55 protein-coding genes (1 of these 55 running past the window's edge) are annotated in these 57671 nt (G+C 74.7%); 26 read left to right on the top strand and 29 right to left on the bottom strand.

The genetic code is table 11. The features are described 5' to 3' along the window. Nucleotides 1–453, bottom strand: partial view of a TetR/AcrR family transcriptional regulator gene (locus tag A0J59_RS13245; RefSeq protein ID WP_064316407.1) — the 5' portion only. 222 nt of this gene lie to the left of the window's left edge; only the first 453 of its 675 coding nucleotides appear in the window; it begins with the start codon at nt 451–453; the stop codon falls past the left edge of the window. A gap of 150 nt (nt 454–603) precedes the next feature. On the opposite strand from A0J59_RS13245, the gene A0J59_RS13240 reads away from it, so the two are divergent. Beyond that, nucleotides 604–2166 (top strand): class I adenylate-forming enzyme family protein, encoded by a 1563-nt coding sequence (locus A0J59_RS13240; protein ID WP_064316406.1) that lies wholly within the window; start codon nt 604–606, stop codon nt 2164–2166. A 37-nt stretch (nt 2167–2203) separates the two neighbouring features. On the opposite strand, the gene A0J59_RS13235 is transcribed toward A0J59_RS13240, so the two are convergent. Further along, complete coding sequence (locus tag A0J59_RS13235; protein WP_047231713.1) at nt 2204–2665, bottom strand: Lrp/AsnC family transcriptional regulator; 462 nt, start codon at nt 2663–2665, stop codon at nt 2204–2206. 191 nt (nt 2666–2856) lie between these two features. On the opposite strand from A0J59_RS13235, the gene A0J59_RS13230 reads away from it, so the two are divergent. The 5 genes from A0J59_RS13230 to A0J59_RS13215 all read left to right on the top strand — a co-directional run bounded on the left by A0J59_RS13230 (nt 2857) and on the right by A0J59_RS13215 (nt 6608). Beyond that, nucleotides 2857–4278 carry an FAD-binding oxidoreductase gene (locus A0J59_RS13230; RefSeq protein WP_255365203.1) on the top strand — a complete coding sequence of 474 codons (1422 nt, stop codon included), beginning with the start codon at nt 2857–2859 and terminating at the stop codon, nt 4276–4278. A 118-nt stretch (nt 4279–4396) separates the two neighbouring features. Further along, nucleotides 4397–5122: a HEAT repeat domain-containing protein gene (locus tag A0J59_RS13225; protein WP_064316405.1), complete on the top strand. Its 726-nt coding sequence runs from the start codon at nt 4397–4399 to the stop codon at nt 5120–5122. A 116-nt stretch (nt 5123–5238) separates the two neighbouring features. Further along, entirely contained in the window at nt 5239–5880 is a 642-nt protein-coding gene (locus A0J59_RS13220) for a sugar O-acetyltransferase (protein ID WP_064316404.1), read from the top strand. A 93-nt stretch (nt 5881–5973) separates the two neighbouring features. Next, entirely contained in the window at nt 5974–6192 is a 219-nt protein-coding gene (locus A0J59_RS22115; RefSeq protein WP_082919021.1) for a DUF2180 family protein, read from the top strand. An 80-nt stretch (nt 6193–6272) separates the two neighbouring features. Beyond that, complete coding sequence (locus A0J59_RS13215) at nt 6273–6608, top strand: YnfA family protein (RefSeq protein WP_047231710.1); 336 nt, start codon at nt 6273–6275, stop codon at nt 6606–6608. A gap of 4 nt (nt 6609–6612) precedes the next feature. On the opposite strand, the gene A0J59_RS13210 is transcribed toward A0J59_RS13215, so the two are convergent. Next, nucleotides 6613–7038 carry a MerR family transcriptional regulator gene (locus A0J59_RS13210; protein ID WP_047231709.1) on the bottom strand — a complete coding sequence of 142 codons (426 nt, stop codon included), beginning with the start codon at nt 7036–7038 and terminating at the stop codon, nt 6613–6615. Nucleotides 7039–7104: 66 nt separating this feature from the next. Here A0J59_RS13210 and A0J59_RS13205 point away from each other — a divergent pair, with 66 nt between their 5' ends. The 3 genes from A0J59_RS13205 (at nt 7105) to A0J59_RS13195 (ending at nt 10058) form a co-directional block, all read left to right on the top strand. After that, the gene (locus A0J59_RS13205; protein ID WP_082919020.1) at nt 7105–8343 is read left to right on the top strand and encodes an MFS transporter; all 1239 of its coding nucleotides are present in this window, start codon (nt 7105–7107) and stop codon (nt 8341–8343) included. Nucleotides 8344–8412: 69 nt separating this feature from the next. After that, a complete protein-coding gene (locus A0J59_RS13200; protein WP_064316403.1) occupies nt 8413–9546 on the top strand; it encodes an RDD family protein in 1134 nt (377 codons plus the stop codon). Nucleotides 9547–9809: 263 nt separating this feature from the next. Continuing rightward, nucleotides 9810–10058, top strand: a complete 249-nt coding sequence (locus A0J59_RS13195) for a hypothetical protein (RefSeq protein ID WP_064316402.1) — start codon at nt 9810–9812, stop codon at nt 10056–10058. Nucleotides 10059–10076: 18 nt separating this feature from the next. On the opposite strand, the gene A0J59_RS13190 is transcribed toward A0J59_RS13195, so the two are convergent. The 9 genes from A0J59_RS13190 to A0J59_RS13150 form a co-directional block, all read right to left on the bottom strand. Continuing rightward, a complete protein-coding gene (locus A0J59_RS13190; RefSeq protein ID WP_064316401.1) occupies nt 10077–11759 on the bottom strand; it encodes a hypothetical protein in 1683 nt (560 codons plus the stop codon). 90 nt (nt 11760–11849) lie between these two features. Further along, nucleotides 11850–12998 carry a Gfo/Idh/MocA family protein gene (locus A0J59_RS13185; RefSeq protein ID WP_064316400.1) on the bottom strand — a complete coding sequence of 383 codons (1149 nt, stop codon included), beginning with the start codon at nt 12996–12998 and terminating at the stop codon, nt 11850–11852. Further along, nucleotides 12995–13735 carry a ThuA domain-containing protein gene (locus A0J59_RS13180; protein WP_064316399.1) on the bottom strand — a complete coding sequence of 247 codons (741 nt, stop codon included), beginning with the start codon at nt 13733–13735 and terminating at the stop codon, nt 12995–12997. Before A0J59_RS13180 ends, A0J59_RS13185 begins: the two co-directional genes overlap by 4 nt. Nucleotides 13736–13838: 103 nt before the next feature. After that, the gene (locus A0J59_RS13175) at nt 13839–14852 is read right to left on the bottom strand and encodes an aldose 1-epimerase family protein (RefSeq protein WP_082919019.1); all 1014 of its coding nucleotides are present in this window, start codon (nt 14850–14852) and stop codon (nt 13839–13841) included. A 112-nt stretch (nt 14853–14964) separates the two neighbouring features. Further along, the gene (locus tag A0J59_RS13170; protein ID WP_220084480.1) at nt 14965–19212 is read right to left on the bottom strand and encodes a glycosyl hydrolase family 28-related protein; all 4248 of its coding nucleotides are present in this window, start codon (nt 19210–19212) and stop codon (nt 14965–14967) included. A 49-nt stretch (nt 19213–19261) separates the two neighbouring features. Next, nucleotides 19262–20227: an NAD(P)-dependent oxidoreductase gene (locus A0J59_RS13165; RefSeq protein WP_064316397.1), complete on the bottom strand. Its 966-nt coding sequence runs from the start codon at nt 20225–20227 to the stop codon at nt 19262–19264. Nucleotides 20228–20288: 61 nt separating this feature from the next. Beyond that, nucleotides 20289–21185: a carbohydrate ABC transporter permease gene (locus A0J59_RS13160; RefSeq protein WP_047234192.1), complete on the bottom strand. Its 897-nt coding sequence runs from the start codon at nt 21183–21185 to the stop codon at nt 20289–20291. Further along, a complete protein-coding gene (locus tag A0J59_RS13155) occupies nt 21185–22165 on the bottom strand; it encodes a carbohydrate ABC transporter permease (protein WP_197088843.1) in 981 nt (326 codons plus the stop codon). The genes A0J59_RS13160 and A0J59_RS13155 overlap by 1 nt, the downstream gene beginning before the upstream one ends. Continuing rightward, nucleotides 22162–23574: an ABC transporter substrate-binding protein gene (locus A0J59_RS13150; protein WP_197088844.1), complete on the bottom strand. Its 1413-nt coding sequence runs from the start codon at nt 23572–23574 to the stop codon at nt 22162–22164. Before A0J59_RS13150 ends, A0J59_RS13155 begins: the two co-directional genes overlap by 4 nt. 172 nt (nt 23575–23746) lie before the next feature. Here A0J59_RS13150 and A0J59_RS13145 point away from each other — a divergent pair, with 172 nt between their 5' ends. The 5 genes from A0J59_RS13145 to A0J59_RS13125 all read left to right on the top strand — a co-directional run bounded on the left by A0J59_RS13145 (nt 23747) and on the right by A0J59_RS13125 (nt 28643). After that, nucleotides 23747–25108, top strand: a complete 1362-nt coding sequence (locus A0J59_RS13145) for an enolase C-terminal domain-like protein (RefSeq protein ID WP_082919018.1) — start codon at nt 23747–23749, stop codon at nt 25106–25108. A 288-nt stretch (nt 25109–25396) separates the two neighbouring features. Then, nucleotides 25397–25879 (top strand): hypothetical protein, encoded by a 483-nt coding sequence (locus A0J59_RS21635; RefSeq protein ID WP_156186449.1) that lies wholly within the window; start codon nt 25397–25399, stop codon nt 25877–25879. A 41-nt stretch (nt 25880–25920) separates the two neighbouring features. Further along, nucleotides 25921–26973 carry a peptidoglycan-binding protein gene (locus A0J59_RS13135; protein ID WP_047234194.1) on the top strand — a complete coding sequence of 351 codons (1053 nt, stop codon included), beginning with the start codon at nt 25921–25923 and terminating at the stop codon, nt 26971–26973. Nucleotides 26974–26977: 4 nt separating this feature from the next. Then, complete coding sequence (locus A0J59_RS13130; protein WP_052877758.1) at nt 26978–27613, top strand: ABC transporter ATP-binding protein; 636 nt, start codon at nt 26978–26980, stop codon at nt 27611–27613. Then, nucleotides 27606–28643, top strand: a complete 1038-nt coding sequence (locus A0J59_RS13125) for a hypothetical protein (RefSeq protein WP_064316394.1) — start codon at nt 27606–27608, stop codon at nt 28641–28643. The genes A0J59_RS13130 and A0J59_RS13125 overlap by 8 nt, the downstream gene beginning before the upstream one ends. 23 nt (nt 28644–28666) lie before the next feature. Here A0J59_RS13125 and A0J59_RS13120 read toward each other — a convergent pair whose 3' ends face one another. Both A0J59_RS13120 and A0J59_RS13115 read right to left on the bottom strand, forming a co-directional pair. Continuing rightward, nucleotides 28667–29884, bottom strand: coding sequence for an ROK family transcriptional regulator (locus tag A0J59_RS13120; protein ID WP_064316393.1), 1218 nt, complete (start codon nt 29882–29884; stop codon nt 28667–28669). 91 nt (nt 29885–29975) lie between these two features. Then, nucleotides 29976–31565: a beta-xylosidase gene (locus A0J59_RS13115; RefSeq protein WP_064316392.1), complete on the bottom strand. Its 1590-nt coding sequence runs from the start codon at nt 31563–31565 to the stop codon at nt 29976–29978. 170 nt (nt 31566–31735) lie between these two features. Between A0J59_RS13115 and A0J59_RS13110 the strand changes: the two genes are divergently transcribed. Then, entirely contained in the window at nt 31736–32518 is a 783-nt protein-coding gene (locus A0J59_RS13110; protein ID WP_047234198.1) for a deoxyribonuclease IV, read from the top strand. After that, nucleotides 32494–32934 (top strand): VOC family protein, encoded by a 441-nt coding sequence (locus tag A0J59_RS13105; protein ID WP_255365201.1) that lies wholly within the window; start codon nt 32494–32496, stop codon nt 32932–32934. The genes A0J59_RS13110 and A0J59_RS13105 overlap by 25 nt, the downstream gene beginning before the upstream one ends. Before the next feature lie 37 nt (nt 32935–32971). On the opposite strand, the gene A0J59_RS13100 is transcribed toward A0J59_RS13105, so the two are convergent. Beyond that, nucleotides 32972–33550, bottom strand: coding sequence for a hypothetical protein (locus tag A0J59_RS13100; RefSeq protein WP_047234202.1), 579 nt, complete (start codon nt 33548–33550; stop codon nt 32972–32974). 173 nt (nt 33551–33723) lie between these two features. On the opposite strand from A0J59_RS13100, the gene A0J59_RS21975 reads away from it, so the two are divergent. The 5 genes from A0J59_RS21975 to A0J59_RS21630 all read left to right on the top strand — a co-directional run bounded on the left by A0J59_RS21975 (nt 33724) and on the right by A0J59_RS21630 (nt 37208). Continuing rightward, nucleotides 33724–34410, top strand: a complete 687-nt coding sequence (locus tag A0J59_RS21975) for a YceI family protein (protein WP_064316391.1) — start codon at nt 33724–33726, stop codon at nt 34408–34410. Nucleotides 34411–34430: 20 nt separating this feature from the next. Continuing rightward, the gene (locus A0J59_RS21970; RefSeq protein ID WP_218027151.1) at nt 34431–34937 is read left to right on the top strand and encodes a sigma-70 family RNA polymerase sigma factor; all 507 of its coding nucleotides are present in this window, start codon (nt 34431–34433) and stop codon (nt 34935–34937) included. Continuing rightward, nucleotides 34934–35653: an anti-sigma factor gene (locus A0J59_RS22540; protein ID WP_064316390.1), complete on the top strand. Its 720-nt coding sequence runs from the start codon at nt 34934–34936 to the stop codon at nt 35651–35653. The genes A0J59_RS21970 and A0J59_RS22540 overlap by 4 nt, the downstream gene beginning before the upstream one ends. A 174-nt stretch (nt 35654–35827) precedes the next feature. Next, nucleotides 35828–36946 carry a glycosyltransferase gene (locus tag A0J59_RS13080; RefSeq protein WP_051028347.1) on the top strand — a complete coding sequence of 373 codons (1119 nt, stop codon included), beginning with the start codon at nt 35828–35830 and terminating at the stop codon, nt 36944–36946. Nucleotides 36947–37037: 91 nt separating this feature from the next. Then, entirely contained in the window at nt 37038–37208 is a 171-nt protein-coding gene (locus tag A0J59_RS21630; protein WP_156186415.1) for a hypothetical protein, read from the top strand. A 2-nt stretch (nt 37209–37210) separates the two neighbouring features. Here A0J59_RS21630 and A0J59_RS13075 read toward each other — a convergent pair whose 3' ends face one another. Genes A0J59_RS13075 through A0J59_RS13050 form a run of 6 tightly spaced genes read right to left on the bottom strand, consistent with a single transcriptional unit; the run spans nt 37211 to nt 44023 of the window. Continuing rightward, nucleotides 37211–38026, bottom strand: coding sequence for a MerR family transcriptional regulator (locus A0J59_RS13075; RefSeq protein WP_064316389.1), 816 nt, complete (start codon nt 38024–38026; stop codon nt 37211–37213). Between the two features lie 46 nt (nt 38027–38072). Next, entirely contained in the window at nt 38073–39929 is a 1857-nt protein-coding gene (locus tag A0J59_RS13070; protein WP_047233464.1) for a sodium:proton antiporter, read from the bottom strand. A gap of 57 nt (nt 39930–39986) precedes the next feature. After that, nucleotides 39987–40433 (bottom strand): ATP-binding protein, encoded by a 447-nt coding sequence (locus tag A0J59_RS13065; RefSeq protein WP_053369108.1) that lies wholly within the window; start codon nt 40431–40433, stop codon nt 39987–39989. A 7-nt stretch (nt 40434–40440) separates the two neighbouring features. Beyond that, entirely contained in the window at nt 40441–40776 is a 336-nt protein-coding gene (locus tag A0J59_RS13060; protein ID WP_047233463.1) for an STAS domain-containing protein, read from the bottom strand. After that, entirely contained in the window at nt 40773–42788 is a 2016-nt protein-coding gene (locus A0J59_RS13055) for a glycosyltransferase (protein WP_064316388.1), read from the bottom strand. The genes A0J59_RS13060 and A0J59_RS13055 overlap by 4 nt, the downstream gene beginning before the upstream one ends. Continuing rightward, nucleotides 42785–44023 (bottom strand): PP2C family protein-serine/threonine phosphatase, encoded by a 1239-nt coding sequence (locus A0J59_RS13050; RefSeq protein WP_064316387.1) that lies wholly within the window; start codon nt 44021–44023, stop codon nt 42785–42787. The genes A0J59_RS13055 and A0J59_RS13050 overlap by 4 nt, the downstream gene beginning before the upstream one ends. A 244-nt stretch (nt 44024–44267) precedes the next feature. Between A0J59_RS13050 and A0J59_RS13045 the strand changes: the two genes are divergently transcribed. Further along, on the top strand, nt 44268–44783 hold the full coding sequence (locus tag A0J59_RS13045; protein ID WP_064316386.1) for a DUF664 domain-containing protein: 516 nt from the start codon (nt 44268–44270) through the stop codon (nt 44781–44783). A gap of 39 nt (nt 44784–44822) precedes the next feature. Here A0J59_RS13045 and A0J59_RS13040 read toward each other — a convergent pair whose 3' ends face one another. The 8 genes from A0J59_RS13040 to A0J59_RS13005 all read right to left on the bottom strand — a co-directional run bounded on the left by A0J59_RS13040 (nt 44823) and on the right by A0J59_RS13005 (nt 54370). After that, nucleotides 44823–45881: a YhcG family protein gene (locus A0J59_RS13040; RefSeq protein WP_064316385.1), complete on the bottom strand. Its 1059-nt coding sequence runs from the start codon at nt 45879–45881 to the stop codon at nt 44823–44825. A gap of 97 nt (nt 45882–45978) precedes the next feature. Next, on the bottom strand, nt 45979–46695 hold the full coding sequence (locus tag A0J59_RS13035) for an N-acetylmannosamine-6-phosphate 2-epimerase (RefSeq protein ID WP_064316384.1): 717 nt from the start codon (nt 46693–46695) through the stop codon (nt 45979–45981). Next, entirely contained in the window at nt 46692–47750 is a 1059-nt protein-coding gene (locus tag A0J59_RS13030; RefSeq protein WP_064316383.1) for an ROK family protein, read from the bottom strand. Before A0J59_RS13030 ends, A0J59_RS13035 begins: the two co-directional genes overlap by 4 nt. Then, nucleotides 47743–48669 (bottom strand): dihydrodipicolinate synthase family protein, encoded by a 927-nt coding sequence (locus tag A0J59_RS13025; protein ID WP_064316382.1) that lies wholly within the window; start codon nt 48667–48669, stop codon nt 47743–47745. Before A0J59_RS13025 ends, A0J59_RS13030 begins: the two co-directional genes overlap by 8 nt. A 62-nt stretch (nt 48670–48731) precedes the next feature. Continuing rightward, nucleotides 48732–49535 (bottom strand): ABC transporter ATP-binding protein, encoded by an 804-nt coding sequence (locus A0J59_RS13020; protein ID WP_064316482.1) that lies wholly within the window; start codon nt 49533–49535, stop codon nt 48732–48734. Between the two features lie 35 nt (nt 49536–49570). Further along, complete coding sequence (locus A0J59_RS13015; RefSeq protein ID WP_064316381.1) at nt 49571–51673, bottom strand: dipeptide/oligopeptide/nickel ABC transporter permease/ATP-binding protein; 2103 nt, start codon at nt 51671–51673, stop codon at nt 49571–49573. Nucleotide 51674: 1 nt separating this feature from the next. Then, on the bottom strand, nt 51675–52631 hold the full coding sequence (locus tag A0J59_RS13010) for an ABC transporter permease (protein ID WP_064316380.1): 957 nt from the start codon (nt 52629–52631) through the stop codon (nt 51675–51677). A gap of 137 nt (nt 52632–52768) precedes the next feature. After that, nucleotides 52769–54370 carry an ABC transporter substrate-binding protein gene (locus tag A0J59_RS13005; RefSeq protein WP_156533009.1) on the bottom strand — a complete coding sequence of 534 codons (1602 nt, stop codon included), beginning with the start codon at nt 54368–54370 and terminating at the stop codon, nt 52769–52771. Nucleotides 54371–54470: 100 nt separating this feature from the next. Here A0J59_RS13005 and A0J59_RS13000 point away from each other — a divergent pair, with 100 nt between their 5' ends. The 4 genes from A0J59_RS13000 to A0J59_RS12985 form a co-directional block, all read left to right on the top strand. Next, a complete protein-coding gene (locus A0J59_RS13000) occupies nt 54471–55226 on the top strand; it encodes a FadR/GntR family transcriptional regulator (protein ID WP_082919014.1) in 756 nt (251 codons plus the stop codon). Beyond that, nucleotides 55223–56296 (top strand): Gfo/Idh/MocA family protein, encoded by a 1074-nt coding sequence (locus A0J59_RS12995; RefSeq protein WP_220084478.1) that lies wholly within the window; start codon nt 55223–55225, stop codon nt 56294–56296. Before A0J59_RS13000 ends, A0J59_RS12995 begins: the two co-directional genes overlap by 4 nt. Continuing rightward, a complete protein-coding gene (locus A0J59_RS12990) occupies nt 56293–57375 on the top strand; it encodes a Gfo/Idh/MocA family protein (RefSeq protein ID WP_064316378.1) in 1083 nt (360 codons plus the stop codon). Before A0J59_RS12995 ends, A0J59_RS12990 begins: the two co-directional genes overlap by 4 nt. Continuing rightward, nucleotides 57375–57671, top strand: a 297-nt coding sequence (locus A0J59_RS12985; RefSeq protein ID WP_172820060.1) for a 6-phosphogluconolactonase, incomplete at its 3' end; no start/stop codon positions are given. The genes A0J59_RS12990 and A0J59_RS12985, both read left to right, overlap by 1 nt.

Genomic DNA, 57671 nt, shown 5'->3' with positions numbered 1-57671 from the left:
GACGCCGGCGCGCACGACGTCTGCGAACGTCTCCGCGTACGCGCGCCGGTACTCCAGGCGCGCGGCGTCCACGGCCGGGTCGACCGGCTCGAGCAGCAGCGCCCACGCGAGCGTCGGGCCGCGCAGCGCGCGCCGCGCGAAGGTGTCGACGGCGCGGCCGAGGCGCGCGACGGTCGTCCCGCCGGGCGGGTCGTCCGCACGCGCCGACGCGGCGGCCCGCACGGCGTCGAGCTCGACGTCGGCCGCCTGCCGGAACACCGCGACGAGCAGGTCGGCCTTGGTGGGGAAGTACGAGTAGACGCCGCCGGTGCTCACCCCGGCGCGCGCGGCGAGCGCCTGCACGCTCGCCCCGGCGAACCCGTGCGCGGCGACGATCGTGCGCGCCGCGTCGAGCAGCGCCTCACGCTTGCGCTCGCGGGCGGCCCGCGTGGCGGGCGTCTCGCGGTAGGGCACGGTTCCTCCGTCGTCGTCGAGGGTGCGCCGCCCCGTCGCGGCTTCCCACCAAGAATTGAACCATGGTTCAATTCATCACGGTACCGGCTCCGGCCGGGCCGCCGAGACGGCGTCGAGGACGACGCCGGGCAGGACGTCGAGGAGGACGACATGCACCTGGGCAGCATGCTGGAGAGCACGGCACGCAAGGTCCCCGCCAAGGAGGCCCTCGTGCTGGGCGAGCGCCGGCTCACCTACGCCGAGCTGGACGACGCCGCACGCCGCGCCGCCGCGGTGTTCCGCGACGCCGGGGTGCGCCCCGGCGACCGCGTCACCGTGATGACGTTCAACACCCCCGGCTTCGTCGTCGCGGCGTTCGGCCTGTGGCGTGCGGGCGCCGTGCTCGTGCCCGTCAACCACAAGCTCCAGGCGCCGGAGGTCGCGCGGCTCGTCGCGCACAGCGGCGCGGTGCTGGGCGTCGCGGACGCGAGCCTGGCCCCGGTCGTGACCGCCGCCGCGCCCGCGGTGCGCTGGCTGTGGACGGAGACGGACGCCGTCGGTCAGGACGCGGCAGGCGCGGAGGGGACGCCGGGGCACGACGACTTCGACGCGCTCGTCGTGGCCGCCGCGCCGTGGGACGGCGTCCCGCCCGACCAGGACACCATCGCGCAGGTGCTCTACACGTCCGGCACGACCGCGGCCCCCAAGGGCTGCGAGCACACCCACCGCGGGTTGAGCTCGGTCGCGGCGTACACGACGGCCGCCGTCGGGCTGCGCGCGGACGACCGCTTCCTGCTCGCGATGCCGATCTGGCACGCGTCGCCGCTCAACAACTGGTTCCTGTCGATGGTGTTCCTGGGCGGGACGACGGTGCTGCTGCGCGAGTACCACCCGATCGAGATGCTCCGGACGGTCGCGACCGAGCGCACGACGGCGTTCTTCGGCGCCCCGATCGCGTACGTCGCGCCGCTCCAGGTCGCGGCCGCGCAGGGGATCGACCTGTCGGCGTTCGACCTGTCGAGCGCGCGGCTGTGGCTCGCCGGCGGCGCGCCCGTCGGCGCCGACACCGTGCGGGCGATCCGCGCCGCCTACCCGGGCGAGCTGCACCAGGTGTACGGCATGAGCGAGATGGGGCCGGTCGGCACCGCGCTCGGCCCGGCCGACCAGGAGCGCAAGGCCGGCTCGATCGGCCACGCCGGGATGCCCGGCGTCGACGTGCGGGTCGTCGACCTCGACGGGAACGACGTCGGGCCGGGCGGCACGGGCGAGGTCTGGCTGCGGTCGGACACCCGCATGGTCGGCTACCTCGACGACCCCGAGGCGACCGGAGCCGTGCTCGTCGGCGACTGGTACCGGACGGGCGACGTCGTGCACGTCGACGAGGACGGGTACCTCTTCATCGTCGACCGGCTCAAGGACGTCATCATCACGGGCGGCGAGAACGTGTACTCGCAGGAGGTCGAGGAGGCGCTGCGGGGGTCGCCCGAGGTCGCGGACGTCGCCGTCGTCGGGCGCCCGCACGCCGACTGGGGCGAGACGGTCGTCGCGTTCGTCGTGCCGGCCCCGGGCGCCGAGCCCTCGCTCGACTCGCTGCGCGCGTTCCTCGCCGACCGGCTCGCGCGCTACAAGGTGCCGCGCGACGTCGTGCTCGTCACCGAGCTCCCCCGCAACCCGTCGGGCAAGCTCACCAAGCACGTGCTGCGCTCGCGGGTCCGCGAGAGCGCCGCCGTCTGACCATCGCGCGTCCCTGACCCCGACCGCGACGCCGGGGTCAGGGACGCGCGTGCTCGAAGATCACGGTCGTGCTGGTCCCCGCGACCTCGGGCCGGACGCTGAGCGTCTTGGAGACCAGGTCGCGCAGGGCGTCGGAGTCGGCGACGGCGACGTGCAGGAGGAAGTCGCGGTCGCCCGTGACGAAGAAGACGCCCTCGACGTCCGGCAGGGTGAGCAGGTAGTCGCGGAACGCCTCGAGGCCCTTGCGCGCGCCCGCCTGGAGCCGGATCGCGATGAGCGCCTCGAGCCCGCGGCCGAGCGCGGCCGGGTCGACGTCGGCCCGGAAGCCGCGGATCACGCCGCGCTCCACGAGGGCGCGCACGCGCGCGTGGCACGTCGACGCGGCGATGCCGACGCGGGCGGCGATCGCAGCGTTCGTCGCGCGCGCGTCGGTCGCGAGGACGTCGAGGATGCGGCGGTCCACGTCGTCCAGGACGGCGGGTCGAAGATCCTTCGGCACGGGGAGCCTCCTGAGGTGGTTCGGCGAAGGTCAGGTCGGTCGCCGCGTGTCGCTACGACGATCCTTCGGCACATCTTGCCGCACACCGAAGGATCCACCACGCTGGAGGCGTTGCGACACCATCCCGTCGCACACCAGCCACGCGCCCGCCTCGCCACCCGCGAGGCGGGCGTCGGTCGAAGGAGCCCGGCGTGAGCACGACCCCCCGTTCCCGTCCCCGCACCCACGACGCACGGTCCGCGTCGCCCGGCCGAGCGCCCCGCACGGCGGTCGTCGTCGGCGCCGGCATGGTGGGCCTCGCCACCGCCTGGCACCTCCAGGAGCAGGGCGTCGAGGTCACCGTCGTCGACCGCGAGGGCGTCGCCGCGGGGTCCTCGTGGGGCAACGCCGGGTGGCTCACCCCCGGCATGGCGATGCCGCTGGCGGACCCGTCCCTCTGGACGTACGGCCCGCGCGCCCTCCTCGACCCCGCCGCGCCCCTGCACGTGCCGCTGCGGTTCGACCCGCGCCTGTGGACGTTCTTCGCGCGCTTCATGGCGCACGCGACGCAGCGTCGCTGGGACCACGCGATGGCGGCCCTCACCCCCATCGACCGCGTCGCGCTCGACGCGTTCGACGAGCTCGCCGCCGGCGGGAGCCTGGGGCACGGCGTCGAGGCCGGCACCACGCCCGGGCCGTTCACCGTCGCGTTCGAGCACGTGCGCGAGGCGCGGCCGTTCCTCCGCGAGCTCGAGCACGTCGCCGCCGCCGGCCAGACCGTGCCCGTCCGGCGCGTCGAGGCCGGCGAGCGCGCCCACCAGCTCACCGACAGCGTCTCGACCGTCTACGCCCTCGAGGGCCAGCGCTTCCTCGAGCCGGGACCGTTCGTCCACGCCCTCGCCGACTCCGTGCGCGCCCGCGGCGGGCGGATCCTCACCGGGCTCGAGGTGCTCGACGTCGAGCCCGGCCGCCTCGGCGCGTGCGTCTTCGCGCGCGCCGTGCACCCCGACGCCGCCGCACACCCGGCGCTCGTGGGCGCGGCCAGGGCGGGGGACGCCGTCGGGCAGGACGCCGAGGCGCCCCGCCGGGCCGGGTCCCCCGCCGAGCGTGAGGAGGGGGTCGTGCTGCGCGGCGACGCCGTCGTGCTCGCGACCGGCGCGTGGCTGCCGACGCTCGCCGCGCCGCTCGGCGTGCGCACGCGCGTCCAGGCCGGACGCGGCTACTCGTTCACCGTGAAGACCGACGAGCCCGTCGAGACGCCGATCTACCTGCCCGCGCGCCGCGTCGCGTGCACGCCGTACCAGGGGCGGTTCCGCATCGCGGGGACCATGGAGTTCCGCGGCCCGGACGAGCCGCTCCAGCCGCGCCGCATCGAGGCGATCCTCGCGTCCGTGCGGCACCTGTTCCAGGGCGTCGACCTCGACGACCGGCACGACGAGTGGGTCGGGTCGCGCCCGGTCACGCCCGACGGACTGCCGCTCGTCGGCGCGACCCGCACCCCTGGCGTCTACGTCGCGGGCGGCCACGGCATGTGGGGCATGGTGCTCGGGCCCGCCACCGGCCGGGCGCTCTCCCACCTCGTGACGACCGGCGAGACCCCGGACGAGATCCGCGCGTTCGACCCGCTGCGCTGAGGCCCGGCGGCCGCGCACCCTCGGACGGACTCGGCCGGGCGCGGCCGTCCCGGTAACCCCGACAGCCCCGGCCGAAAGGCCCTGTCGGGCGGGAGCACCGCGCCCTAACGTGGTCGTCATGACCGTGCGAGAGGAGCACCGGGCCGCGCTGCGCGCGCTCGACGGCGACCCGGGTGCGGTGCGCGCGCACCTCACCGCGGGGTCGGGGCTGCCGGGCCCGCGCGCGAACCTCGAGCTCCTGGGCGCGTTCGCCGACGTCGCGCCCGCCGACCTGGTGCGCGCCCTGGCCGACGACCCCGACGAGTACCTCCGGTGCTGCGGGACGTGCGGGCTGGGCCGGCTCGTCGTCGAGGCCCCCGCCGACGCGCGCGCGGCGCCGACCGACCGGCTGCGTGCCCGCGCGTCGGACGGGTCGTGGCGCGTCCGCGAGGCCGCCGCGATGGCGCTCCAGCGGATCGGCGACGCCGAGCCCGCCACGCTCCGCGCGCTCGTGTCGTCGTGGGTGGCTGACCCCGACCCGCTGGTCCGCCGCGCGGCGGTCGCCGGGATCTGCGAGCCGCGCCTCCTCCGGGACCCCGCGACCGCGACCGCCGCGCTGGACGCCTGCGCGGTCGCGACCGCCTCGATCGGCGCGCTCCCCGCCGACGCACGCCGCGACGCCGACGTGCGCACGCTGCGCCAGGCCCTCGGGTACTGCTGGAGCGTCGCCGTCGTCGGGGACCCGGCCACCGGTGTGCCGCGGTTCGCGGCGCTGCGCGGGTCGTCGGACCCGGACGTGGCGTGGGTCGTCCGCGAGAACGAGAAGAAGGCGCGCCTGCGCCGCGTGCTCGACCGCCCGGCCTGACCGGGCGCCCGGGAGCCGCCCCGGCGCCGGCACAGAGGTTGTGCCGAGAGGTCTTGCGTCGCGCCGCGGGGACCTATATGTTTAACGGAAATACTAATCCGCGACGAAGGAGTCCGATGACCAGCACGACCGAGCCGACGACGACGACGAGGATGGCCGAGCTGGCCGCCACGGACGAGGACCTCCGGAGCCTGCTCTCCGGCGGCTGGCTGCGCTACCGCACGTCGCCGGCGCTCCAGGAGCTGACCCGGGACGCACACGCGACGTGCGCCCGGATCGGGAGCGTGTACGTCGAGGACGTCGACGAGGCGCGCCGCCTCTTCCACCGCCTCGTCCCCGGCGCCGAGGACGGGATCGACTTCCGCCCGCCGCTGACGATCGACTACGGCGACCGTCTGCTGATCGGCGCGCGGACCTTCATCAACGCCGACTTCATGGTCATCGGCGGAGGCCTCGTCACGATCGGTCCCGACTGCCTCATCGGGCCGCGCTGCTCGATCTACACGCCGAACCACGCCGAGGACGTCGTCCGCCGCCGCGAGGGATGGGAGCGGCCCGAGCCCGTCACGATCGGGAGCAACGTCTGGATCGGTGGCTCGGTCACCATCACGCCCGGCGTGACGATCGGCGACGACAGCATCATCGGCGCGGGGTCCGTGGTCACGCGGGACGTCCCCGCGGGCGTCGTCGCGGTGGGCAACCCGTGCCGACCCGTCCGCGCGATCACGACCGCCCCCGAGGACACCACCGCCCGCTGAAGCCACCCCCGCGCCGGGGCGACGACGCCCCGGGGCGCTCGACGACACGTTCACCCGAACAGCCGGCACCGGTGCCGGCGGAGAGCAGGACTCATGCAGTGTGCAGAGTGCGGAACCACCTCCCGCGACGGAAGGGTCGCGACGGCCGTGTGCAGCGAGTGCGGCGCAGCCACCTGCGCGGAGCACACCCGAGAGGTGCGGATCCAGATCCCCTCCAGCTCCGTGGGGAACCCCGTGGTGCAGACGGCGCGACGGCTGCGGTGCAGCGAGTGCACGCGACTCGCGGAGCCGCTGGAGCAGGTCCGGCGGTAGCACCCACCGCGGCCCGCACCGGCCGCGACAGGGCAGGGGACCCCACGGGTGTGCGTGCACGCCCGCCTACGCTGGCGCGCATGGACCTCGCACGCTCGATCCCGCTGTTCGTGCTCGCCGCGCTGCTGGAGATCGGCGGGGCGTGGCTCGTGTGGCAGGGGCTGCGCGAGCACCGGGGCTGGCTGTGGATCGGGGCGGGCGTCGTCGCGCTCGGGCTCTACGGAGTCGTCGCGACGCTCCAGCCCGACGCGAGCTTCGGCCGCATCCTCGCCGCCTACGGCGGGGTGTTCGTCGCCGGGTCGCTCGCGTGGGGCATGGTCGTGGACGGCTTCCGCCCGGACCGCTGGGACGTCGTCGGCGCGCTGCTCTGCCTCGCCGGCGTCGCCGTCATCATGTACGCGCCACGCCCGGAGTAGCCGGTCAGCGGGCGACGGCGGCCGGTGCGGACGCGACGGACCGTGCCGGGTGGCGGTCCTCGGGGCGCTGGGCGAACGGGCGGATGCGCTCGAGGTAGTCGGCGATGGCGTCGCGGTTCTTCTCGAGGATGCGGATGCGGTCCTCCAGGCGGCCGAGCTCCGTCTCGAGGAGCTCGATCTTGTCCGGGTACGCGTTGTGCAGGTGGATCTCGGGAGCGTTGCCGAGGCAGGGCAGGAACTCCTTGATGATCTTGGTCGTGAAGCCGACCTCGAGGAGGCCGCGAATCTGGAGCACGCGGTCGACCAGGTGCTCGCCGTACTCGCGGTAGCCGTTCTCGGCCCGCTCGGGCGTGAACAGCCCCTGCTCCTCGTAGTACCGCAGGAGCCGCGTGGGGGTCCCGGTCCGCCGGGACAGCTCGCCGATCCGCACGTGATCCACCTCACCTGGTCGTCGCGCTTGACCTTCACATCAATGTCAGACATCGATGCTAACCCCATGTCCACGACGAGCACACCCACCACCGCCACCGTCCCGGACCCCGGCACCGCGTCGGCCGGCGCCCCTCGCCCCGCCTCCGGCGCCCGCAGCCCGGGCGCGCTGCCGGTCGGCGCGCTCCTCGCGCTCGCGGCGTCGGGGTTCCTCACCCTGCTCACGGAGATCCTCCCCGCGGGCGTGCTGCCCGCCATGGCCGCCGACCTCGGCGTCGGAGCCGGCGCCGCCGGGCAGACCGTCACGGCGTTCGCGGTCGGCGCGATCGTCGCCGCGATCCCGCTCACGCGCGCCACGGCGCGGTGGGACCGCCGCACGCTGCTCCTCGTGACGGTCGCGGGGTTCGTCGTCGCGAACACCGTCACCGCGGTGTCGTCGTCGTTCGCGCTGACGCTCGTCGCGCGCTTCGCCGCCGGGCTCGTCGCGGGCCTGACGTGGGCGCTGCTGCCCGGGTACGTGCGCCGGATCGTGCCCGCGGACCGCGTCGGCCGTGCGATGACGATCGCCATGGCCGGCGGCCCGCTCGCCCTCACGCTCGGCGTGCCCGCGGGTGCGGTGCTCGGCGCCGCCGTCGGGTGGCGGTGGACGTTCGGCGTCCTCTCGCTCGTGGGCCTCGGCCTGCTCGCCTGGGTCCGGCTCGGCGTCCCCGCCGCGGCGGGCACCCCGCGCGGCGCCCAGCTGGCGATCCGCGTGGTGCTCCCCCGCCCCGGGCTGCGGCCCGTGCTGCTGGTGACCGGGCTCAACGTGCTCGCCAACACGTCGCTGTACACCTACGTCGCGATCCACCTCGCGCACCTCGGCCAGGGCTCGCGCACCAGCGTGCTGCTGCTCGTCCTCGGCGCGGCGTCCGCCGCCGCGCTCGTGCTCGTCGGTGCGCTCATCGACCGTCGCCTGCGCGCCCTCACCCTGGGCTCGGTCGTGGTCTTCGCCCTCGCGATGCTCGTGCTCGGCCTCGCGCCGACGTCGACGGTCGTCGTCGTGGTCGCCGTCGCCGCCTGGGGCTTCGCGTTCGGCGGGGCCGGCACGCTCTACACGACCGCCGCGGCCCGGGCCGCGGGCGACGGCGCCGACGTCGCGCAGTCCGCGCTCGTCACCGTGTGGAACACGTCCGTCGCGCTGGGCGGGGCGGTCGGCGGCGCGGCGCTCGCCGTCGCCGGCCCGGCGGGCCTGCCGTGGGTCTCGCTCGCCCTCATGGTCCCGGTCCTGGCGACCGTCGTCGCGGGCCGGCGGCACTCCTTCCGCTGACGCGCTCCGCCGCTCGGCGGGAGCCCGTGCGGGCTTCCCGCCGGGCCGGGTCTCTGCCAGGATCGGCGCGTGGCCATCGACGCCCCGACCGGCAGGGGGCCGACGCACGACGTCGGAGCCGGAGACCTCGAGCCCGCCCTCCCCGGACTCGGTCCGGAGCCGACGCGCGAGGAGTACGCGAGCTGGTCCCGCCGCGTCGTCGCGTCGCTGCTCGACACGGCGATCGTCGCGACGGTGCTGTTCCTCGCGGTCGGGCCCGCCTACGAGGTGGCCTGGCTCCCGGCGATCAGCTTCGGCGTGACCACGAGCACCGTGGTCCCCGGCGGCACCTGGTGGGCTCTCGGCACCGCGGCCGCGCTCTTCGCCCTCCAGGGCTGGACCGGAGCGACGCCCGGCAAGCGGACGGTGGGGATCGTCGTCGTGCACGACACGACCGGGCGACCCGCCGGACTGATCCGCACCGTCCTGCGCCACCTGGCCCACCTCCTCGACGCGATCCTGTACATCGGCTTCCTCCGCCCGCTGTGGCACGCGCAGCGCCGGACGTTCGCCGACTCGGTGTGCAGCACGGTCGTGCTGCGGCAGGTCCGCCCGCCCGTGCCGTTCCTCGGCCCGGGGACCGGCCTGGGCGGCCCGACGCCGTCGCGCACCGTCACCGCCGCGGCGGCGGTCGTGTCCGTGGGGAGCGCCGTCTTCGTCGTCGGCCCGGCGTCGTACACCGGCGGCGACGTGTGGACGGCGACGTGCACACCGGAGGTGTCGGACGAGTCCCCGCTGACCGTCGGCGACGTGCAGCTCGTCAGCTGGTCGATGCCGGGTACCGAGAGCCGGTGGGGCGTGACCCGGACGAGCCCGCTCCCCGACGAGGCCGGCGACGAGACGGGCCTCGACGCGTCCTTCGCGGTCGACCTCGACCTGGACGCCACGCTCGACCAGCCCCTCGACGCCGCGCTCGTCCTGCGTCTCGAGACCTGGCAGGGCGACGACCTCGGCACGTTCGAGTCGCCGTTCCGGGTCGAGCAGCACGCGGACGGCGGCAGCGAGTGGGAGGTCGTCCCGCCCACGCCCGCCGGCTCGGGGCTCGACACGGTCCACGTCCCGGCGGCGACCGTCGCGGCGCTCCCGGCGGCGTGGCACTGGGAGGCCTCGGTCGTCGTCGAGGACGAGACCGTCGCCTCGTGCGGAGGCCGCGGCCCGTCCTGAACGTCCCCGAGCACGACATCGCGCGGCGTCGAGCACGAGGTTGCTGGCGTTATGGGCCCGAGAACGACAGCAACCTCGTGTTCGGCGCCGGGCGGGCGTCTCATCGGGCGGCGAATCGGCTGCAACACGACCGAAACGCCTCGGACGACCGGGGGAAACGTCGCGGTCGCACGATGGGGGTGCGCCGGGCCCCGAGCCCGGCGCACCAGCATCCGTCCCGACCTCGCGGCCGCACAGCGCGACCGCGACCCGAGGAGGCCCCCGTGCCCGACAACCGCCCGCTCTTCTCCGCCCCGTCGACCACGACCTCCACCGCGACGTCCACGGCGGCCGCGCGTCGCCCGGTCGACCACGGCGTGTCCCTGGACCGCGGCTCGCGCGACGAGCCGCAGCGCCGGGCGAACCCCGGCGACGAGCTCACCGTGGACCCGGCCGACCGTCGCCGCCGCGCCCGCGCCGCGCTGCTGGACCTGCGGCGCGACGTCATCCGGCGCAGCGCCAACGGCTGGTGATCGAGCCGGGGGACGCGGTCAGAGCCGGACGAGGTCGAACGTCTCCCACGGCCCGACGGCGGTCCGGTCCGCGACGAGCGGCTGCGCGCCCGCGCCCTCGGCGCACACGTAGCGGCCGTTGACCTCGGCGCGCAGCGCGACCGCCCCGCCGCCGAGGTCCTCCAGCCGGAACCGTTCCCACGCGCCCACGGCGGCGCGGTTCGCGACGAGCGGCTGCGCCCCAGCGCCCTCGGCGCACACGTAGCGACCGTCGACGTCGGCACGCAGCGCCACGACCCCGCCGCCCAGCTCCTCGAGCCGGAACCGTTCCCACGAGCCGGCGGTCGGTCCGGCCGCGACGAGCGTGCCGCCGTCGGTCTGCCGGGCCTGGACGTACTGCCCGTTCGCGCGTGCCCGGAGGGTGACCAGCCCGGTCACGGGCCCCGGCCCGCCGCCGGCGACGGGCGGCGTCGGGCGCACGGCCGTGAGCGCGATCTCACCGCGCAGCAGGCGACCGCCGTCGTTCGTGAGGCGCAGGTAGTAGTCCGAGGAGCAGGCCGTGCCGTCCTCGTCGAGGGCGCGCATGCCCGAGCCTGCCGGCACGTCCGCCGCCGTCGCGGCCGTCTTCGCGATCTGGTTGCCCTCGTTGTACTCGTCGAACATGGAGACGTAGGCGCTCGCGACGCCCGCCCGCGCGTGGTTGTAGAACTGGCGCCACATGAAGTCGCCGTGCGCGCGCTGGCCCTCCTGGAGGTCGCCGGGCAGGACGCACGGCTGGTAGTCGATGCCGAGGCGCACGCACTCCGCGAGGTCGGGCACCGTGGCGCGCTGGTAGAAGTCGTCCGCGCCCGCGACGTTCCCGATCCGGCCGACGAGCCACGGCGAGATCATGTCGAACGACCGGTACACGCCCCCGAACCCGGGGCGCGAGTCTCCGGTCCCCTCGCGCCACCACGTCGGCACGCCGCCCATGACGTAGCACCCCTGCGCCTTGAACCAGTCGACGACCTCCTGGCACTCCTGCGGCGTGAACGGACGCTGGGCATCGTCGAACCCGAAGCCCCAGATGCCCACCATGGGTTTGCCGTTCTGCCGCGCGTACGCGGGCGAGGAGACGTGGGCCGACATCTTCGTCGTCCAGTCCTGCGTGATCTCGTTCCGCATCGCGTACCAGTCGCTCACGTCGTACATGACGTAGAACTTGACGCCCGCGCGCTCGGCGGCCGTGCGGGTGCGGCTCGCCATGACGTCGCGCGTCGGGCCCTCGCCGCCGAACGGGTTGAAGCGCTGGAGCGCGGCCGTGTGGATACCGTTCTCGGCCATCCACCGCAGGTGCGTGTCGACCGTCTGCTGGTCGTACGACGAGAAGAGGCGCGCGGGGCGGCCGTCGCCGAGCGCGGGGAACGCGGTCTGGTACGTCGTCGTGTACTCGCGGACGTCGGGCCACGACTTGATGACGGTGTTGGTGGTCGACGGCGCCTGGTCGGCCTGGCGGGCCCAGTGCCACCACGCGTCGATGGGGGCGCCGTCGCCCCGGCACGCGAACCAGCCCTGGTAGCCGGCGGTGATCTTGCCGACGACGTCTCCGGGCGGGCTCACCGCGACGGCGGCGCCCGGGAGGGCGGCTGCGGCCGGGCCGGAGGCGGAGGCGGAGGTGCCGACGGCGGCGGTCGCCGCGGCGGCGGCCGTCAGGCCGAGGAAGGAACGTCGGGTGAAGCTCATGTGCTCAAGTCCGTTTCTCTGGGGGCGCCGGCGCGACGTCGTCGTCGCCGCCGGCACGGTCGGTCACGTCTCGTGCAGAGCGTCGGCGAGCTACCCCCTCTCGCCGGGGACGGTCGTGAGCGGGACGGCACGCGGGCGGTCGGCGGCAGCGCCGACCTCCACGCGCGCCCCCGTGCGCGCGGCGTCGAGCAACGACTCCATGACGTCGAGCACGTGCTGGGCGAGCCGACCGCTCGCGCGCGGCTCGACGCCGTCGGGCGTGGCGACGAGGTCCGCGAGGCCGTACCCGCGCCCGGCGCCGGGGAACCCCGCGCTCACGGGAAGCTCGCGCCATGCGTCGGCAGCGCCCTCGGCGACGCCCCGGAGCCGGACGACGCCGTCGAACCCGTTCGGGTCGGGCACCTGGAGCGAGGCCAGCGTGCCGTGCACCTCGATCGGCGGCGCCTGGCTCGCGGGCGCGTCGAAGCTCATGACGAGGGTCGAGAGCGCGCCCGACGCGTGCGTGAGGACGCCCGTCACGTGCGTGTCCACGTCGACTGGGATCTCCTCGCCCGCGCGCGGACCCGAGCCGATCGTGCGCGTGGCGCGCGCCCGGCTCGACGCGCCGACCACGGAGGCCACCGGGCCGAGCAGGTGCACGAGCGCGGTGACGTAGTACGGGCCCATGTCGAGCAGGGGTCCGCCGCCCGGGAGGTAGTAGAAGTCGGGGTGCGGGTGCCAGCGCTCGTGGCCCGCGGTGACCATCGTCGCCGTCGCCGCGACGGGCGTGCCGAGCAGGCCGTCGTCGACCGCGCGTCGTGCGGTCTGGATGCCCGTGCCCAGCACGGTGTCCGGCGCGCACCCGACGCGCACGCCCGCGGCGTCGGCCGCGGCGAGGACCCGCGAGGCGGCGGCCCGGTCCGCGGCGAGCGGCTTCTCGCCGTACACGTCCTTGCCGGCCGCGACCGCCGCGAGCGCCACCTCCTCGTGCGCGGCGGGCGTGGTGAGGTTGAGGACGACGTCGACCTCGGGGTCGCGCACGAGCGCGTCCACGGTGAGGGCCCGCACGCCGTGCTCGGCCGCGACGGCTGCCGCGCGACCCGGGTCGAGGTCGGCGACGGCGACGAGCCGCAGACCGTCGAGCCGGGGCAGCGTCTCGAGGTACTGGCCGCTGATCGCGCCGCAGCCCACGATCCCGACGCCCGCCCCACGACCGGTCGCGCCGACGGAGACCTCGAGCGTCCGCGCCTCGGCGGTCACAGCGCGTGCTCCCGCCGGCTCGCCCAGAGCATCCCTCGCTCGACCATCGTGCGGACGGTCGGGTGCTCGAGGTCCTCGGGCCGGTGCCCGACGGTGCACACGAACACCCGGCCCGCGCCCCACCGCCGCGTCCAGACGGCGGGCGAGGTCGACGCGTCGTGCCAGGGGTCCTCGGGCCGGGCCTCGACGGTCGTCGTCGCGAGGACGTCGTCGTAGTCGTCGGTGAGGACCCAGTACTGCTCGGTGGTGATCTCGAAGTCGTCGAGCCCGGCCACGACGGGATGGTGGGACTGCTCCGGGACGACGCGCACCGCGTGCGTGACGAAGCTGTCCGTCTCGTCGCCGCGCAGCGGCCCGAGCGGGGTGCCGGGGCCGGCGGTGCGGCGCGGGTGGTGGGCGAACTGCCCGCCGACGAGGTGCGCGTACTCGCTGCTCGCGCGGTAGGAGTCGACGATGCCGCCGTGCCAGCCCGCGAGGCCCGTGCCCGCCTCGACGGCGGTGACGAGACCGGCGACCTGCTCGGCGCTGATCTCGCTCATGGTCACGCTCTGCACCACGAGGTCGACCTGCGCCATGGTGCGCGCGTCGGCGTACACGGCGGGCGACGGCTCGACGCGCACGACGTACCCCTGCGCGCTGAGGAAGGGGACGAACAGGTCGGTCGTCTCCTCGGGCCGGTGCCCGGACCAGCCGCCGCGGACGACGAGGGCGGTGGGCGGGGACGTGCGGTCGGTCATGCGACAGCCTCCTGGGCGGTCTCGCGCGGGGCGCGGGCAGTGGGGTCGGCGGACGGTTCGTGCTGGTTCACGGGGGGATCGCGGTGCGGTCCGGGCGAGAGGGTCAGACGCGCTCGACGTCGAACCGCACGGCGTAGGAGACGGACCCGCCCGGCGCGAGGACGGGCAGGACGCCCGCCTCGCGCGCGGCGACGCGGCCGCCGATCGCGGGGGCGTTCATGGGCTCGAGCCCGAGGACGTTCTGCCCGGGGGCGAACATCTTCCACTGGTAGAGCACGGGCAGGGTCGCGGTCGGGAACGAGACGGTCAGGCGCAGCCCCAGCTCGCGGTTCGTCACGACGGCGCGCCCGGTCCCTGGCGTGAGGTCGTGCCGGTGCACGCGCTGGCGGTAGCCGTCGGCGGGCGCGGTGATCTCGCGCCAGGGGTCGCCGACGGCGTCCGGCCCGTCGGGCTCGACGTGCTGCGACGAGACGTCGAGCTCCGCAGCCTCGGAGACGAGCGGCCACCCGAGGTTCGCGTGGTAGAGCACGAGGTGCGGCTCGGGGCGCCACCCCTCGTTGGTCACGGTGTCCTCGACGGTGACCGACGTCGTCCCCAGGCCCGCGCGGACCCGGCGCCGGAGCACGAGGTGCTCCTCGTGGAGCGACGCCTGGCGGACGACCCCCTCGACGACGACCTCGTCCCCCACGACGGCGGCGCGCTCCACGCTCGCCGGGACCGCGGTGAGCCGGCCGTGCTGCGGGAACCGTCGCCCGTCGTCCACCGTGGGCGACCCGACGTGGTCGAGGCCGCACGTGACGAGCAGCCCGCCACCGAACGTCGTGCCGAAGTCGTCGCCCTGGTAGAGCCCGGGCGCGGCGAGCCCCGCGGGGGCCATCCACGCGAGCGGGACGCCGTGCACCGTGACCTGGCCGAGGTCGAGCGCGCGGTCGGGCAGCACGTCGAGCTCCAGCCCGCCGCCCGTCACGACGCGCACGCGGCGCGCCCCGCGGGCCGGGCCGTCGGCGTCGACGAGCTGCTCGACGCGCGCGACCTGGCCGAGCCACCCGGCGCGCCGCCGGACCTCGCCGGGGTCCGCCCCGTGGATCGTCCCGGGTTCGTCGCCCGCTGCCGTCATGTCCTGCGTCCTCTCCTGCGGGCCCCCTGCGGGCCCGTCCGTGCGCGGCGGGGTCCGGGTCGCCCCGGACCCCGCCGTCGTGCCGGCCGCGCGGGTGCGCGGCCGGGATGCGTCAGCCGCAGCGCACGGCGTCGTACGGCGCCGTGAGGACGACGTCGCCGCCGTCCGCGGTGACGGTGACCTGCGCCGCGCCCGCCTCGACCGCCGTCGCCCGTGTCGCGAACGACTGGTAGGCGCTCTTCCCCGGGGCGACGTCGTCGACCGTGCGCTCCCCGAACGGCGTCGCGAGGCGCACCGTCACGGGGTCGTCGCCCCCGTTGCGGGCGCGGACCGCGACGTACGCGCGGCCCGCGAGGCACCGCCCGGTCGCCTCGACCTCGACGTCCGTCGTCGGGGCGACGACGAACGTGGCCGTGAGCGACGTGTCGGCCGCGAGCGCGAACGCGTATCGCGCGTCGCGGGAGACCACGGCGCCGGAGGCGTCGCGCCAGCCGGCGAACGCCGACCCGTCGGCGGGCTCGGCGACCACGGCCACCGCGCTCCCCGTCTCGTACCGGCCCGGCTCCGCCTCGTTGCCCTCGACGCGCACGGTCCCGGCGGCACCCTCCGCGGCGTCCGCCGCGACGCCCAGCGCCGACGTCGCCATGTGGATGGCGAGGGGGTTGACGATCGTCACCGGGCCACGGCTCGTGGTGCCGTTGAACCGCATGAGGTTGACGACGCTCACCGTGCTCGACGCGTCCGCGTCGACGGTGTGCCCGCCCGGGCCGAGGTTGTCCGTCCCGAGGTTGAACGCCCGGACCGTGGCACCCTCGCTCGCGACGATGCCGTCGTGCGTGCCGTACGCGAACGTGTTGAGCACCGTGAGGTCCTGCGACCCGGTCGCCCGCACGAGGACCTCGCGCTCGCGCGCGACCGGGTCGATGACCTGGCCGAACAGGTCGGCCCCCTCGACCCAGCCCGGCAGCCCGTACGCGAGGCGCGTGATGACGTTGCCGTTGGACAGCACGTTCTCGACCGTGCCGCCCGCGTTGGCGCCGACGCGCACGCCCTCGGAGAGGAAGAGGCCGACCGCGCGCCGCACGAGGAACCCGTCCGCCGCGGCGGTGAGGTCGATCGCGTTCCACGCGTTCGTCAGGCCGACGTTCACGACGTAGGCCCCCGGCGCGTCGCCGCGCACGGCGAACGGGTAGGACCGGACGCCGTCCGGGCCGGCCGGGTTGTTCTCGGGGTGGAAGACGCGCAGCCCGCGCAGGCCCGCGTCCTCGCCCGCGAGGGTGACGAACGCCGTCTCGTCGACCGACGGGTCGGGCTCGCCCGGCGCCGCCGGCGCCACGCCGCCCTCGTACGCGAGGAGCACGGTGCCGCCGCTCAGCTCGAGCGAGTCGCGGTTCGCGACGCCCGCGGAGCCGCGCAGCTCCACGCCCGCGGGGACCGTGAGGTGGCCCCGCACGGTGTACCAGCCCGCGGGCAGGTACACGACGCCGCCGCCCGCGGCCGCGGTGTCGTCGAGCGCCGCCTGGATCGCCGCCGTCACGTCGACGTCGGAGATCCGGCCCGGCGTGCGGGGCACGTCGTACGGGGTCTTCGTCACGTCGACGAGCCGCTCGGCCGGACGCGGCGCGAGGACCGTCCCCGGGGTCGCGGGGACCCCGTCGGCCGGGCCGTCGAGCACGTGCACGGTGCCCTCCAGGGCGCCGTCCACGTCGGTGCCCGTGAGCTTGACGTAGCCGCCCGACGTGTTGCGGACCGCGGCCTCGGAGCCCTCCAGGGTGCCGCCCGCGAAGGCGGTGCCCCAGCGGTCGTCGGAGACCTCGACCTGGACGGCGACGTCCGTGCGGCGCACCTCGGTGTCGAGGAAGGAGCCGGTGAAGCTCGCGCGCTGACCCTTGACGATGCGGATGCCGACCGCGTAGTCCGCGACCGTGATCCCGGAGAACTCGTCCCACTCCAGGTCGCCGAGCACCAGGCCCGTGCCGTGCTCGCGCGTCCACGCGTCGAGGACCGCACGCTCCGGCGCGTCGTACGCGGCGCCCGCACCGGCCCAGACGCCGTTGTCGAACGTCACGTCCTGCCACGTCCCGACGTCGGCGCCGTTGTAGGCGACGACGCCCTCGAGGAGCGCGGTCCCGACGACGTCGCGCACGTTCGCGATCTCGTGCACCTGCGAGCCCGGACCGCCCTCGCCGCGGTCGTGCGCCATCGTGGAGATCCCGATGCCGCGGTACGAGTTGAGCATCGTCACGTGCTCGACGCTGCTCATCATGTAGTTCTGCTCGCCCTGCCACGCGCGGCCCGGGAGCTCGACCGTGAAGCCGTAGGGCACGGGGTCCGCCGCGTCCTGGCCGGGGTAGTACGTCGTGACGCCGACGACGCCGGCGTTCCCGCCCACGCGGAACAGGCTGGGTCCGTCGTCGCCCGACGGCAGGTCCGCGACGACGACCGTCCCGTCGAGAGGGTCGGCGTCGGGCGAGACCGCGCGGTCGGGGTGGTCGCCGCGCAGCGTGCAGTGCGGGAGCACCTCGAGCGTGCCCGTGACGCGGTACGTGCCCGCGGGGAGCCACACCGTGCCGCCCGTCGCGTCCTGGCACGCGTACAGCGCCGCCTGGATCGCCGCGGTGGAGTCCGCCTCGCCCGTGGGGTCGGCGCCGAAGTCCGTGACCACCTGGTCCGCGACCACGACGTCCTCCGTCGGGAACACGGTCTCGACGAGGCGGGGGTCGACCGGGACGGCCGGGGCCCGGCGCACCTCGAGGTCCGTCAGCGCGAACGTCGCGCGCTGCGTCGCCCGCTCGTCGAGCGCGAGGCGCACGTAGCGGGCGTCGACCGGCTCGAACCGGGTGCGCACCCCCGTCGCGTCGATCGCGCCGGCGCTCGCGACCTCGTCGTAGGTCGTGCCGTCCGTCGACACCTCCACGCGGTAGACGTGCGCGTAGTCCGGCGTCCAGCGCACGAGCACCTCGTCGATCTTGGTGACGGCGCCCAGGTCGACCTGGACCCACTCGGCGTCGCCGTCGCGCGCGGAGGTCCACGCGGTGCCCCGGTCCCCGTCCGTCGCCGCCGCCGCGGGGCCGCCCGAGCTCACGGTCACGGGCTTGCCGCGCGCGAGGTCGGTCGTGACCTGCGACGCGAGGAAGTCCTCGAGCGCGTCCTCCAGGGCCGTCGTCGCGGCGTCCACCGCGTCGCCGTTCGCGTCCGGGTCCTGCGCGACGGCGTCGGCCGCGTCGATCGCGGCGCGCAGCCCGGCGCGCGAGCCCGCCGGGTACTGGCCGTCGCGCTCGCCCTCGCGTGCGGCGGCGTACGTGACGTCGGCCCGCTCGACGAGCCGTCGCAGCGCGATCGCGGGGTCCACCTCGCGCGGGACGACGGTCACCGCGAGCGAGTCGATCCGCACGTCCTGCGGCGACCCTTCGACGGAGAGCCGGAAGTCGGAGCCGTTGGAGCGGTTGGTGAGGATCGCGTCGTCGAGCAGCCACGAGCGCGAGACCCACGAGCCGTCGGTGCCGAGCGCGAGGCGCGGGGACGGCTTGAACATGTGCGGGATCGTGTCGCCCGGCGAGTCGTACTGGAGGAACATGTCGCCGCCGCCCTGCTGCACGGTCGCGTCGACGAGCACGCGGTCGCGCGTGTCGAGCGCGTACGCGTCCGAGACGTTCGCGTAGACGAAGTTGGTGCCCTGCGCCCGGCCGGTCTGCCAGTACCCGCGCCCGTCCGCGGTCCCCGTGACGAGACCCGCCGTCGCGTCGCCCGCGCGCACGGCGATCCCGCGCTCGGCGACGGTCGGGCCGAGGTCCACGCTCGTGCCCTGCGCGACGACGCGCACGGACGCGACGGAGAGCTCGCCGTCGGTCGCGGCGAGCGACACCTCGGGGTCTCCGCCCGCTTCCGTCCCCGGTCCCAGCGCCCCGGCGGGGAGCGCGACGACGGTCGACGTCCAGCCGTCGCCGTCGGCGTCCGCCTCCGGCGCGCCCGCACCGAGCACCGAGCCGTCGGCCGCGGTCGCGACCATCTGCTCGCCCGCACGGTGGTCCACCACGAGGTACCCGGGCACGTCGGCGAGGCGCCCGACGTACGCGTCCGCGACGTCGAGCGCGATCCGCTCGGCGCCGGCCGCGGCGTCGGTGCGCCAGAACGCGCGACCACCCTCCTCGCCCGTCGCCTGCGCCCCGGTCGTCGGCGCGGTCGCGACCGCGATCCCGTGCGTGCGCGGGGTCGTCGACAGGTCGGCGCCCACCCCGACCGGGTAGCGGTCGACGTCGACCACCGGGCTCGCGACGGCGGGGGCCACGAGCCCCGTCACCGCCATGACGAGGGCCGCGCCGGTGGCGACGACCCGTCCTGCTCCAGCATGCATGCTCATCCTCAACACCCTTGTTCTCGGACTGACTGACGCGTGCGTGCTCAGGGGGTCAGGCGCTCACCCCCTCGGCCGGCGCCTCGCTCGTGGGGTCGAGCGCGTCGCCCGTGCGCCAGTCGTGGCGCGGGACGAACCCGAACAGCTCGCGCACCGCGGTCGTGTCGATGACGGACGCGAACCCGTCGAGGGGCCGCGTCACGCGGGAGCCCGGGTGGAAGCGCTCGAGGAGCTCGGCCGTGGGGACGTCGCTCGTCGTGTCGGGCGCGGCGACGTTGACGACGTGGTGGCCGGTGACGCCCGACGCGAGGATCGCGCGCACCACGTCCACCGCGTCGCGCGTGTCGAGCCACGTCCACAGCTCCTGCCGGATCGCGCCCGGGTCGCGGTGGGCGAGGTCGACCCACTCGCGCAGCCGGTCGCCCGACCCGACGAACGGCATGCGCAGCATGGTCGTCGGCAGGCCGTAGCGCCGCGTGACGTACTCCCCCACCTGCTCGGACAGGAGCTTCGACAGCGCGTACGCGTCCACCGCGACCGACTCCTGCGCCTCGTCGACCGGGACGTAGGCGGGCGAGAGGTGCCGGCCCGCCCACGGGTACCCGTACGCCGAGAACGACGACGCCGCGACGGCGACGCGCACGCCCGCCCGGCCCGCGCCGTCGAGCACGCAGAACGCGCCCTGCACGTTCTGGGCGACCGTCTCGTCGTCGGGCACCTGGCCCGGCGAGGCGATCGCCGCGAGGTGCACGACGCCGTCGACGGCGGGCGCGTCCGGACCCTGCCCCGCACGGAGCGCGGCGTCGACGAAGGTCGCGTCGCGCGTGTCGCCGACCAGGCTCGCGACGGCCGTCGGCGCGTCGAACGGCGCGCGGTCGGTGGCGACGACGCGGTACCCCGCGGCGGCGAGACGCGGGACGGCGACCCGCCCGATGACCCCGGCGGCCCCCGTGACGAGGAGCGTGGCCCCGGGCAGGAGGGCGGGCCCGGTGGGCGCGTCGGTGGACGTGGTGGAGTGCATGGCGTGGTTCCGATCTGTGCGGTGGTGCGTGCTGCGCGGTCGGGGCCGAGAGGCCCCCGGGTCACCCCTTCACGGCACCCACCAGGCCGTTGACGAAGTACCGCTGCGTCGCGAGGAAGAGGATGATCACCGGGATCACGACGATCAGCGCGCCCGCCATGAGCTGGTTGTACTGGACGACGTTCGACGACTGGAGCTGCTGGAGCGCGATGGGGAGCGTGAACGTCGACGGGTCGTTGAGCGACACCCGCGACAGCAGGTACTCGTTCCACGTGGGGATCGCGGTGAGCAGCGCGATCGTGATGATCGCGGGTCGCGCGAGCGGCACGTAGACGCGCGCGAAGATGCGCAGCTCGCCCGCGCCGTCGACCCGCGCGGCGTCCCGCAGCTCCCCGGGCACGGACTGGAACGCGTTGGTCAGCAGCAGGATCGACAGCGGCGCGGTGCCGTTGACGAACGGCAGGATGAGGCCGAGGTGCGTGCCGAGGATCCCGAGCTGGTTCTCGAGCAGCACGATCGGCAGGAGCGTCACGACGCCCGGCACGAACAGCAGCACGAGGAACAGGCGGAAGAACGCCTGCCGCCCCGGGAAGCGCAGCACCGCGAACGCGTACGACGCGGCCGAGTACACGACGACGACGCCGAGCGTCGTCAGGCCCGTCACCTTGACGCTGTTGAGGAAGTAGTCGAAGAAGTGCAGCCGGCTCCACGTGTCGACCAGGGTCGAGAGCGTCGGCTCGGCGGGGACGAGGTTGCCCCCGCCCATGACGATCTCCTGCTGCGTCTTGAACGCGGCCGAGACCATCCACAGGAACGGGTACAGGCTCACGACGGCGTACCCGACGAGGAGCACGCCCACCACGACGCGCGCGACGACCACCTTGGCGGGGGTGCCGCGACGGCGCGGGGTGAGGGCGGGCACGTCGGGGAGCTGCGTGCGGTCGGCGACGGTGGTCATCACTTCTCCCTCGTGACGCGCTGGTTGACGATCGCGACGGCGAGCGCGGCGAAGAACAGGAGCCAGCCGAGCGCGCTCGCGAGGCCGAGGGTCGGGGCGAGCTGCTGCTGGAACGCGAGGTCGTACGTCTCGAGGCCGAGGACGTTCGTACGACCGGCCGGGCCGCCGTTCGTCATGATGAGGAAGATCTGGAAGCCCTGGAGCGCGTCGCGCACGTTGAGCAGCATGATGACGGCGGTCGTGCCCTTGAGGAGCGGCAGCACCACGGAGAAGTTGGTGCGCCACCACCCGGCACCGTCGAGCTGGGCCGCCTCGAGGACCGACGAGTCGATCGACTGGAGGCCCGTCAGGTAGAGGAGCATCGCGACCGGGACCCCGGACCAGACCATGATGACGATGAGCGTCGGCAGCGCCGTGGACGGGTTGCCGAGCCAGCCCTGCGGCTGCGCGAGGCTGCCGAGGCCGAGCGCGCGCAGCAGGAGGTTGATCGCGCCGTTGGGCTCCAGCACGTACTGCCAGGCCATGTAGACCGCGATGCCCGCCGTGACGTACGGGACGAAGTAGACGGAGCGCAGGACACCGGCGAACCGGCGCGCCTGGTTGAGCACGATCGCGAGCGGGAACGCCACCGCGAGGATGAGGATCGGCACCGCGATCATCACGACGAGCGTGTTGAGCGCGGCGCGGTGCACGACCGGGGCGTAGATCGGGCTCGCCCACAGCAGGTCGGCGTAGTTCTTCAGCCCGACCCACTCCCACGTGGGCGTGAGGCCGTTCCAGCGCACGAACGAGAGCTGGGCGCCGAAGAAGAGCGTGTACACGCCCATGACGAGGAACAGCAGGAGCGCGGGAGCGATGAAGACGTAGCCCCACGCCACCTCCTTGCCGCGGTAGCGCATCTTCTGCCGGCCGCGGCGCCGGCCGCCGCCGACGCTCCCGTGGGCGGGAGCGTCGGCGGCGATCGTCGCGGGGGTGGTCACTTCGACTGCGACCAGAACGTGTCGATGAGCGTGGCCACGGTCGTCGAGACGGTCGCGACGTCCTGCGTCGCGAGCGGCGTCAGCTCCATGACGGCGTCGCCCACCTGGGCCGCGTCGTACGCCGCGGGGCGGTACGACGTGTCACCGGGGTTGTAGGCGTTCTCGCCCTCGCCGAACGCGCCGATCATCGCGCCGAGGACCGGGCCGACGGTCGAGGACGGGTCGTCGCCGAGGTCGACGGGCGGGACGTCGAGCGCGTCCTTCGCGAACGTGGCCGCCACGTCCTGCTCGGACAGGTACTTGATCCACTGGAGCGCGCCGTCCTTGTTGCCCGTGGTCGCGGAGACCGACAGGCCGGTGAGGCCGAACGGGGCGAGCTGGAGGTCGTCGATCGCGCCGCCCTCGGGAGCCGGGACCGGGAAGGTCACGATGTTCTCGGCGTCCATCCCGTTCTGGGCGAGGAAGGCGAGGGTGAAGGTGCCGCCGATGTCGAACGTCGACTTGCCCTGCGCGAACGCGATGTCCGCGTCGTCGATCGTCAGCGACTGCGTGCCCGGCATCCAGTACGGCTGGATCTGGTTGTACGTCTCCAGCACCTTGACACCGTGGGGCGACGCGAAGTTCTTGGCCGGGTCCTGGCCGAACAGGGCGCCGAAGTCGTCCTTGCCGAGCTGGCCGTAGGCCATCGGCTGCATGAGCCACTCGAGGCCCGTCGTGGACGACTGGAAGCCGATGCTCACGCCGCCGTCGTCGGGGTTCGTCTTCTTGACGGCGTCGAGCGCCGCGACGAACTCCTCCCACGTCGTGGGGGCCTCGGTGACCCCGGCCGCCTCGAGGCGCTCCTTGTTGGCGTAGACGATGCCGAACGTGCCGATCGTGAAGGGCACGGAGAACCGCTGACCCTCCTCGATCCCCGCGGTCTTGGAGCCCTCGGCGAGCGACTGCTCGTAGTACGCCGGGGTGACGGTCCCGTCCTCCGCGACGGCGGGCAGGAAGCGCGAGCTCCAGTCGTCGTCGACGTCGTCGGACAGGTCCTCGAGCAGCCCGGCGCCCCCGAACGTGAAGTCGTCGCCGTGCGTGTGGACCTCCATGACGTCGGGCAGGTCGCCCGTCTGCGCGGCCGCCTGGACCTTGGTGATGAACGCGTCGTCGGGGGTGTACGCCTGCACGTCGACCGAGATCCCGGTCTCCTCCTCGAACGTCTTCGCGGCGTTCTGGAGAGGCTCGACGTGGGACTGCTTGAAGGTCCACATGGTCAGGCTGTCGGGGTCGCCCTCGCCGGAGCCGCCGCCGTTGCCGCCGCCACCGGCCGGCCCGCTGCACGCGGCGAGCGCGCCGGCGAGCAGGGCGGAGGTGGCGATGGTCGCGGTGATGCGGGCGGGGAACGGACGACGTCGGTGTCGGTTCACGGGAAGCCTCTCGGTCCACGGGCGACGCCGGGGCAGCGTCGCGGTTCCGGAAACATAAATCAATTCGATGTACAGTGTCAACGACGGCGACCGGACACCCCGTGGTCCCGGCCCCGTCCACCGTCGCGCGGACCGTCCCGCGCACCCCCGAACCCGCGGAACGAGGTCACCGATGACAGCAGCGCAGCAGCCCGGCACGGACGGCACCGGAGCCGACCTCCTCGAGGTCGGGACCGAGGTCGTCCGCGAGGCCGCCCGGGAGGTCCTCGCCCCGGCGCCGTGGACGCCCGAGCGCTCGGGCACCGGCGACGAGGGCCTGCGGATCACCGCGGTGCGCACGTTCCTCACGGGCCCGCAGGGCTGCCCGTACGTCGTGGTGCGGGTCGAGACCAACCAGCCCGGCCTCTACGGGCTCGGCGACGGCAGCGACCCGCAGCGCCCCCTCGCGACGCGCACTGTGATCGACGAGTACCTCGGCCCGATGCTCGTGGGTCGCGACCCCTCGGACATCGAGGACCTCCACCGCCTGCTGCTCAACAGCGGCTACTGGCGCGGAGGCTCCATCGAGCACAACGCCCTCGCGGCGGTCGACGTCGCGCTCTGGGACCTCAAGGGCAAGGTCGCCGGGCTCCCCGTCCACCAGCTCCTCGGCGGAAAGGCCCGCGCCTACGCCGACGCGTACACGCACGTCGACGGCGCCGACGCCGCCGAGGTCGCCGAGAAGGTCCTCGCCGCCGTCGACCGCGGCTACCGGCACGTGCGCGTCCAGGTCGCCGTCCCCGGACGCGACACCTACGGCACCGCACCCCGCGACGAGGCCGAGGCCGCGCGGCGTCGGGCCCGCACCGACCGCTGGGACACGCTCGCCTACCTGCGCCACGTGCCCGGCATCCTCGCCGACGTGCGCGACCGCGTCGGTCCCGACGTCGAGCTGTTGCACGACGCCCACGAGCGCATGACCCCCGCCGAGGCGCGGCAGTTCGTGCGCGCCGTCGAGGACGCCCACCTGTACTTCCTCGAGGACGCGCTCGCGCCGGAGGACGCCGCCCACTTCCCCGAGCTGCGCGCCGCCGGCACCACCCCGCTCGCGGTCGGCGAGCTCTACCACGACCCCCGCGCCTACCTCCCGCTGGTCGCGGGCCGGTCGATCGACTTCGCGCGCCTCCGCATCCCCACGCTCGGCGGGCTCACGCCCACGCGCAAGCTCGTCGCCGTGTGCGAGATGTTCGGGGTGCGCACCGCGCCGCACGGGCCGGGCGACGTCACGCCCGTCGGGATGGCGGCCAACATGGCGCTCAACATCTCCTCCCCCGCGTTCGGCGTCCAGGAGGCCGCGACCTTCCGCGACGCGACGCTCGAGGTCTTCCCCGGCGCCCCCGTCCCGACCGACGGCCACCTGCTCGCGCCCGAGGCCCCCGGGCTCGGCGTCGACTTCGACGAGGCCGCGGCCCGGAAGTACCCCGTCGGCGCCCCGCTGGAGCACGACCGCTGGGCGCTCCTGCGCGCCACCGACGGCAGCGCCCACCGCGCCTGACGCGACGACGGGACCCGGTGCCCGCAGGCCGGGTCCCGTCGGACTGCCCGGCGCACGTCGAGCGCGGGGCTCTGGCCGCTGCGTCGCGCCCGCGGGAGAGCTCGACGTTTTGTTTTGCGGGGTTGTGCAATATGGTGCGAGCCCCTACCTTGAGCCCCACTGTCCGATGTTCGACGACGAACGTTGAGGGGAAGCAGTGACTCGTCCCGGAACGACGCGGGCCTCGGTGCCCGCCGCGGTGTGATGGTGCGCCCCTCCCGTCGTGCGGGTGCCTTCGTCGGAGTCCTCGTGGGGACGCTGTTGCTGGCCGGTTGCGGCGGCTCCGGCTCCGACGACATCCCGCAGTTCGACGCGATCAACGCCGACGAGGACCTCTCCTCGGCTGGTCCGGAGCAGCGCGAGGCGCTGACTGACGGCGAGGTGACCCAGGACGAGTACACGGCGGGGTTCGAGAGGTTTCGGGCGTGTCTGCGCGCTGAGGGTTACGAGCTTCGTGACGTCGAGCTCGTCGGGGTGGTGTGGCAGGGCGGGATCCCGGCCGAGGCGGTCGACTCCGGAGTCGAGAAGACCTGCTACGACCGCGACCTCAAGTTCGTCGACGTCGTCTGGCAGTCCTCGAACCAGGAGGAGACGTCGCTGCTGGACGCGCTGAGGTACTGCCTGCAGGAGCGCGGGCTGGGCGTCCCGTCGACGCTCGCGGAGGCGCAGCGCGCCGTGGCCGGCGCCGGGCTGGACGAGGCGTCGTGCGTCGCGGAGTACGACGCCCTGTGAGGAGCGACCGGTCCCGTGGCTGGGTGCGCCTGGTGCCGTTGGTGGCGCTGTGGGCCGTGCCCGTGGTCGCCGTCGCCGTGGCGTTCCCGCTCGTCGACGCCGCGGAGGAGCGGAGCGTCGCGGTGCCGGCGCCGACGGTCGTCGAGGTCGGCGCCCGTTCCGACGACGGACGGACCGCGGTCGAGGTCGCGACGGTGCGCGCCGTGGCGCCCGAGGTGCGCGCTCCCGCGGGGGGCGTCGTCACGGCCCTCGCCGAAGCGGGTCCCGTCGAGGTCGGGCAGGCGCTGTTCGCCCTCGACGGCGTCGACGTGCTCGTGTACCGCGGCAGCCCGTTGTGGCGCGACCTGCGTTCGGGCGACCGCGGTACGGACGTGCGCGCGCTCGGGGACTACCTCGTGTCGCTCGGGTACCTGGACGCCGACCGCGTCGACGACCGGTTCGGCCCGGCGACGCGCGAGGCGGTCCGGGCGCTCCAGGAGCGCCTCGGGGTCTCCCGGGACGGGGAGTTCCACCTCTCGTACGTGGTACGCGTCGACGACGCCGTGCCCGCGGTGACCGGTCCGCTCGTCGGCCTGGGGGACCGGGTCGAGGCGGGCGACGCGGTGCTGGAGGGCTCGCAGCCCGTGGAGGCGCTGACCGTGGCCCCGATCGCCGAGGGCGGCGGTCTCGGCCGGCTCGCTCGGGAGCCGGTCGTGCTGCGCCTGGGCGAGGTCGAGGTACCGATGTCGAGCGCGGCGCCCCAGGGCGCCGAGCTGGACGGCGTCGTGGCGGCGCTCGAGGAGGCCGCGGCCGCGGGCACGCTCGAGCGGATCGTCGACGAGGCGACCTCGACCGTGCGCTACCGGGGCGCGATCCTCGCGCTCCAGGACCCTGCGGAGCGCGGTGCCGTCCCGTCGACGGCCGTGCGCGTGGACCACGACGGCACGACGTGCGTCCTGCTGAGCGACGGCTCCACGGCCGCGGCGCAGCCCCGCCGGCTCGAGGTCGCGGAACCCGGGAACGAGCTCGCGACGGTGCTCGTCGACGCCGACCTCGTCGGCTCCCGCGTGCTGCGCGACGCGACGCAGGCCACCGGTACGTCAGGGTGCGGGTAGCGGCGTGCGCGTGGACGTGATCGACGCCGCCATCGCGTTCGGGCCCGTCCCGGTGTTCGGCGGGCTGACCGCGACGTTCGAGCCCGCGCGCGTCACCGCGCTCGTCGGACCGTCGGGGAGCGGCAAGTCGTCGCTGCTCGCCGCGGTCGCGGGGTACCAACGGCTCGAGACGGGCCGCATCGAGCTCCACGGACCCGACGGGTCGGCCAGGCCGCCCTCGCCCGGCGTCGTCGCCTGGGTCCCCCAGGGGTCCAACGCGCTGGGGCGGCGCACGGTCCTCGACAACGTCCTCGTCGCACCGCTCGCGGCGGGCCGCCCCGGACGAGAGGCCCGGGACACCGCGCGCGCCGCGCTCGACCAGGTCGGGCTCGCGGACCGGGCTGGCGAGCAGGCCCGGCGCCTGTCCGGCGGCGAGCTCCAACGGGTCGCGCTCGCGCGCGCTCTCGCGTCGGGCAAGGAGCTCATCCTCGCCGACGAGCCGTCGGCCAACCTCGACGCCGCCAACACCGAGCTCGTCGCCCGGATCCTCGCCGGGCTCGTCTCGCACGCGACGATCGTCGTCGCGACCCACGACCCGGTGCTCGTCGCCGCCGCCGACGCGACCGTCCCGCTCCGGCGGGAGGCGGTCGTCCGTGCGTGACGGTTGGCGCGTCGCCGACCTCGCGCGCGAGGCCCTGCGCAACACCCTCGGTCGCTCGGCACGGCTGCTTCCCGCGGTCGCGCTCGCCGTCGTCCTCGGGTCGGGCACGGCGGCCTTCGTCGCGCTCGAGACCGCGTCGCTCCAGGACGAGCTGGAGGACCTCGCCGAGCGCGGGCGCGGCGTCGTCAGCTACATGCAGGCGAACCCCGACCAGCCCGCCCTCGTCTCACGCGCGTCGTGCGAGGCGCTCGCGGGAGCGCCGGGGGTCGAGGCCGCGGGAGCGGTCGTCCCGGGCGGCAGCGTGCTCGTCGTACCCGTCGGGCCGGACGTCCCCGTGCAGCGTGCGTCGACGACCCTCGTCCCCGGGCTCGCCGACGTCGACGCCCTCGTCGGCGCGGGCCTGCTCGACCGGACCGGGCCCGCGGACCAGCGAGTTCTCGTCGGCGACGGCGCGCTCGACTCCGCGCGGACCCCGGTCCTGCGCGAAGGGGTCGGGACGGGCCGTTCCCTGACGGTGCCCCTCCGACCCGACGACACCCAGGTCGAGCGCTGCGTCGTCGTGCTCGATCCCCTCGTGGCCCTCGACGACGTCGCCGCGACCCAGATCGCCTCGCTGCACGTCAGCGGCAACGCCGTGGTCGGCACCGAGGCGCTGCGGGCGACGAGCGACCCGGTGCAGGAGTTCCTGGACCGGCCGAGCCGCTTCCTGCCCGTGCTCCTGGGGCTCCTGGGCGCCGTCACCACCGCCGTCACGTACCGGCTGCGCGCGAGCGAGCTCGCGGTCTACCGGCTCTCGGGCACGTCCGCGCGCTCGCTGCTCGTCCTCGTCGCGCTCGAGACCCTCCTCGTCGCGGGCGTCGCCACGACGGCGGCGACGCTGGCCGCCGTCGTGCTCCACGCCCGGTACCTCGATACGACGACGCCCGTCCTGTGGGGGCTGGTCCTCGCCGGGACCTGGGCCGTCGTCACCCTCGCTGCGACCGCGGACCTCGCGCTCCGGCGCCCGACGGACCTCGCGAAGGACCGCTGAGCCGGATCGGCAGCACCTCGCGCTCAGCCGAGGAGGAGTGCCTGGGGCTGGGGCGAGAGCGTCTGGTCGAGGACGAGGCAGGCGGCGCCGACGGCGCCGACGTCCTCGCCGAGGTGCGTGCTGACGACGCGGATGTCGTGCATCTTGTCGACGAACGGCGAGCTGGAGATCATCGGCTCGACCGTCGCGAAGAACCGCCGCGAGAGCAGGGGCCAGTTGGGGCCGCCGAACACGACGAGCTCGGAGTCGAGGAGGGCCGCAGCCGCGGCGACGCCCGTGCCGACGCGGCGCGCCCACCGGTCGATGATGACCTGCGCCCCGCGCTCCCCCGCCGCGGCGAGGCCGACGAGCCGGGCGAGCTGCTCGCCCTCGACGCTCGGGCCGCGGCCGGGGACGGCGTCGAGCACGCCTGCCGAGACGGCCTCGTTGACCAGGGCGCGCGTGGTGCAGTTCGCGTCGAGGCCGCCGACCTCGCCGGCGTTGCCGGACGCGCCGCGCAGCACGACGTCGTCGACCACCACGCCCATGCCCGACCCGGCGCCGAGGTAGAAGAACAGGAAGTTGCCGGAGTGGGTCGCCGCGCCCGCCCACCGCTCGGCGACGGCAGCGGCGATGACGTCCTTGTCCATGAGGACGGGGAGCCCGGTCGCCTCGGCGAGGCGGTCGCGCAGCGGGACGCGCCCCCACCCTTCGAGGCGGGGCGGGTCGACGACGGACCCGCTCGCGAGGTCGATCGGCCCCGGCACGGCGATGCCGAGCCCGAGGATGCGGTCCCGGTCGGCGCCGGACGCGTCGATGACGGCGTCGATCGTCTCGGCCATCGCGGCGATGGTCGACTCCTGGTCGACCACCGCGGGCGTGGGGCGCCGGAGGCTGTGGACGACGCGCCCGGCGAGGTCGAGCACCACGTACGTGATCACGGCCGGGTCGAGGTGGACGCCCAGCGCGTACCGGCCGCCGGGGACGATCTGGAGCACGGTGCGGGGCTTCCCCGCGCGGCCGCTCTTCTTGCCCGCCTCGGCGACGAGCCCCGACTCGAGGAGCCGGCGGCAGATGTTCGACACGGTCTGGGCCGACAGGCCCGTCGCCCCGGCGAGCTCGACGCGGCTCAGTCCTTCCGGCGCGCGCCGGATCGCGTCGAGGATGACGGACTCGTTGAAGTCGCCCATGCGCGGCAGGTTGGTGCCGCGGCGCGCCGCGGACTGCGCGCCTGCCTGCGGCTCCGCCTGGTCGATCGTCACGCCCTGCCTCCTTGCTCGCGCCCGGTCGACGACGACCGGGCCGGGCGCCCGCCCCGCCACATCTTCCCACCGGCGCGCACGATCCGGCCCCTCACGCGACCTGTCGGGCGAGGAGGAGCGACCAGGGCGCGAGCGTGCGCTCGACCCGCAGGACGCCGTCGGCCGGGACGACGACGGACTCGCGCCGCGTCGCGCGGGCGGCGGCGTCGAGGAGCGCGGTCTGCTCGCGCGTCGGGGACGACGGCGCGCCCATCGCGCGCCACGCGGCGACCGGGTTGGCGTGCTCGGGGTCGAGCGTCTCGAGCTCGACGACGGCGCCGGGCGCCAGGCCCTCGACGACGAGCGCGACGTCGCGGGGCGAGCCGGCCGCCTCCGTCTCGTCGGCGACGGTGCGGTCGTCGAACGAGGCGGGGACCGAGCGCGTGACCTCGGCCGGGTAGTGGTGCACGAGGGCCGTGACGCGGCCGGTCGCGTCGTGGCGCGTCACGACGCCGTCGTCGGCCGTCGCGAGGAGGGTGTCGCCGAGCGCGTGCAGCATGCGGTAGGCGTGGAACGTCGGCTTGGGCACGCCCTGGAGCGTGATCATGCCGAACCCGCCGTGGAACATCTCGTCGCCCGCGCCGCCCTCCTCGAAGACGTCGGTGAACGTCCAGTAGGCGAGCGAGTCGACCGTCCCGATCGAGCGGAGCACGGACCGGACGACGTAGACGGCGGCGGGCACGGTGTCGTGCGTGAAGTCGCGGGGCGAGGACGACGAGTTCCACTCGGTCAGGTGGATCTCGGCGTCGGGGAACGCGCTGGCGTCGACCAGGCGGCGCAGGAGGGCGAGGTCCTTGGGGGTCGCGTCGACCTCGCGGGTCAGGCGCGCGCCCTGGCCGTGCTCGTCGAGCGCCCAGTCCGTGGGGTACGGGTGGGTCGAGACGAAGTCGACCGGCAGGAGTTCACGCTCACAGAAGTCGAGGAACGCCTCGAGCCAGACCGGCTTCCAGTCGAGGGAGTCGAGGTCGGCGCCGAGCGTGGCCTCGTGCACCTGGAAGTCCTCGGTCTCGCCGTCGAAGCGCGCGTCGGGCACGAAGTTCGACGTCGCGGGCCCGCCGACGCGCAGACGCTCGTCGACGGCCTTCACGGCCCGGGCCGACGCGGCGTAGAGGGCGAGGTACTCGCTCCGCGTGCCGCGGAAGAAGCCGCGCAGGTTGGCCTCGTTCCAGACCTCGAAATACCACTCGCGGACCTCGGCGAGGCCGTAGCGCGCGACCCAGTGCTCGACGAGCGAGCGCACGAGGAACGACCACCGGTCGAGGTCGACGGGCGGCGCGCCGTGCGCGCCCCACCAGAACACCGTCTCGGTCTCGCGGGCGAGCGCGCGGGGGCTGAAGCCGAGCTCGACGAACGGCCGCACCCCGGCGTCGAGCAGCGCGTCGAAGAGCGCGTCGACGTACTGGAAGTTGAGGACGGGCGTGCCGTCCTCGCGCTCGGTGTAGACGAACATGTCGTCGTGCAGGAGGCCGTGGAACCGCACGTACTCGAACCCGCACTCCGCGCGAACCTCCGCGAGGTGGCGCTGCCAGTCGGCGCGCAGCCCCTCGTTCGCGCGCCCGGCGCCGACGACCGTGCTCCAGAAGTGGGTCAGGGGTCGCCCCGCCTCCGTCGCGCTCGCGTGCAGGGTGATCGGCTCGGCCACTCGTCCTCCTCGTCGGGTGCGCGCGACGTGCCGACGCACGGGCGCTCGACGCGCTCGCGCCGTGGCAGCGAGTATAAATCAAACTGATGGATTTTCTGCTCGACAGTGCCGCGCCGCCCATCTCCCGGCCCGCTCCGCGGCCGTGGGTGGCGCCGCGTAGGTTGGACCCCATGCGGATCGGAGCCCACCTCGACCAGTCGGACGCCGTCGCCCAGGCAGCGAGCATCGGCGCGGACGTCGCCCAGATCTTCCTTGGCGACCCCCAGTCCTGGAAGGGACCGGAGTTCACCTTCCCCGGCGGGGCGGAGGCGCTGAAGGCAGCGGCCGCGGAGGCGGACCTCGAGCTCGTCGTACACGCGCCGTACGTCATCAACGTCGCGAGCCCCAACAACCGCATCCGCATCCCGAGCCGCAAGCTCCTCCAGCAGATCGTCGACGGCGCGGCGGCGGTCGGGGCGACGGGCGTCGTGGTCCACGGCGGGCACGTCACCGCGAAGGAGGACCCGGAGAAGGGGTTCGACAACTGGCGCAAGGCGATCGACGCGCTCCAGACGGACGTCACCGTGTACATCGAGAACACCGCCGGGGGCGACTTCTCGATGGCCCGCCGCCTCGACCGGATCGAGGGCCTGTGGGCGGCCGTGCAGCAGGCCGACGGCGCCGAGAACGTCGGGTTCTGCCTCGACACGTGCCACGCGTGGGCGGGCGGCATCGACCTCACGACGGCGGTCGACGACGTGCGCGCCATCACCGGCCGCGTCGACCTCGTGCACCTCAACAACAGCCGCGACACCGCCGGGTCGGGCGCCGACCGCCACGCCGGCCTCACGGCGGGCACGATCGACCCCGAGCTCCTGCTCGGCGTCGTCCGAGCGGCCGGGACGTCGGTCGTCTGCGAGACGCACGCGGACGTCCCCACCGACGTCGCGTGGCTGCGCGAGCAGGTCGGCTGACCGTGGCGGACCCGCGGCCGATGCGGCTCCGCAACGCGACGGTGGACGCGCGCGACCCGCGCGCGCTCGCCGAGTTCTACCGCCGCCTGACCGGCTGGCAGTACACGCCCGGCCACGAGAGCACGGACCCGGCCGGCGACGACTGGCTCTCGCTCCAGATCCCCGGCGGCGCGTCGCGCCTCGCCTTCCAGCGCTCCGACGCCGACGTCCCGCCCTGGCCCGGCGGCGCCCGGGTGCACGTCGACCTCGACGTGCCCGACCTCGCCGCGGCGCACGAGCACGCCCTCGCATGCGGCGCGCGCCCCCTCACGGGGACGCCGGAGGAGGAGGGCCACCCCGACGACCTCTTCCGTGTCTACGCCGACCCCGAGGGTCACCCGTTCTGCCTCAGCTCGCCGCCGCTCGACCACCCGTGACCGGGCGGCGCGGGGCCGGGCTGGGACCGGGCACCGGTCAGTAGCCCGACCCGGCCGCGGGGGCCGCGTCCATGATCTCGGTGCCGTCCGGCGCGACGACGTACCAGACGCCGTTGACCCCCTGGCCCGACACGTCGCCCGGGGCCTGGTCGGCCGCGTACGTGTAGACCGGGCGGCCGTCGACCGTGACCTGGAGCTCGCCGTCGACGCCGGTGATCGTGCCGACCTCGGCCGTGACGCCCTCGACCTCGGGCTCCGCGCTCGCCGCGTGGACCGCGGGCCACGCGGCGGCGCACTCGCCCTCGCACGCGCTCGTCCCGGAGCCCTTCGTGTCCTTGTCGTAGTAGTAGACGGTCATGCCCTGCCCGTCGACCACGATGGTGCCGAGGGAGGAGTCGGCCGTCCCGAGGGCCGGCCCGGAGCCCGTGCCGTCGCCGGTCGCGCCGTCGCTCGTCGTGCCGGAGTCCGTGGACGGGCTGCTCCCGCCTCCGCCGTAGAGGCCGCCTCCCCCGCCGGAGCACCCGCCGAGCACGCCGACCAGCGCGGCGACGAGCACGACGGCGGGGGCGGCGCGGGCGGTCCGGGCCGGGGCGGTGATGGTCAGGGTGCGTCGCATGTCGACTCCTCGAGAGGACGGTCGGGGTCGCGAGCACGGCCCCTACTCTCACGACGGCACGGCTCGCCGTGCGGTTCATCGGATCCCGCGGCGAGACTCGACTGAACCGATCGGGCGGCTGCCTCGTCTCCCTGGGTGACGGGGTCGACGGAGGATGATCGGGAGGAGCGGACGTGCGCAGGAGGACGAAGGTGCTGGTGGGGGTCGGGGTCGGCGTCGTGGTGCTGGGCGGAGCGGTGGTCGCGTTCGGCCCCGGCCTGTACGCGGACAGGAACAACCGCGCCGCGGCCGACGAGCCCGCTCTCGACGCGTCGTCGGGCGACGCGGGGGCGCTGGACCCGGCGAGCCTCGCGGGCGACTGGACCGTGGCCGACGGCTCCTACGCCGGGTACCGCGTCCACGAGGTGCTCCAGGGCGAGGACGTCACGGTCACCGGGCGGACCGACGAGGTCACGGGATCGTTCACCGTCGCCGACGGCGCGCTCACGGAGGCGACGATCGAGGTCGACATGGCGAGCGTCGCGACCGACGAGCCGCCGCGCGACGCGTACTTCCGGGGCGACGCGCTCGAGGTCGGGACCTACCCGACCGCGACGTTCGCACTCACGTCCCCCGTCGAGCTGCCCGCCGGCTCGGCGGACGTCGAGCTCACGGGCGACCTGACGATCCACGGCGTGACGCAGGCCGTCACGGTCGAGGCGCAGGTCGGGACGACCGCCGACGGCGTCCAGGTGGTGGGCAGCGTGCCGATCACGTTCTCCGACTTCGACGTCGAGGCGCCGAGCCTCGGGTTCGTCACGGTCGACGACGCGGGCAGCGTCGAGTTCGGCCTCGACCTCGTGCCGGCGTCCGGGTCGTGACGGACGGGGAGGTGCCGCGCGTGCGGTCCGACGCCGACGACCTGCTGCGGGCGGTCCACGCCGCGCACGGTCCCGCGCTGGAGCGCTACGTCGCGCGCCTCACCGACGACCCGGCCCAGGCGCAGGACGTGGTCCAGGAGACGCTCCTGCGCGCGTGGCGCCACCCCGAGGTGCTCGAGCGCCCGGAGGGCTCGGTGCGCGCGTGGCTCTTCACGGTCGCGCGCAACCTCGTCGTCGACGAGCTGCGCAGCGCGCACCACCGGCGCGAGCTCGCGAGCGCCGACGTGCCCGACCACGGCGAGGCCGACGCGACGCAGGCCGTCCTCGACGCGTGGCTCGTCGCGGACGCGCTCGTGTCGCTCTCGCCCGAGCACCGGGCCGTCGTCGTCGACGCGTACTACCACGGGCGCTCCGTGGCCGAGATGGCGTCGGCGCACGGCGTCCCGCCCGGGACGGTCAAGTCCCGCATGCACTACGCGCTCCGCGCGCTGAGGCTCGCGCTGCAGGAGAAGGGAGTCTCGTCATGACCGCCACCCCGGACCCGTACCGCGAGTGGGACGCCGCCTACGTGCTGGGCGCGCTCAGCCCGCGCGACCGGCGCGCGTTCGAGCAGCACCTCGCGACGTGCGCGGCGTGCCGCGAGGCCGTCGCGGAGCTCGCGGGCATGCCGGGCATCCTCGGCATGCTCACGGCCGAGCACGCGGACGCGCTCGTGGACGACGCCCGCGCCGACGTCCCGGCCGAGGCGTCCGGCCGGGCGGGGGGCGCCGTCGTGCCGCTCGCGGTGGTGGCCGCGAGCGCCCGGCGGCGCCGCACCCGACGGCGGTCGCTCCTGTCCGTGGCGGCGGTCGGCCTGGTCGTCGCGGGCGCGGCGGGCGGCGCGGCGGTGACGCGGTCCGACGACGTCCTACCCCCCGCGACGACCGGCACGACCCAGGTCGCGCTCGAGCCGGTCGGCGGCGCGGACGTGCGCGCCGAGCTCACGCTCACCCCGGCCTCGTGGGGCACGCGCCTCGACTGGTCGTGCTCGTACCCGGCCGGGGTCTGGGAGGACGGCGCGACGTACGAGCTCGTGCTCGTGGACGACGACGGCACGCGCTCGGTCGTGGCGACGTGGTCCTCGACGGAGGCGGGGAGCTCGTCGGGCCTGGGCGCGTCGTCGGCGGTGCCGGTGGACGGGATCGCGCGGCTCGAGCTCGGGGTCGTGGGGGTGGACGGCGCGCTCGCGGCCGCCGACGTCTGACCGCGTCCGCGCCGCGAGTGCTGCGCGAACCTCAGGAATTCCTCTGATTGAACTCTCAATCAGATTTCCGGAACGCTGAGCCAGACCTCGCCGACCGCTGCGCCGCACCTGCGGGAACGCTGAGGCGACCGCCCGAGGCTCCTTGTCGACAGCACTCGTCGACTGGAGCCTCCGGTGAACACCACTGCCCCGCACACCCCCCGCCACCGCGCCGAGGCGGCCGCCCGTCCCGCGGACGGGCCCGCCGTGCGCGTCGTCGTCGTCATCCCCGCCCACGACGAGGAGCAGGCGCTCCCCGCCACCGTCGCCTCGCTCGCGGCCCAGACGCGTCGTCCCGACCGGGTGCTCGTCGTCTCGGACAACAGCACGGACGCGACCGTCGCGGTCGCCCGCGCCGCCGGCGCGGACGTCATGGAGACCGTGGGCAACACGGCCCGCAAGGCGGGCGCGCTCAACCAGGCGATCGCGACCACGACGGAGGACGTCGTCATGGTCCTCGACGCGGACACGACGATCGCCCCCACCTTCGTCGAGGAAGGGCTCGCCGTCCTCGCCTCGGCGCCCGAGGTCGCCGCGGTCGGCGGCGTGTTCCGCGGGCGGCCGCCGCAGGGCTACCTGCAGCACTGCCAGGCCAACGAGTACACGCGCTACGGCGTGCAGGTGGACCTCACCGGCCGCACGGCCGTGCTCACCGGGACCGCCGCACTCGTGCGCCGCACCGCGCTCCAGGAGGTCGCCGACGCCCGCGGCTCGGTCCTCCCCGGCGAGCGCGGCGACGTGTACGACCGGCACGCGATCACCGAGGACTCCGAGCTCACCCTCGCGCTGCGCACGCTCGGCCACGAGCTGCGCTCCCCCGTCACCATGAGCTGCACGACCGAGCTCATGCCGACGGCCGGCGACCTCCACCGGCAGCGGGTCCGCTGGTACAAGGGGATGCTCGACAACCTCGCCGAGTACGGGCTCACGCGCACCACGTGGCGCTACGTCGGCCAGCAGGTGATGCTCGCCGTCGGCACGCTCATGATGGCGGCCTACCTGCTCCTCACGGTCGTCACCCTCGTGACGGGGACCTTCACCCTGTCCCCGCTGTGGGCGGCCGTCGGGCTCGTCTTCGTCGCGGAGCGCCTCGTCACCGTCTGGGGCGCCGGGCGGCGCGCACGGCTGCTGGCAGCGCTCGTGCTGCCGGAGCTCCTCTACGACCTCGCCCTGCAGCGCGCGTTCCTGCACGCCGCAGCGCTGTTCGTCACGCGGCGCCAGACGACGTGGAACCACGTCGCCGCCACCGCCTGACCCTCACCCCTCCCCTCGCCGACCCGCCCCGTCGCGCACGCGACCGGGACGTCCTCGGCGTGCCCTCACCCGTCCCGGAAGGACAGCAGCCATGTACAACTCGACCCTCGCCCAGACCGCCCCCGTCCTCGCCGTCACCGGCGTCGCGACCGCGTTCCACGTCGTCGCGGCCTGGACGCTCCTCGTCGCCGGGCTCGCGCTCGTCACGACGGCGCGCGTCCTGCGCCGTCGGGCCGCCGCCCGCCGCGCTGAGCAGGCCTGACCTCAGGGACCGGGGGCGGGCGCGACCGGCACGGCGACCTCCATCACCGGGCCGGGACCGCCTGCCTCCCAGGTCGGCAGGTAGACCTCCCGGTCGTCCCCCGCGGGCACACCGCCCGCGAGCGCCCGCCCGGACGCCAGGTAGTCGTGCACGAGGACCAGACGTTCCTGGTCGCGGGCCTCCGCGGCCGTCAGCGCGACGTACGCCTCCTCGTGCGCGTCGTCCGTCGTGAGGGCGAAGCCCGACGGCGGCCGCACGGGCGCGGGGACGGGCACCCGGAGCGTGAGGCGGGCGGCGTACCCCTCGGTCGCGCGCTCGTGGATCTCGACGTAGGGGTGGCCGGCGAGGGGCACGTCGGCGGCGCGCAGCACGGCGAAGACCGCTCCGGTCGCCTCGGGCAGCACGGACGGCAGCTCGGCGAGCGTCGCGCGACGCTCCGTCCCGAGCACGAGCCGCTCCGGCACGTGCCGTCGGTGCACCACGACGTCCAGCCATGGCGCGCCGACGAGCGCGGACCGGACGTACTCCGCCGCCGTCAGCGACGCCGCGAGCGCCGACCGGCGGTCGCTCCACACGGCGTCGAACGCGGGGACCGGGTCGGGGGCGGCGAGCACGTCGCCCACCTCGGCGAGCGACAGCCCGACGCCCCGCAGGAGCCGGACGAGGCGGGCGCGCTCCACCTGGCCGCCGTCGAGCAGCCGCGGGCCGTCCGCGGAGGTGCGGCGCGCGTCGAGGAGCCCCCGGTCCACGTACATCCGGACGGCCTTCTCGCTCAGCCCCGTCGCGCGCGCCACCTGACCCGTCGTGTACTCGTCCATGCCCGCGACGCTAGGGCCTTCCCCTGGGGCAGCCGCAAGGGTCGGCTCAGTCGTCGTCGCCGGGCACGTAGGGCCCGCGGCGGAGCTCGAGGTCGATCTGCTCGGCGTCCAGCAGGTCGAGCGCGTGCCGCAGCGCCTGCGAGCTGTACGCGCCGGACGTCCGCGCGTCGAGCAGCGCGACGCGCTGCGCGGCGATCGCCCGGAGCCGGAGCTCCTTGTACTGCGCGAACAGGTCGGCCGACGTCGCGGCGTCGGTGTCGCGGTTCTCGAGCTCGCGCACGACGTCGCGGCGCACGCGGGCGACGACGTCGCCGTCGTACGTGCTCCCGTCGGGCCGACGCAGGTCGGGCGCGTCGATGACGGCCACGGCGGCGGCGTCGAGCTCGACGCGGACCGCGCCGCGGTCCTCGTCGGCGCGGGACGACCCGCCGGCCAGCCCCAGCCGGCGCACGACCCACGGCAGCGTGCCGCCCTGGACCACGAGCGTGCCCGCGGCCACGCCGAACGCGACGAGCACGAGGAACGACCGCTGCGGCGTGTCCGTGGGCAAGGTCTGCGCCGCGGCCAGCGTCACGACGCCGCGCATGCCCGCCCAGACGAGGAGCGTGCCCTCGCGCCACCCCAGCGGCTCCGCCGTGAGGTAGTCGATGTCGGCCGCGCGGCGGCGCAGCGACGTGCGGATGCGCCCGACGCGCGCCTGCGGGACCTCCTTCGGCCCTCCCGTCCGCGGCGCGCCGCGGTGGCGCCCCGAGGGCTCGTACGTCTCGAGGGGCGCCTCGGCCGGACCGAACCGCGCGTCGATCTTCTCCTGCATGCCCTGGATCACGCCGCGCATCGACTCGCCGCGGCGCGCCCGACGCGCCAGGGACCGCAGGAGCGTCGCGACGTACGCCGACCGCACGACGAGGATGACGACCGCCGCGAGCGCCGCGATGCCGACGGCCCGCCACAGGCTCCCGTGCGCCTCCTGCACGTCGGTGACGAGGGCGAACAGCTCGAGGCCCATGAGGAGGAAGACCGTGCCCTCGAGGAGGAGCTCGACGGTCCGCCAGTTGGACTCCTCGGCCAGGCGGTGCTGCGGCCGCAGGTACTTGGCGGCGCCGTTCCCGGTGACGAGCCCGGCGGTCACGACCGCGACGAGGCCCGACGCGCCGAGCTCCTCCGTGGGGAGGTACGCGATGAAGGGGACGACGAACGAGACGGCGGTGCTCAGCGCCGGGTTGGCGAGCCGGCGCCGGACGGTGAGGCCGAGGAACCCGACGAGGGACCCCACGAGCACCGCGACGACGACGGCGAAGACGAAGTCGCCCGCGACCGCCCACAGCGAGAACGCGGGGGCCGCTCCGTCGGTGGCCGCCGTGAGCGCGATCGCGGCGATCGCCGACCGCAGGAGCACGAGCGCGGAGGCGTCGTTGAGCAGGCTCTCCCCCTCCAGCAGCGTGACGACGCGCGGCGACGCCCCGAGCCGTTTGACGATCGACGTCGCGACGGCGTCCGTCGGGCTGACGATCGCGCCGAGCGCGAAGCCCGCCGCGAGCGGGATGCCGGGGATCAGCCACGTGAAGAGGTACCCGAGCAGCACCGTGCTGAGCAGGACGAGCACGACCGAGAGCCCGCTGATCGCGGTGAAGTCGCGCCGGAAGTCCATCGTCGGCAGGCCCACCGCGGCCGAGTAGAGGAGCGGCGGCAGGATGCCCGCGAGGATCCACTCCGGCTCGAACTCGATCTCCGGCACCGCGGGGACGAAGCTCACCGCGACGCCCACCGCGACGAGCACCAGCGGCGCCGCCACCCCCGCCTTGGGCGCGAGGATGTTCACGCCGACGATCGCGACGACCGCGAGCGTGCCCACGACGATGAGCGAGAGGATCTGCTCCTCGGTGAGGCTGAACGGGAACTCCATCGGCACCTCCGGCGGCCGCGGCAGCGCGCGGGTCGGCGCGCGAGGGACGGACCCACGCTAACGGTCTCGAGCGCCTCCGGCGGGGCGCACCCGACGCTCCAGCAGCCACTCGTTGCCGGCCGTCCCCGCGATCCACCGGTGCTCGAGCCGGTCGACGCAGGCCCTGGCGAGGGCGAGGCCGCGTCCGGACTCGGCGTCGGCAGGCGGCATCGCGCGGTCGAGGTCGACGTCGGCGGCGGGTGCCGTGTCCCGCAGCACCACGACGACGCGCCCTTCCCCGGCATCGAGCTCGGCCCGGACCTCGACCGACTCGGGTGCCGGGGAGTGCCGCACGATGTTCGCGGCGATCTCGGTCGTCGCCAGCTCGACGGCGAGGCGGTCGTCGGCAGGGACCCACGGCGCGCGGTCCCAGAGCACCGCGAACGCGTCGGGCAACGCGTCGAGCCATGGCGGGACCGCCGTCGCGCTCAGCACGACGAGCGGGGCGTCGCCCTGCGGGTCCACGCGCGGGTCACCCGTCGGAGAAGGCGGTCGCCGCGTCGTCGTGCACGCGCAGGACGCGGTCGAGGTTGGTGAGCCGGAGGACGGTCGCGACCTGGGGAGCCGCGTTCGCGAGCCGCAGGTCTCCGCCGGCCGCCCGGGTGGTCCGCAGCCCACCCACCAGCGCGCCGAGGCCCGAGGAGTCCACGAACTCCAGGCTGCCGAGGTCGACGACGAGCCGTGTCCGGCCCGCGTCGACCAGGTCGGTGACCGCGTCGCGCAGCTGCGGGGCGGTGGTGAGCGTGAGCCGTCCGCGGGGCACGATCACCGCCCCTGCCTCGTCGAGCGGTGTCACGTCGAGCTTCACGGGTCCTCCGTCCGTCGGCCGGTCATCATCGTCTCCGGCTCCGGCTCGCGCGGCGAGCGGGGACCGGAGTACCGCGCGGCCGGGACGAGCACCCCGAGCACCGCGAGGTCGTACGCCACCCAGGCGAGGGTGACGAGCGTCGCGCCGAGGTCCGCGTCGAAGGCGACGAGGCGCACCGTGCCGACGACGGCGGAGACGACGAGCAGGACCATGGCCGTCAGCTGCGGCCAGATGGTGCGCCACGCGGGACGGTGCGCACCGGTCCGGGTCTTGGGCGTCACCACGAAGCCGAGCGGGCGCCCGAGGACGACGTTCGCGAACGCGGTCCAGCACGCCCGGATCCACACCGGGAACAGCGCGAGCGAGTACTGCTGCCCGCGCCACGTCCGCACACCGCGCGCGACGACCACGAACAGCAGCTGGTTGAGCACGAAGTACGGCACGAACCGGACGAAGAAGTCGGTCCCGAACGCCTGGACGGGCAGGATGCCGAAGCAGAGGTACACCATGGGTGCCGCGAGGTAGGCCAGCGCGGCGAACCCGGCGAGGTAGCTCCACATCGTCGCGAGGTACATGAGGCGCTGGCCGGTCCGCAGACCTCGCAGGGTGAGGGGGCTCTCCCGGAGCATCACCTGCACCGTGCCCTGGGCCCACCGGAGGCGCTGCTGCAGCATCGTCGGCATGTCCTCGGGCGCGAGGCCGTGCGCGAGCACCTCGTGGTGGTACACCGAACGCCACCCGAGAGCGTGGAGCCGCATCGCGGTCGCCATGTCCTCGGTGACCGAGATCGTCGCCATGGGCATCACCGGCTGGGCCTCGTCGCTCCGACCGACGTCGACGGCGTCCGCGAGCCGGCGCACGGCCTCGACGGCCACGAGCGGCGAGAGGTCGCGACGCGCGAGCCGGTCGAGCGCCTCCTCGTCCACGACGAGCCGGCCGATCTCGTCGTCGACCTGGAGCGGCCCCGCGGACACGAGCTCGGGCTCCACCGCCGCCAGCTCCGCGCGCAACGTGTCGACCTGACCGGTGACGACGTCGCGCGAGGCCTCGTCCACGCGGCGCTGGAACCGGTAGGTGACGTCCGCGACGGGCTCGCCGGCCGCGATCGCCCGGCGCGCCTCGTCCGCCTCGGCGCGCAGCCGGGCGATGGCGCTGCGGACCGCCGGGTCGGACGCCTCCGGCGAGCGCGCGGCGCGCGCGAGCACGGAACCGGCCGTGCGCAGCGCGCGGCGCACACCGCTCGTCACGCCGCGCACGTACCCGACCACGCCCAGCTGCATGAGGGCCTCGCGCCGCAGCACGGCGTTGGAGCCGCAGAAGAACGCGGCGTTCCACCCGTCCTTGCCCTGCTGGATCGGACCGTAGAACAGCGGTGCCTGGCTCCCGAGCGGGTCGGCGTCGTCGACGTTGACGAAGTACTGGGGCGTCTGGACGATCGCGACGCTCTCGTCCTCGGCGAAGTACCCCACGGTCCGGTCGAGGATCGTCGGGTCGGGGACCTGGTCGGCATCCAGGACGAGGAGCAGCTCGCCGTCGGTCTGGAAGAGCGCGTTGTTGAGGTTGCCCGCCTTGGCGTGCCGCGGTTTGCCCGCCCAGCTCTCGGTCCGCGTGAGGTAGCCGACGCCCGCCTCGCGGGCGGTCGCCCGCATGCTCTCCCGGGCTCCGTCGTCGAGGATCCACGTGCGGTGCGGGTACCGGATCTCGCGCGCCGCGCGCGCCGTCGCGAGCACGAGCTCCTCCGGCTCGTCGTAGGTCGTGACGAACACGTCGACCGTGACGCCCCCGGGGGCGGGAGGCGGTTCGCCGCGCTCGCGCAGACGCCACATCGTCACGCCGAAGAGGGCGGTGTCCACGAGGCTGTAGGTCTCGGCGAGCACGAGCGGGACCGCGATCCACCAGGCCGACCACGCGACCGAGTCGAGCCACCGCCACGCGACGTAGTTGACGCCGGTGAGCAGCGCGAGGACGACGAGCACGCGGATCACGACGAGCCGCCGCGCGGAGCCCCTCACGAGGCGACCCGCTCGAGCACCAGGATGGTGAGGTCGTCGCCGACGAACGTGCCGTCGGCGAGCCCGAGCAGCGCCGCGAGCGTCGCCCCGGCGTCCGGTGCACGGCGCACGTCGCGCGCGACCCGCGAGAGGCGCGGCCCGTCCGGCACCGGCAGCGCGACCTCGGGGTCGACGAGCCGTGGGTCGCCGCCGGGGACACCGAGGTCCGCTAGCAGGTCGACCAGGCCGTCGCTCACCACCACGAGCCGGTCCCCAGGACGCAGCTGGACGCGGTGGCGTGCACGAGACGCCCCGGGCGACACACCGAGCGGCATGCCGTCCGCCTCGAGCCGCTCGATGCCGCCGTCGGTCCGCAGGACGCTCGCCAGCCCGTGGCCCGCGTCGACGTAGGTGACCAGGCCGCTGTCTTGGTCGACCGTCGCGCACCATGCGGTCACGAACGACCCGACCTCCTCGAGATCGGTCGTCAGGAGGTCGTCCGCTGCCTCCACCCCGGCCGCGAGGGACGGCGATCGCAGCGCCGTCCGCAGCGCCGCCCGGGCCGAGGCCGCGACGATCGCGGCAGACATGCCCTTGCCCATGACGTCCGCGACCACGAACCCCGCGCCGTCCGCCGTGGCGCACCAGTCGTAGAAGTCGCCCCCGACCCCGCGGGCCGGCACGCACCGGGCTGCGACGCGAAACCCGTCGAGCTCCGGCGGCCGACGCGGGAGGAGACCCCGCTGCACCGCCCCCGCCCGGTCGAGCTCGACGTCGTGCTGCAGCTCTCCCTGGACCCACAGCGCCAGGTCGCGCAGCAGCGACCGGTCCCCGTCGTCGAACCGACGCGGTCGGGTGTCGATGACGCAGAGCGTCCCGACCAGCTCGCCGCCCGGCGCCGCGATGGGGTGGCCCGCGTAGAAGCGCAGGTGCGGGTCGCCCACGACGAACGGGTTGTCGGCGAAGCGGTCGTCCGCGGCCGCGTCCTCGACGACGAGCGTCCGGTTCGCGCGGATCGTCACGTCGCAGAACGCGCCCTCGCGCTGCGCGACCGGCCCGTCGAGGCCGACGAACGCCTTCCGCCACTGCCGGTCCGCGTCCACGAGGGTGATGCTCACCGTGGGGACGCCGAAGAGGCGCTGCGCGAGCCTCGTGACCCGGTCGAAGCGCTCCTCGGGGGTGCTGTCCAGCACCCCGAGCCGCTGGAGCGCGAGGAGCCTGGCGTGCTCGGCATCGAGCGCGTCGGTCGTCGTCATGAATCCCCCCTGCTTGGTCATCCTCGTCGTGACGCGACCTCTCGACATCTATCACGTGGGGATGGCGTGCGCAGGGCGAGGGCTCGACCACGGCGCCGGGACCTGCGCTTTCACCCGCGCCATCCCGCTCCGTGACCCGGTGATCGCCCGTTCGGGTCGCGAGCGACGACCACTCCGGGAGACGCTGCCAGGGGCAACCACATCGGCCGCGGACGACCCGGGGCCCCGGCGAGAGGGAGACACGGTGGACGCGCGCACGCTGCTGGAGGACCTGTTCGGCCGGATCGGACCGACGGCGACGCGCGCCGTCGACGGGCTCGGGGAGGACGCGCTGACCGCGCGCCTGGACCCGCGCGCCAACACGATCGCCTGGCTCGCGTGGCACCTCGCCCGGGGCCAGGACGCGCAGGTCGCCGCCGCCGTCGGCCGGGAGCAGGTGTGGACGCGCGACGGCTGGGCACGCCGGTTCGACCTGCCGTTCGACGACGGGGCGACGGGCTACGGGCAGTCCGCCGCCGACGTCGGTCGGGTGCGTGCGAGCGACGACCTCCTGCTCGGCTACGTGCACGCCGTCCAGGTCGAGTCCCAGGACGTGCTCGCCGCGTTGACCGACGACGACCTCGACCGCGTCGTCGACGAGGCGTGGGACCCACCGGTCACGCTCGGCGTCCGGCTCGTGAGCGTCGCGGTGGACAGCCTCCAGCACGCGGGCCAGGCCGCCTTCGTGCGCGGCGTCCTCGAGCGCACCGGTCGCACCTGACGACGCGTCCTGGTCGGCGCACGCCCGCGCGGGTCCCGTTCACGAGCGCTGCTCGAGCTCGTCCGCGACCACCGCCTGGAGCTCCGCCACGCTCGGCAGCGCCCCACGCGCCTCGTCGGGCAACCCCTGGAGGTCCGCGACCGCGACGGGCGCGTTCGTGCTGGCCAGCGAGTAGCGCACGACGGGGCCGCTCCGGCCCGTGCACAGGAGGATCCCGACGGTCGGGGCGTGGATCTCGTGCCGGCGGTACTGGTCGTCGACGATCGCGACGTACGTACCGAGCTGACCGAGGTGGGCAGGTTCGAACGTCCCGATCTTCAGCTCGACGACGACGTAGCGCAGCTGCTCGAGGTGGAAGAACAGCAGGTCGACGAAGAACTCGTCGACGGCGTCGCTCTCGTCGTCCGGGACGGTGAGCCGCACCTGCCGCCCGACGAACGCCATCCCGCGTCCGAGCTCGAGCAACGTGTCCTGGAGCCGGTCCATGAGCGCCTGCTCGACGTCGCGCTCGGCGCGGGTCCGCACGAGGCCCAGGTGCTCGAAGACGTAGGGGTCCTTGACCATCGCCTGCGCGAGCTCCGAGTCAGCCGCGTCGAGCACGCCCGCAAAGTTCGTGGGCGCAGCGCCGAGTGCGCGGCGCAGGTCCAGCTTGATGTGGTACTCGAGCATCCCGCGCGACCAGCCCTCGACCGCGGAGCGCTCGGCGTACCAGTCGCGGTCGGCGGTGGTCCTCAGACGGCTCAGGAGCACCGTGACGTGGCCCCATGGAAGTTGGGCAACAGCCTGTTGCCCAAATGACGAGGAATCGGGCCAGGCCTCGGCCATCGCACGCATGTACTTGAGGTTTCGAGTCGACCACCCCCGCTGGTCCGGGAACTCCCGCTGCAGGTCAGCGCTCAGACGCTCGAGGGTCTTCGCCCCCCATCCGTCCCGGGCACGCCGCTCCACGAGCTCGTGGCCGATCGACCAGTACAGCCGCAGCACCTCGGTGTTCGCGGCGCGCGCGGCACGGAACTGCGTGGCGCGCACGCGCGCCTTGAGATCGGTCAGCAGCTCGGCGTATCCCGCCGGCTCGAGGTCGTCGTTCGATGGCGGCACGGCACGTCCCCCTGGCTGTCGCGCGCGCCGCGTCCCGGCGCTCCGCTGCGAACATAGGGCATCGCGACTTTGCGCTGTCAAGGGGGCTGTGGACGACTCAGTGGCGCGTCGGGAACGCCTCCACGAACCATGACGTGAGGGTCGTCGGGTGGGTGATCGCCGTCCCGACGCACACGCTGAACGCGCCCCGGGCCATCGCCTCGGCGGCCTGCGCGGGCGTGTGCACGCGCCCCTCGACGACGACGGGCAGCGAGCACGCCGCGACCACCTCGTCGACGAGCTCGAGGTCCGGTCCGGAGGTCTTCGGCCGCTCGCCCGTGTAGCCGGCGAGCGTCGTGCCGAGCAGGTCCACGCCTGCGTCCTGAGCGGCGAGCGCGTCGCCGAGCGACCCGCAGTCCGCCATGACGAGCGCGTCCGTCGTCTCGCGCAGGCGCGCCACGGTCTCGGCCAGCGTGAGCCCGTCCGGGCGGGGTCGGCGCGTGCCGTCGAGCGCGACGACGTGCGCGCCCGCGTCGGCGACAGCGCGCGCGTGCCGCAGCGTCGGCGTGATGAAGACCCCGCCGTCGCCGTCCTTCCACAGCCCGACGACCGGGACGTCCACCGCGGCGACGACCGCCGTGACGTCGTCCAGACCCTGCGCGCGCACCGCGGCGGCTCCCCCCGCGACGACGGCGCGCGCCATCTGGGCGGTCGTGCGCGGATCGCGCAGCGGCTCGCCCGGATAGGCCTGGCACGACACGGTGAGCCGACCGCGCATCGCGTCGAGCACGCGCTCGCGCGTCCAGGTCGGCCGCGTCTCCTGCGATCCGGTCATGCCGTCGTCCTCTCTCGGTGGGTCTGCTCGCCCAGCCCGCCGGGTCTCGTCCCGGGTTCGTCACCGGGCGGGACGACGAGGCTCCACGCCCCGCGCGCCGCCCCGACGATCGCCGCCTCGTTGCCGAGCGCCGCACGGCGCAGCGGCAGGTCGGCGAGCACGTCGACGACCTCGGCGCGCAGCGCGTCCTCGAGCGCCGACCACCACAGGTCGCCCGCGCCCGCCAGCCCGCCGCCGACCACGACGACCTCCGGGTCGAGCACGGTCACGACGCCGGCGACCGCACGGCCCACGGCCTGCGCCGCGTCCCGCACGACCGACGCCGCGAGCTCGTCGCCCGCGCCCGCCCGTGCGACGACGTCGCGCGTGTCCGGGCTCGCCGCGTCGCCGCCGAGCGCGAGGTAGCGGCGGTGGATCGCCGGTCCCGCACCGATCGCCTCGAGATGGCCCGTCCGGCCGCACGGGCAGCGCAGCAGCTCGGCCCCGGGGACCGGCATGTGGCCGAGCTCTCCGGCGACGTGGTGCGCCCCCCGCAGCGGACGGCCGTCGAGCACGACGGCGGCGCCCACGCCCGTCCCGACGGCGACGAGCAGCGCGCTGCGCGCCCCGGCGGCCGCGCCGAGCCAGACCTCTCCGGCGGCGTGCGCGTCGACGTCGTTCTCGACGAACACGCTCAGCGCGGTCCCGTCCCCGGGCGATCCCTCGGGCGCGAGCACGGCCAGGTCGGCGAGCCGACGACGCAGCCCGCCCGCGACGTCGGTCCCGGGCCAGCCGGGCAGGGTGTCGGTGGCCGAGACGATCACGCCGCGGCCGACGTCGACCACCCCGGCCGTGCCGACGCCGAGCGTGCGCAGCCGTGCGGGACCACCGTCGGGCGACCCGGCGGCGGCCACGACCTCGCGCACGAGCCCGGCGACGGCGTCGAGCACCGCCTCCGGGCCGGCCGCCGCCGGGGTCGGCACGGAGCGTACGGCCCCCAGCGAGCCGTCCGACGCGACGGTCGCCGCCGCGGTCTTGGTCCCGCCGAGGTCGACCCCGACGACGACGTCACGCACGCAGGAGCCCCGCGGCGCGCGTGATCTCCTCGACGCGGTCGGCGACGTCACCGTCGAGCGCCTCGACGGGGAACGCCATGGTGGCCGTGTCGATGAGGCCCTGGCGCTGCGCGGCGACCTTGAACGCGCCGACGCCTGCCGCGTCGCCCGAGCGGCCGTGCGCCTGGAAGACGATCTCGAAGAGTGCGGCGATCCGGTCCTGCTCCACCCGGGCATCGTCCCACTTGCCCGCCCGCGCGAGGTCCCACAGGCGCACGTAGCCGCCCGCGTCGACGTTCGCGAGGCCCGGGACCACGCCGTCGGCGCCGAGCAGGAGCATGCCGTCGACCACGACCTCGTGGCCCGTGAACAGCGCGAGGGGCGAACCGGCCGCCGCGTTGGCGGCGACGAGGCGACGGAACGCGACGTCGTCGCCCGACGAGTCCTTGACACCGGCGAGCACGCCCTCGGTGCCGAGGCGCACGAGCAGGTCGGCCGGGAGCTTGGTGCGCACGCGCACGGGGATGTCGTAGGCGAACAGCGGGACGTCCACCGCGGCCGCGACGGCGCGCAGGTGGCGCTCGATCTCGTCGAGATCGTTGAGCGCGTAGACGGGGGCCGTCGCGACGACCGCGTCCACCCCGCCCGCCACGAGCGCCTTCGCCTGCTCGACGACGCGCGCCGTCGTCAGGTCGATGGCGCCGCCCATGACGGGCACGCGGCCGGCGGCCGCGCGCACGACGGTCCGTACGACGACGTCGCGCTGCGCGTCGGTGAGGTACGCGACCTCGCCGGTCGACCCGAGCACGAACACGCCGTGCACGCCCTCGGTGACCAGGTGGTCCACGAGGCGCTCGAGCGACGCGACGTCGACCTCCCCGTCGGTCGTGAGCGGGGTGAGGACGGGCGGGACGATCCCGTGGAAGGAGGGGGTGGTCACGAGGAGCTCCGGTTCTGGATCAGCGGTGGTTCGGTCGGGGCGGGGCCGCGCACGGCCCCGGCTCACAGCAGCGCGGGCGCCGCGGCGAGCAGCGTGCGGGTGTAGTCGTCCTGGGGGTCGTCGAGCACGCGCGCGGCGGGGCCGGACTCGACGATGCGGCCGCCCTGCATGACGACGATCTCGTCGGAGACGTGGCGCACCGTCTGGATGTCGTGCGAGATGAAGACCATCCCCAGGTCGAGCTCGGCCTTGAGGTCGGCGAGCAGGTTGAGGATCTGGGCCCGCACGGACACGTCGAGCGCGGACGTGGGCTCGTCGGCGACGATCACGTCCGGCGCGAGCGCGAGGGCGCGCGCGATGGCGACGCGCTGGCGCTGCCCGCCCGAGAGCTGGCCGGGCAGCGCGTCGAGGGCCGACTCGGGCAGGCCCACGAGGTGCACGAGCTCGCGCACGCGCGCCTCGCGCGACGCGGCGTCGCCCACGCGGTGCACGTCGAGCGGGTCGCGCAGCGCGTCCCGCACGCGCATGCGGGCGTTGAGCGCGGTCGCCGGGTCCTGGAAGACGACGGACACGACGCGGCCGACGTCGCGGCGCACGCGCGTCGTGTACGTGTCCACCGGCTGCCCGCGGAAGCGGATCTCGCCGGACGTCGGCGCCTGCAGCCCGACGAGCACCTTCGCCATGGTCGACTTGCCCGAGCCGGACTCGCCGACGATCCCGAGCGTGCTCCCGCGGCGGACCGCGACGCTCACGTCGTTCACGGCGTGCACCCGCTGGGCCTTGAACAGCGTGCCCGTGCGGGCCTTGAAGACGACGTGCACGCCGCGCAGCTCGACGACGGGCGTGTCGCGGTCGGTGGCGGGCATCCGCTCCGCGGCGGGCGGGGTCTGGTCGGTGGCGCTCATCGCGTCCCTCCGGTGGTGATCGGGGCAGCGGTGCGGCCGCTCGCGGCGGCGCCGACCGGCTCGTCCGGCGGCGTCGCGACGAGGTGCTGGCCGTCGGCGTCCACGGCGCGCAGCACGGGGCGCACGTCGAGGCCGCGGTCGGGACGCGACGAGCGCGGCGCGAACCGGTCGCCCGTCGGGAAGTCGCGCGGCGACGGGACGGTGCCGGGGATCTGGTGCAGGCGCGTCGAGCGCTGCTCGATCGAGAGCACCGCGCCCAGGAGACCCTGCGTGTACTCGTGGCGGGGGTCGGCGAGCAGCGCGCTCGTCGGCGCCTGCTCCACGACCTGCCCCGCGTACATGACCGTGATGCGGTGCGCGATCTCGGCGACGAGCGCGAGGTCGTGGCTGACAAAGACCATCGCGAAGCCGAGCTTCTGGCGCAGCTCGTCGAGCAGCGCGACGACCTGGGCCTGGACGGTGACGTCGAGCGCCGTCGTCGGCTCGTCCGCGATGACCAGCTTCGGGTCGCGCGTGAGCGCCATGGCGATGAGCACGCGCTGGCGCTGCCCGCCGGACAGCTCGTGCGGGTAGCTCTTGAGCGTGCGCTGCGGGTCGAGGCCCACGAGCTCCAGCAGCTCCTCGGCCGTGCGCGTGCCGCCGCGGCGCGTGAGCTGCTTCATCTGCGACCGGATGAGCATCGACGGGTTGAGCGAGCTCAGCGCGTCCTGGTAGATCATCGCGATCTCGGTGCCGCGCAGCGCCGCGCGCTCGCGGTTGCCCATCGCGAGCAGGTCCTTGCCGCCGTAGCGGATCTCGCCGCTGATCTGCGCGGAGGGATCCAGCAGGCCCATCACGGCGAGCGAGGTGATCGACTTGCCGCAGCCGGACTCGCCGACCAGCGCCATCGTCTCGCCGGGCCGCACGGAGAACGAGACGTCGTCGACGACCGCGACGTCCCCGTGGCGCGGGAAGCGGATGGACAGGTTGCGCACCTCGAGCAGGGGCTCGGCGTCGCCGTCGTAGACGGGACGGTCGGTGCGCGCCGCCTCGGCCGCGCGGAGCGTCTCGAGGCGCGCCGCGAGCGGGACCTCACGGCCGACGTGCCGCACCTCCGGCTCGACGTCCTGCACGACGGGCTCCGACTCGACGAGGCGGTCCTCGTCCGCGGTCTCGACCGGCTCGTCGGCGTCCATCGCCGTGAGCTCGGCGGCGACGGCCGCGTCGTCCGAGTCGGTCGCGACGGCCTTCACCGGCGTCGCGCGGGTCGCGCGGGGGGCCGCGACCATCGCGTCGGTCATGCCCTCGGAGAGGATGTTCAGGCACAGGACCGTGAGCATGATCGCCAGGCCGGGGAAGAACGTCGCCCACCAGTAGCCGCCCATGACGAGGTCGCGGCCCGCGGCGATGATGTTGCCCCACGAGGGCTCCGGGTCGGGCACGCCCGCCTGGATGAAGGACAGCGACGCCTCGAAGACGATCGCGTCGGCCACGAGCACGGTGGTGAACACCAGCACGGGCGCCGCGCAGTTGCGCGCGACGTGCTTCGCGAGGATCCAGGCCGTGCGCGCGCCCATGACGCGGGTCGCGGCCACGTAGTCCTCGCCGTACTGGTCGAGGATGTTGGCCCGCACGACGCGCGTGAGCTGCGGCGTGTAGAGGAACGCGATCGTCAGCACGAGCACGGGCAGCGACCGGCCGAAGACGGAGACGAACACGGCGGCGAGCGCGATGCCGGGGAAGGACATGATGATGTCGAGGACCCGCATGAGCGTCTCGGAGACGCTCTTGCGCGCGGTCGCCGCGACCGAGCCGAGCACGGCCGCCGCGGCGAGCGCGATCGCGGTCGCCCCGAGGCCGATGACGAGCGAGTACCGCGCGCCGTAGACGACACGGGAGAAGATGTCGCGCCCCTGGCGGTCGGTGCCGAACCAGTTCTCCGCGCTCGGCGGCTGGACCGGCGTGCCGGTGGCGAGCGGGTCGTGGCTCGCGACGAGCGGCGCGAACACCGCCGCGAGCGCCACGAGGAGCACGAACGCGAGGGAGATCTTGGACCCGAGGGGCAGCGCGCGCAGGCGCAGCCCGGGGGTCGAGAGTCGTTCGGTGAGCTGTCGGCGCACGTCACACCGTCCTGATCCGCGGGTTGACGAGCACGTAGAGCATGTCGACCACGATGTTGATGAGCACGAAGGCGAGCGCCACGGTGAGGGTCACGCCCTGCACGAGGTTGGGCTCGTTGTTGGTGACCCCGTTGAGGATGAGCGTGCCCATGCCGGGCAGCGCGAAGATGATCTCGATGACGACGGCGCCGCCGATGAGGTAGCCGACGCGCAGGCCGAGCACCGTGATCGGGGTGATGAGCGCGTTGCGCAGCACGTTGCGCCCGACGACGACGTGGCGGGGGATGCCGGCGCCGATCGCCGTGCGGACGTAGTCCTTGTCGAGCTCCTCGACGACCGAGGTGCGCACGACGCGCGTGAGCTGGCCGACGACGGGGATCGCGAGCGCGATCGCGGGCAGCGCCATGCGGGCGAGGTAGCCGCCGAGGTCCTCGGACGGGTCGGGCAGCGGCCCGCTCGCGGGGAGCCAGCCGGCCCCGAGGGTGACGACCTGGATGAGCAGCACGGCGAGCCAGAACGACGGCGTCGCGAGCGACGCGACGGACACCACGCGGATCGCCTTGTCCGGCCAGCGGTCGCGGTAGAGCGCCGCGAGGATGCCCATGACGAGGGCGAGCACGACGGCGATGACGAGGCCCATGAGCGTGAGCTGGAGCGTGATGGGCAGGGCGCGCGCGACCTCGTCGGCGACGGGCACCTGGCGCGCGCTGAACGTGCCGAGGTCGCCGTGCAGCAGGCCGCCGAGGAACGCGACGTACCGGACGAGGAGCGGGTCGTTCAGGCCGTTGGCCTCGCGGTACGCCTCGCGCGCCTCGACGGACGCGCCCTCGCCGAGGGCTTGGATCGCCGGGTCGACCTGCGAGAACGACATCACGAGGAACACGAGGAACGTGATGCCGAGGATCATGATCGGCAGCTGCAGGAGGCGGCGTCCGACGAGTCGCAGCAGTGCGCTCACGATCGGCCTCCCGGTGCGTCGGGGGTGCGGTGCATGGTCTGTCCGTTCTGGGTGCCGGGCGGGTACCGGGCCTCTCGCCCGAGGGGGCGGGCGAGAGGCCCGGCGGTCGGTCGGCGCCGAGGGCTACGAGCCCGCGGCTACTTGACGAGGCCGGCGTCGAGGAACGACAGGCCGGTGATCGGCAGGGGCGAGAACCCGGAGAGCGTGGAGCCGTCCCACGCGGTCGGGAGCTGGCGGTGGAGCAGCGGGTAGAGCGGCACCTCGTCGGAGATCAGGTCGAACGCCTGGTCCCACAGCTCCTGCTGCTCGTCGCCGGACGTGCGCACCGCGGCGTCGAGGATCGTCTGGAGCTCGGCGAACTTCGGGTCGTCGTTCCAGCGGTAGCGCGACTGCGACCACACGTTGTCGCCGTACCACCAGCGCATGAGCAGGTCGGGGTCGTTGCCGAAGACCGACGGGTCGCCCGGGGCGACCATGACCTGCAGGTCGCCGTTGTCGACCTTGGTGTACTGGCCGCCGGACTGGCCGATGTCGAGCGTCGTGTCGACGCCGATCGCGTCGAGGTTCTCCTTGATGAGCGGCGCGATGTCCGCGACCCAGCCGGTGTCGGTCGTCATGAGCGTGATCGACAGGTCGCTCACGCCGGCCTGGGCGAGCAGGTCCTTGGCCTTCTCCGGGTCGTAGGAGTAGACCGTGGACGCCTCGTGGTAGTTCGGGTGGCTCTGCGGGAGGAAGCTCGTGGCCGCCGCGCCGTTGCCGAGCAGGCCGTTGTCGATGATCTTGTCCATGTCGAGCGCGTAGAAGAACGCCTGGCGCACGCGGACGTCGTCGAACGGCGGCAGGTCCGTGTTGAACATCATGAACAGCGTGCCGAACGACTGGACGGACTCGACGTCCACGGTGCCCTCGAGCGTCGGGACGTCGATGTAGGGGACGTCCTCGATCGCGCTGACCGTGCCGGAGCTCATCGCGGTGACGCGCGCGGCGGGGTCGGAGAGCAGGTTCCACACGAGGCCCGCGGCGAGCGCGGGGCGGGTGCCCGTGTAGTCGTCGAAGCGCTCGAACGTGATCTTGTCGTCCGGCGTGGCCTGGGTCATCTTGAACGGGCCGGTGCCGACGGGCAGCGCGTTGAACGCCTCGTAGTCGGACTCGACGAGGGCCTTCGGCACGATCTTGACGACCGAGAGCCGCTCGGGCACGAGGCTGAACGGGTACTTGAGGTTGACCGACACCGTGTCGTCGTCGACGGGGGTGACGGACTCGAGGAAGTCGACGAAGCCGGCGTAGAGCGACTCGTTCGCCGGGTCGAGCACGCGGTCGAAGCTGTACACGACGTCGTCCACGGTGACGGGCGTGCCGTCGTGGAAGACCGCGCCCTCGCGGAGGTCCACCTCGTAGTGCGTGTCGTCGACCTGCGCGGGCAGCTCGGTGCCGAGCGCGGGGTAGACCTCGCGCGTCGCGGGGTCGAGCTCGGTGAGTCCCTCGAACACGTGCCAGTTGGCCGCTACTGTCACGGCACCGGTGGTGATCATCGGGTCGAAGCCACCGGAGAGGGAGTACGAGATGCCCGCCTCGATCACGGCGTCCGGGTCGATCTCGCCCTGGGCGGCGCTGCCCTCGGTCGGGTCGTCCTGCGCAGCACCGCCGCCGGAGCACGCCGCGAGGCCGAGCGCGAGCACGACGCCCGCGGCGACCGCAGCGACTCCCCTGCGGGGAGGTGAGCTGACGTGAAGCTTCATTGGTTCTCCTGACATGAGACCGACATCGTTCCGGAGAGAAGATGTCTGATGTCTGACGTTGTGTAGCATGACACTAGGACCAGAAATCGAAGGGGTCAAGATGGCGACACCACGGCGCAGGAGCTTCAGCACGCTCGACGCGTCCCGCGACGGCGGACCCGGCGCGACCGCTCCCCGGCGCACGACCACCGCCGACCGGATCAAGGACTTCATCCTCGGCGAGGGGCTGCGCCCCGGGGACCCGCTGCCCACCGAGGCGGAGCTGTGCGAGCACCTGGGCGTGTCCCGGTCGAGCGTGCGCGAGGCGATCCGCACCCTGTCGACCCTCGACATCGTCGAGGTGCGCCACGGGCACGGCACGTTCGTCGGCAACATGTCGCTGGACGCGCTCGTGGAGGCGCTCGTGTTCCGCGGCGTGCTCTCCCCCGGCGACGACCTGCGCGCGCTGCGCGACGTCGTCGAGATCCGCCAGGCGCTCGACCTCGCCATGGCGGACGTCATCGTCGCGAGCCTGGCCGGCACCTCGAACCCCGAGCTGCACGCCCTCGTGGAGGAGATGGTGGCCGCCGCGGCCGAGGGCCTGAGCTTCCCCAAGCAGGACCGCGCGTTCCACACCGGCCTGCTCGCGCGCCTCGACAACTCGCTCGTCGGCCAGCTCGTCGCCGCGTTCTGGGACGTGCACACCGCGGTCGTCCCCAAGCTCGGCATCTCGGTCGCGGCCGACCTCGACCAGACCGCCCGCGCGCACGGCGAGATGCTCGACGCCGCGGAGGCCGGCGACGTCGAGGCGTTCCGCGCCGCCGTCGTCTCGCACTACGAGCCGATCGACCGCGCCCTCGGGGTGACCACCGCGTGAGCCCCGCCCTGCCCCCCGACCTCCCCGGCGGCCGGGCCTCCGCCCGGAGGCGCGTCGGGATCGCCGTCGTCGGCATCGGCGCGTTCGCGCGCGAGCACCTCGTCGCGCTGGCCGCCCTGCCCGGCGCGGACGTGCGGTGGGTCGTCGGGCACGACCTCGCCCGGACCCGGGCGCTGGCTGCGCTCGCGCCCGGAGCCCGCGCGACCACGTCCCTCGACGACGCGCTCGCCGACGACACGGTCCACGCGGTCGACGTCGTCACCGCGACACCCGCCCACGCGCGCGACACGGTCGCGGCCGGCGAGGCGGGCAAGCACGTGCAGGTCGAGAAGCCGGCCGCGCTCTCGCTCGACCGGCTCGACGCGATGGTCGCGGCGACGGAGGGCCGGGGCACCACGCTCGTCGTCGGGCAGACCGTGCGGTTCCAGCCCGCGGTGGCGGCGCTCGCCGCCGCGGCCCGCCGGGGCGAGATCGGCACCCCCCGCCTCGCGCACGTCTCCTGGTACACCGGCCACGCGTGGCCGGGCGGGTGGCGCGGCTGGCAGCTCGACCCCGAGCTCTCGGGTGGGCACCCCGTGCACAACGGCACCCACATCATGGACGCCGCGACGTGGCTGCTCGACGACGAGCCCGTCGAGGTCTTCGCGCGCGGGTTCCGCACGTTCTCGCCCGAGATGGAGTCGCCCGACTCGTTCCACGTCCAGCTCCGCACGACGTCCGGAGCGCTCGCCACGCTCGAGCTCTGCTACGCGCTGCGGCGCCGCGGGGAGCTCGTGCGGCGCGTCGTGCTCGTGGGCACCGAGGGCACGCTCGCGCACTCGACCACCGAGGAGGACGGCCTGCACTCCGACGCGACGACCGCCCCGCCGGCCTCCGTCGAGGGGGCGCTGGGGATCCAGCTCGCGCACTGGCTCGACGTCGTGCGCGGCGACGCGACGCCGGTCGTCACGACGCCTCAGGTCCGCGCCGCGCTCGCGACAGCGCTCGCCGCGCAGCGTTCGCTCCTCTCCGGCCGTCGTGAGCGCGTCGCCGACGTACCCGGGTACGCCCCGGTGGAGGTGGCCGCATGAGCACGACCCTGCGCGTCGCGTTCGCGTCGGCCGTGCGCCACGCCACCGACTACCTGCGGATCCTCGGCGGGGACGAGCGCGTCGAGCTCGTCGGCGTCGTCGAGGAGGCGGGCGCGCCCGGCTGGGTGCGCGAGGACTCGCGCGCCGTCGCCGAGAGCGTCGGCCTGCCGTACGGCGAGGTCGCCGACGTGGCGTCGGCCGCGGAGGCCCTGGGATCCGCCGTCGACCTCGTCGTCGTGTGCGCCGAGCCGACCCGGCACGCGCGCCTCGCGGCGGGGCTGCTGGAGGCGGGCCTGGACGTGCTCGTCGACAAGCCCGTCGCGACGACGCTCGCCGATGCCGACCACCTCGCCGCGGTGGCCACGCGCACGGGCCGCACGTGCGCCGTCGTGAACCGCACGCACGCGCCCGCCCTGCGCCGGCTGCGCGCCTGGGTCGACGCGGGGCACGTGGGCCTGCCGCGCCACCTCGACCTCGAGTTCTTCGCCTCCGGCGCGCACTTCGCGACGTCGGTCGAGCGGCCCGCGCTCGTCGTGGACCGCGCGCTCTCGGGCGGCGGCGAGCTGCTCAACTTCCTCGGCTACTGCGCCGACGCGGCCCACCACCTCACCGGGCTGCGCACGGTCGAGGTGCACGCCTTCACCGGCTCGCTCTTCCTCGACCCGCACCGCGAGGCCGGGGTCGAGGACACGGCCGTCGTCACGCTCGGGCTGGAGCGAGGCGTGACCGCGACGATCACCCTCGGGCGCGTCCCGTTCGCGCCCGGCGGGACGCCGACCACGTCGTCGGTGCGGCTGCTCGGGTCGCACGGCCACGCCGTCGCGGACGACGACGCCCCCGCGGTCGCGCGGTTCGGCCCTGACGGGCGCACGACGATCGCCGCCGACGCCGGCCAGGTCGCCGCGACGGCGTACCTGCGACACGTCGTCGGGGCGGTGCTCGCCGGGGAGCGGCCGGACTACGGCATCGACGAGGCGCGCGCGACGCTCGCCGTGATCGACGCGGCGTACCGCTCGGTCGACGCGGGCGACGTCGTCGCGGTGGAGCACCGAGCGGTGCACGAGGAGACGAGGGTCTGATGGAGGTCGTGATCGCTCCTGCGGAGCGGTTGGCGGTGCTGGCTGCGGACGCGGTCGAGAAGGTGGTGCGGTCGCGGCCGGAGGCGGTGCTGGGGCTGGCGACGGGGTCGTCGCCGTTGAGGGTGTACGACGAGCTGGCGCGGCGCCACCGTGAGGACGGGTTGTCGTTCGCGGGGGTGCGGGCGTTCATGCTCGACGAGTACGTGGGCCTGCCCGCGGAGCACCCCGAGCGGTACCGGAACGTGATCGAGACCGAGATCGCCTCGCGGGTGGACTTCGCCGAGGGCGCGGTCCAG

Origin of the sequence: Cellulosimicrobium sp. I38E, assembly GCF_001647255.1 — a bacterium.
GTDB lineage: Bacteria > Actinomycetota > Actinomycetes > Actinomycetales > Cellulomonadaceae > Cellulosimicrobium > Cellulosimicrobium cellulans_E.
Note: the sequence above shows the minus strand (reverse complement) of the source record. Positions and strands in the feature narration are given on the sequence as shown.

Coding starts and splice junctions, on each gene's coding strand:
- A0J59_RS13240 (WP_064316406.1), top strand. CDS start 604: ATGCACCTGGGCAGCATGCTGGAGAGCACGGCACGCAAGGTCCCCGCC.
- A0J59_RS13225 (WP_064316405.1), top strand. CDS start 4,397: ATGACCGTGCGAGAGGAGCACCGGGCCGCGCTGCGCGCGCTCGACGGC.
- A0J59_RS13220 (WP_064316404.1), top strand. CDS start 5,239: ATGACCAGCACGACCGAGCCGACGACGACGACGAGGATGGCCGAGCTG.
- A0J59_RS22115 (WP_082919021.1), top strand. CDS start 5,974: ATGCAGTGTGCAGAGTGCGGAACCACCTCCCGCGACGGAAGGGTCGCG.
- A0J59_RS13215 (WP_047231710.1), top strand. CDS start 6,273: ATGGACCTCGCACGCTCGATCCCGCTGTTCGTGCTCGCCGCGCTGCTG.
- A0J59_RS13205 (WP_082919020.1), top strand. CDS start 7,105: ATGTCCACGACGAGCACACCCACCACCGCCACCGTCCCGGACCCCGGC.
- A0J59_RS13190 (WP_064316401.1), bottom strand. CDS start 11,759: ATGAGCTTCACCCGACGTTCCTTCCTCGGCCTGACGGCCGCCGCCGCG.
- A0J59_RS13180 (WP_064316399.1), bottom strand. CDS start 13,735: ATGACCGACCGCACGTCCCCGCCCACCGCCCTCGTCGTCCGCGGCGGC.
- A0J59_RS13175 (WP_082919019.1), bottom strand. CDS start 14,852: ATGACGGCAGCGGGCGACGAACCCGGGACGATCCACGGGGCGGACCCC.
- A0J59_RS13170 (WP_220084480.1), bottom strand. CDS start 19,212: ATGAGCATGCATGCTGGAGCAGGACGGGTCGTCGCCACCGGCGCGGCC.
- A0J59_RS13165 (WP_064316397.1), bottom strand. CDS start 20,227: ATGCACTCCACCACGTCCACCGACGCGCCCACCGGGCCCGCCCTCCTG.
- A0J59_RS13160 (WP_047234192.1), bottom strand. CDS start 21,185: ATGACCACCGTCGCCGACCGCACGCAGCTCCCCGACGTGCCCGCCCTC.
- A0J59_RS13145 (WP_082919018.1), top strand. CDS start 23,747: ATGACAGCAGCGCAGCAGCCCGGCACGGACGGCACCGGAGCCGACCTC.
- A0J59_RS13110 (WP_047234198.1), top strand. CDS start 31,736: ATGCGGATCGGAGCCCACCTCGACCAGTCGGACGCCGTCGCCCAGGCA.
- A0J59_RS13100 (WP_047234202.1), bottom strand. CDS start 33,550: ATGCGACGCACCCTGACCATCACCGCCCCGGCCCGGACCGCCCGCGCC.
- A0J59_RS22540 (WP_064316390.1), top strand. CDS start 34,934: ATGACCGCCACCCCGGACCCGTACCGCGAGTGGGACGCCGCCTACGTG.
- A0J59_RS21630 (WP_156186415.1), top strand. CDS start 37,038: ATGTACAACTCGACCCTCGCCCAGACCGCCCCCGTCCTCGCCGTCACC.
- A0J59_RS13075 (WP_064316389.1), bottom strand. CDS start 38,026: ATGGACGAGTACACGACGGGTCAGGTGGCGCGCGCGACGGGGCTGAGC.
- A0J59_RS13070 (WP_047233464.1), bottom strand. CDS start 39,929: ATGGAGTTCCCGTTCAGCCTCACCGAGGAGCAGATCCTCTCGCTCATC.
- A0J59_RS13050 (WP_064316387.1), bottom strand. CDS start 44,023: ATGACGACGACCGACGCGCTCGATGCCGAGCACGCCAGGCTCCTCGCG.
- A0J59_RS13035 (WP_064316384.1), bottom strand. CDS start 46,695: ATGACCGGATCGCAGGAGACGCGGCCGACCTGGACGCGCGAGCGCGTG.
- A0J59_RS13020 (WP_064316482.1), bottom strand. CDS start 49,535: ATGCCCGCCACCGACCGCGACACGCCCGTCGTCGAGCTGCGCGGCGTG.
- A0J59_RS13005 (WP_156533009.1), bottom strand. CDS start 54,370: ATGAAGCTTCACGTCAGCTCACCTCCCCGCAGGGGAGTCGCTGCGGTC.
- A0J59_RS13000 (WP_082919014.1), top strand. CDS start 54,471: ATGGCGACACCACGGCGCAGGAGCTTCAGCACGCTCGACGCGTCCCGC.
- A0J59_RS12990 (WP_064316378.1), top strand. CDS start 56,293: ATGAGCACGACCCTGCGCGTCGCGTTCGCGTCGGCCGTGCGCCACGCC.